52 protein-coding genes and 1 riboswitch (1 of these 53 running past the window's edge) are annotated in these 56,708 nt (G+C 56.1%); of the genes, 25 read left to right on the top strand and 27 right to left on the bottom strand.

Features of this window, described 5'->3' with window-relative positions; all coding sequences use genetic code 11:
• Positions 1 to 1,320 carry the 5' portion of a murein hydrolase activator EnvC gene (gene envC / locus BEI65_RS14225; RefSeq protein WP_099063891.1) on the bottom strand. 15 nt of this gene lie to the left of the window's left edge, so 1,320 of the gene's 1,335 nt are visible here — the first part of the coding sequence; its start codon is at positions 1,318 to 1,320; the stop codon falls past the left edge of the window.
• A gap of 9 nt (positions 1,321 to 1,329) precedes the next feature.
• Entirely contained in the window at positions 1,330 to 2,874 is a 1,545-nt protein-coding gene (gene gpmM, locus BEI65_RS14220) for a 2,3-bisphosphoglycerate-independent phosphoglycerate mutase (protein ID WP_099063890.1), read from the bottom strand.
• A gap of 300 nt (positions 2,875 to 3,174) precedes the next feature.
• Between gpmM and BEI65_RS14215 the strand changes: the two genes are divergently transcribed.
• The 5 genes from BEI65_RS14215 (at position 3,175) to cysE (ending at position 6,325) form a co-directional block, all read left to right on the top strand.
• Positions 3,175 to 3,609: a rhodanese-like domain-containing protein gene (locus tag BEI65_RS14215; protein WP_085120037.1), complete on the top strand. Its 435-nt coding sequence runs from the start codon at positions 3,175 to 3,177 to the stop codon at positions 3,607 to 3,609.
• A 28-nt stretch (positions 3,610 to 3,637) separates the two neighbouring features.
• The gene (gene grxC, locus BEI65_RS14210) at positions 3,638 to 3,886 is read left to right on the top strand and encodes a glutaredoxin 3 (protein ID WP_012147490.1); all 249 of its coding nucleotides are present in this window, start codon (positions 3,638 to 3,640) and stop codon (positions 3,884 to 3,886) included.
• 59 nt (positions 3,887 to 3,945) lie between these two features.
• Positions 3,946 to 4,416, top strand: coding sequence for a protein-export chaperone SecB (gene secB / locus BEI65_RS14205; RefSeq protein ID WP_012147489.1), 471 nt, complete (start codon positions 3,946 to 3,948; stop codon positions 4,414 to 4,416).
• On the top strand, positions 4,416 to 5,435 hold the full coding sequence (gene gpsA, locus BEI65_RS14200) for an NAD(P)H-dependent glycerol-3-phosphate dehydrogenase (RefSeq protein WP_099063889.1): 1,020 nt from the start codon (positions 4,416 to 4,418) through the stop codon (positions 5,433 to 5,435). The genes secB and gpsA overlap by 1 nt, the downstream gene beginning before the upstream one ends.
• Positions 5,436 to 5,503: 68 nt before the next feature.
• Positions 5,504 to 6,325 (top strand): serine O-acetyltransferase, encoded by an 822-nt coding sequence (gene cysE, locus BEI65_RS14195; protein ID WP_099063888.1) that lies wholly within the window; start codon positions 5,504 to 5,506, stop codon positions 6,323 to 6,325.
• A 66-nt stretch (positions 6,326 to 6,391) separates the two neighbouring features.
• Here the strand turns inward: cysE and BEI65_RS14190 are convergent, their stop codons facing one another.
• From BEI65_RS14190 to cpxR, 4 genes are all read right to left on the bottom strand, one after another.
• Entirely contained in the window at positions 6,392 to 7,063 is a 672-nt protein-coding gene (locus BEI65_RS14190; RefSeq protein WP_099063887.1) for a DUF3313 domain-containing protein, read from the bottom strand.
• Between the two features lie 152 nt (positions 7,064 to 7,215).
• Positions 7,216 to 7,689: a tRNA (uridine(34)/cytosine(34)/5-carboxymethylaminomethyluridine(34)-2'-O)-methyltransferase TrmL gene (gene trmL / locus BEI65_RS14185; protein ID WP_085120033.1), complete on the bottom strand. Its 474-nt coding sequence runs from the start codon at positions 7,687 to 7,689 to the stop codon at positions 7,216 to 7,218.
• A gap of 63 nt (positions 7,690 to 7,752) precedes the next feature.
• Positions 7,753 to 9,126, bottom strand: coding sequence for an envelope stress sensor histidine kinase CpxA (gene cpxA / locus BEI65_RS14180; protein WP_099063886.1), 1,374 nt, complete (start codon positions 9,124 to 9,126; stop codon positions 7,753 to 7,755).
• Positions 9,123 to 9,821, bottom strand: a complete 699-nt coding sequence (cpxR, locus tag BEI65_RS14175) for an envelope stress response regulator transcription factor CpxR (protein ID WP_004953234.1) — start codon at positions 9,819 to 9,821, stop codon at positions 9,123 to 9,125. Before cpxR ends, cpxA begins: the two co-directional genes overlap by 4 nt.
• Before the next feature lie 149 nt (positions 9,822 to 9,970).
• Between cpxR and cpxP the strand changes: the two genes are divergently transcribed.
• From cpxP to BEI65_RS14155, 4 genes are all read left to right on the top strand, one after another.
• On the top strand, positions 9,971 to 10,465 hold the full coding sequence (gene cpxP, locus BEI65_RS14170) for a cell-envelope stress modulator CpxP (RefSeq protein WP_099063885.1): 495 nt from the start codon (positions 9,971 to 9,973) through the stop codon (positions 10,463 to 10,465).
• A 116-nt stretch (positions 10,466 to 10,581) separates the two neighbouring features.
• Complete coding sequence (fieF, locus tag BEI65_RS14165; protein WP_099063884.1) at positions 10,582 to 11,484, top strand: CDF family cation-efflux transporter FieF; 903 nt, start codon at positions 10,582 to 10,584, stop codon at positions 11,482 to 11,484.
• A gap of 218 nt (positions 11,485 to 11,702) precedes the next feature.
• A complete protein-coding gene (gene pfkA / locus BEI65_RS14160) occupies positions 11,703 to 12,665 on the top strand; it encodes a 6-phosphofructokinase (protein ID WP_085120029.1) in 963 nt (320 codons plus the stop codon).
• Positions 12,666 to 12,859: 194 nt separating this feature from the next.
• Positions 12,860 to 13,849: a sulfate ABC transporter substrate-binding protein gene (locus tag BEI65_RS14155; protein WP_099063943.1), complete on the top strand. Its 990-nt coding sequence runs from the start codon at positions 12,860 to 12,862 to the stop codon at positions 13,847 to 13,849.
• A 65-nt stretch (positions 13,850 to 13,914) separates the two neighbouring features.
• On the opposite strand, the gene tpiA is transcribed toward BEI65_RS14155, so the two are convergent.
• Entirely contained in the window at positions 13,915 to 14,682 is a 768-nt protein-coding gene (gene tpiA / locus BEI65_RS14150; protein ID WP_085120028.1) for a triose-phosphate isomerase, read from the bottom strand.
• 127 nt (positions 14,683 to 14,809) lie between these two features.
• Positions 14,810 to 15,400 (bottom strand): DUF1454 family protein, encoded by a 591-nt coding sequence (locus tag BEI65_RS14145; protein ID WP_099063883.1) that lies wholly within the window; start codon positions 15,398 to 15,400, stop codon positions 14,810 to 14,812.
• A gap of 198 nt (positions 15,401 to 15,598) precedes the next feature.
• Between BEI65_RS14145 and BEI65_RS14140 the strand changes: the two genes are divergently transcribed.
• Positions 15,599 to 16,024: a DUF805 domain-containing protein gene (locus BEI65_RS14140; RefSeq protein ID WP_099063882.1), complete on the top strand. Its 426-nt coding sequence runs from the start codon at positions 15,599 to 15,601 to the stop codon at positions 16,022 to 16,024.
• Between the two features lie 9 nt (positions 16,025 to 16,033).
• Here BEI65_RS14140 and fpr read toward each other — a convergent pair whose 3' ends face one another.
• The gene (gene fpr, locus BEI65_RS14135) at positions 16,034 to 16,780 is read right to left on the bottom strand and encodes a ferredoxin--NADP(+) reductase (RefSeq protein WP_099063881.1); all 747 of its coding nucleotides are present in this window, start codon (positions 16,778 to 16,780) and stop codon (positions 16,034 to 16,036) included.
• Between the two features lie 3 nt (positions 16,781 to 16,783).
• Entirely contained in the window at positions 16,784 to 17,407 is a 624-nt protein-coding gene (locus BEI65_RS14130) for a metalloregulator ArsR/SmtB family transcription factor (protein ID WP_099063880.1), read from the bottom strand.
• A gap of 296 nt (positions 17,408 to 17,703) precedes the next feature.
• Here BEI65_RS14130 and emrD point away from each other — a divergent pair, with 296 nt between their 5' ends.
• Positions 17,704 to 18,888: a multidrug efflux MFS transporter EmrD gene (gene emrD / locus BEI65_RS14125; RefSeq protein WP_099063879.1), complete on the top strand. Its 1,185-nt coding sequence runs from the start codon at positions 17,704 to 17,706 to the stop codon at positions 18,886 to 18,888.
• Positions 18,889 to 18,920: 32 nt separating this feature from the next.
• On the opposite strand, the gene glpX is transcribed toward emrD, so the two are convergent.
• The 3 genes from glpX to BEI65_RS14110 form a co-directional block, all read right to left on the bottom strand.
• Positions 18,921 to 19,931 carry a class II fructose-bisphosphatase gene (glpX, locus tag BEI65_RS14120; protein WP_099063878.1) on the bottom strand — a complete coding sequence of 337 codons (1,011 nt, stop codon included), beginning with the start codon at positions 19,929 to 19,931 and terminating at the stop codon, positions 18,921 to 18,923.
• Between the two features lie 131 nt (positions 19,932 to 20,062).
• Complete coding sequence (gene glpK / locus BEI65_RS14115; protein WP_099063877.1) at positions 20,063 to 21,571, bottom strand: glycerol kinase GlpK; 1,509 nt, start codon at positions 21,569 to 21,571, stop codon at positions 20,063 to 20,065.
• A 43-nt stretch (positions 21,572 to 21,614) separates the two neighbouring features.
• Positions 21,615 to 22,460 carry an MIP/aquaporin family protein gene (locus BEI65_RS14110; protein ID WP_099063876.1) on the bottom strand — a complete coding sequence of 282 codons (846 nt, stop codon included), beginning with the start codon at positions 22,458 to 22,460 and terminating at the stop codon, positions 21,615 to 21,617.
• 539 nt (positions 22,461 to 22,999) lie between these two features.
• Between BEI65_RS14110 and zapB the strand changes: the two genes are divergently transcribed.
• A complete protein-coding gene (gene zapB, locus BEI65_RS14105; RefSeq protein WP_012147470.1) occupies positions 23,000 to 23,239 on the top strand; it encodes a septal ring assembly protein ZapB in 240 nt (79 codons plus the stop codon).
• A 56-nt stretch (positions 23,240 to 23,295) separates the two neighbouring features.
• Here the strand turns inward: zapB and rraA are convergent, their stop codons facing one another.
• The 7 genes from rraA to priA all read right to left on the bottom strand — a co-directional run bounded on the left by rraA (position 23,296) and on the right by priA (position 31,361).
• Positions 23,296 to 23,781, bottom strand: a complete 486-nt coding sequence (rraA, locus tag BEI65_RS14100) for a ribonuclease E activity regulator RraA (RefSeq protein ID WP_020837546.1) — start codon at positions 23,779 to 23,781, stop codon at positions 23,296 to 23,298.
• Between the two features lie 80 nt (positions 23,782 to 23,861).
• The gene (locus BEI65_RS14095; protein WP_099063875.1) at positions 23,862 to 24,779 is read right to left on the bottom strand and encodes a 1,4-dihydroxy-2-naphthoate polyprenyltransferase; all 918 of its coding nucleotides are present in this window, start codon (positions 24,777 to 24,779) and stop codon (positions 23,862 to 23,864) included.
• Between the two features lie 93 nt (positions 24,780 to 24,872).
• Positions 24,873 to 26,207 (bottom strand): HslU--HslV peptidase ATPase subunit, encoded by a 1,335-nt coding sequence (gene hslU / locus BEI65_RS14090; protein ID WP_085120017.1) that lies wholly within the window; start codon positions 26,205 to 26,207, stop codon positions 24,873 to 24,875.
• Between the two features lie 12 nt (positions 26,208 to 26,219).
• On the bottom strand, positions 26,220 to 26,750 hold the full coding sequence (gene hslV, locus BEI65_RS14085) for an ATP-dependent protease subunit HslV (RefSeq protein ID WP_012147466.1): 531 nt from the start codon (positions 26,748 to 26,750) through the stop codon (positions 26,220 to 26,222).
• Positions 26,751 to 26,852: 102 nt separating this feature from the next.
• Positions 26,853 to 27,782, bottom strand: a complete 930-nt coding sequence (gene ftsN / locus BEI65_RS14080) for a cell division protein FtsN (RefSeq protein WP_099063874.1) — start codon at positions 27,780 to 27,782, stop codon at positions 26,853 to 26,855.
• A gap of 65 nt (positions 27,783 to 27,847) precedes the next feature.
• Positions 27,848 to 28,876, bottom strand: a complete 1,029-nt coding sequence (gene cytR / locus BEI65_RS14075) for a DNA-binding transcriptional regulator CytR (protein WP_099063873.1) — start codon at positions 28,874 to 28,876, stop codon at positions 27,848 to 27,850.
• A 289-nt stretch (positions 28,877 to 29,165) separates the two neighbouring features.
• Entirely contained in the window at positions 29,166 to 31,361 is a 2,196-nt protein-coding gene (priA, locus tag BEI65_RS14070; RefSeq protein ID WP_099063872.1) for a primosomal protein N', read from the bottom strand.
• A gap of 198 nt (positions 31,362 to 31,559) precedes the next feature.
• On the opposite strand from priA, the gene rpmE reads away from it, so the two are divergent.
• Positions 31,560 to 31,775, top strand: coding sequence for a 50S ribosomal protein L31 (gene rpmE / locus BEI65_RS14065; RefSeq protein WP_012147462.1), 216 nt, complete (start codon positions 31,560 to 31,562; stop codon positions 31,773 to 31,775).
• A gap of 77 nt (positions 31,776 to 31,852) precedes the next feature.
• Here the strand turns inward: rpmE and metJ are convergent, their stop codons facing one another.
• On the bottom strand, positions 31,853 to 32,170 hold the full coding sequence (gene metJ / locus BEI65_RS14060; protein WP_012147461.1) for a met regulon transcriptional regulator MetJ: 318 nt from the start codon (positions 32,168 to 32,170) through the stop codon (positions 31,853 to 31,855).
• 317 nt (positions 32,171 to 32,487) lie between these two features.
• Here metJ and metB point away from each other — a divergent pair, with 317 nt between their 5' ends.
• The 3 genes from metB to metF all read left to right on the top strand — a co-directional run bounded on the left by metB (position 32,488) and on the right by metF (position 37,210).
• Positions 32,488 to 33,648: a cystathionine gamma-synthase gene (metB, locus tag BEI65_RS14055; RefSeq protein WP_012147460.1), complete on the top strand. Its 1,161-nt coding sequence runs from the start codon at positions 32,488 to 32,490 to the stop codon at positions 33,646 to 33,648.
• 2 nt (positions 33,649 to 33,650) lie between these two features.
• The gene (locus BEI65_RS14050; protein WP_099063871.1) at positions 33,651 to 36,086 is read left to right on the top strand and encodes a bifunctional aspartate kinase/homoserine dehydrogenase II; all 2,436 of its coding nucleotides are present in this window, start codon (positions 33,651 to 33,653) and stop codon (positions 36,084 to 36,086) included.
• Positions 36,087 to 36,313: 227 nt separating this feature from the next.
• Positions 36,314 to 37,210: a methylenetetrahydrofolate reductase gene (gene metF / locus BEI65_RS14045; protein WP_099063870.1), complete on the top strand. Its 897-nt coding sequence runs from the start codon at positions 36,314 to 36,316 to the stop codon at positions 37,208 to 37,210.
• A gap of 342 nt (positions 37,211 to 37,552) precedes the next feature.
• Here the strand turns inward: metF and ppc are convergent, their stop codons facing one another.
• Together ppc and argE are read right to left on the bottom strand one after the other, a co-directional pair.
• Positions 37,553 to 40,189, bottom strand: coding sequence for a phosphoenolpyruvate carboxylase (gene ppc / locus BEI65_RS14035; RefSeq protein WP_099063869.1), 2,637 nt, complete (start codon positions 40,187 to 40,189; stop codon positions 37,553 to 37,555).
• Between the two features lie 258 nt (positions 40,190 to 40,447).
• On the bottom strand, positions 40,448 to 41,593 hold the full coding sequence (gene argE / locus BEI65_RS14030; RefSeq protein ID WP_198404447.1) for an acetylornithine deacetylase: 1,146 nt from the start codon (positions 41,591 to 41,593) through the stop codon (positions 40,448 to 40,450).
• A 216-nt stretch (positions 41,594 to 41,809) separates the two neighbouring features.
• Between argE and argC the strand changes: the two genes are divergently transcribed.
• From argC to argH, 4 genes are all read left to right on the top strand, one after another.
• A complete protein-coding gene (gene argC / locus BEI65_RS14025) occupies positions 41,810 to 42,814 on the top strand; it encodes an N-acetyl-gamma-glutamyl-phosphate reductase (protein ID WP_099063867.1) in 1,005 nt (334 codons plus the stop codon).
• Between the two features lie 29 nt (positions 42,815 to 42,843).
• Positions 42,844 to 43,617, top strand: coding sequence for an acetylglutamate kinase (gene argB / locus BEI65_RS14020; RefSeq protein WP_099063866.1), 774 nt, complete (start codon positions 42,844 to 42,846; stop codon positions 43,615 to 43,617).
• 25 nt (positions 43,618 to 43,642) lie between these two features.
• Positions 43,643 to 44,863 (top strand): argininosuccinate synthase, encoded by a 1,221-nt coding sequence (locus tag BEI65_RS14015; protein ID WP_085120003.1) that lies wholly within the window; start codon positions 43,643 to 43,645, stop codon positions 44,861 to 44,863.
• A gap of 79 nt (positions 44,864 to 44,942) precedes the next feature.
• Entirely contained in the window at positions 44,943 to 46,316 is a 1,374-nt protein-coding gene (argH, locus tag BEI65_RS14010) for an argininosuccinate lyase (RefSeq protein ID WP_085120002.1), read from the top strand.
• Between the two features lie 64 nt (positions 46,317 to 46,380).
• On the opposite strand, the gene BEI65_RS14005 is transcribed toward argH, so the two are convergent.
• Both BEI65_RS14005 and BEI65_RS14000 read right to left on the bottom strand, forming a co-directional pair.
• Positions 46,381 to 47,829: a dihydrolipoyl dehydrogenase gene (locus tag BEI65_RS14005; protein ID WP_099063865.1), complete on the bottom strand. Its 1,449-nt coding sequence runs from the start codon at positions 47,827 to 47,829 to the stop codon at positions 46,381 to 46,383.
• Between the two features lie 77 nt (positions 47,830 to 47,906).
• On the bottom strand, positions 47,907 to 48,638 hold the full coding sequence (locus tag BEI65_RS14000; RefSeq protein ID WP_085120000.1) for a glutathione peroxidase: 732 nt from the start codon (positions 48,636 to 48,638) through the stop codon (positions 47,907 to 47,909).
• 151 nt (positions 48,639 to 48,789) lie between these two features.
• Here BEI65_RS14000 and oxyR point away from each other — a divergent pair, with 151 nt between their 5' ends.
• Positions 48,790 to 49,707: a DNA-binding transcriptional regulator OxyR gene (oxyR, locus tag BEI65_RS13995; protein ID WP_099063864.1), complete on the top strand. Its 918-nt coding sequence runs from the start codon at positions 48,790 to 48,792 to the stop codon at positions 49,705 to 49,707.
• Here oxyR and sthA read toward each other — a convergent pair.
• The gene (gene sthA, locus BEI65_RS13990; RefSeq protein WP_012147448.1) at positions 49,690 to 51,087 is read right to left on the bottom strand and encodes a Si-specific NAD(P)(+) transhydrogenase; all 1,398 of its coding nucleotides are present in this window, start codon (positions 51,085 to 51,087) and stop codon (positions 49,690 to 49,692) included. The two genes, oxyR and sthA, sit on opposite strands and share 18 nt — an antisense overlap.
• A gap of 215 nt (positions 51,088 to 51,302) precedes the next feature.
• Here sthA and fabR point away from each other — a divergent pair, with 215 nt between their 5' ends.
• Together fabR and BEI65_RS13980 are read left to right on the top strand one after the other, a co-directional pair.
• Complete coding sequence (fabR, locus tag BEI65_RS13985) at positions 51,303 to 51,935, top strand: HTH-type transcriptional repressor FabR (protein WP_085120094.1); 633 nt, start codon at positions 51,303 to 51,305, stop codon at positions 51,933 to 51,935.
• A gap of 13 nt (positions 51,936 to 51,948) precedes the next feature.
• Positions 51,949 to 52,317 (top strand): YijD family membrane protein, encoded by a 369-nt coding sequence (locus BEI65_RS13980; protein WP_099063863.1) that lies wholly within the window; start codon positions 51,949 to 51,951, stop codon positions 52,315 to 52,317.
• Between the two features lie 44 nt (positions 52,318 to 52,361).
• Here BEI65_RS13980 and trmA read toward each other — a convergent pair whose 3' ends face one another.
• Positions 52,362 to 53,465, bottom strand: coding sequence for a tRNA (uridine(54)-C5)-methyltransferase TrmA (gene trmA / locus BEI65_RS13975; protein ID WP_099063862.1), 1,104 nt, complete (start codon positions 53,463 to 53,465; stop codon positions 52,362 to 52,364).
• A 120-nt stretch (positions 53,466 to 53,585) separates the two neighbouring features.
• Positions 53,586 to 53,799, top strand: a riboswitch (cobalamin riboswitch).
• Between the two features lie 67 nt (positions 53,800 to 53,866).
• Between trmA and btuB the strand changes: the two genes are divergently transcribed.
• Together btuB and murI are read left to right on the top strand one after the other, a co-directional pair.
• Positions 53,867 to 55,738: a TonB-dependent vitamin B12 receptor BtuB gene (gene btuB / locus BEI65_RS13970; RefSeq protein ID WP_099063861.1), complete on the top strand. Its 1,872-nt coding sequence runs from the start codon at positions 53,867 to 53,869 to the stop codon at positions 55,736 to 55,738.
• Positions 55,683 to 56,546, top strand: coding sequence for a glutamate racemase (murI, locus tag BEI65_RS13965; RefSeq protein ID WP_099063860.1), 864 nt, complete (start codon positions 55,683 to 55,685; stop codon positions 56,544 to 56,546). The genes btuB and murI overlap by 56 nt, the downstream gene beginning before the upstream one ends.
• The last annotated feature ends 162 nt before the right edge of the window (positions 56,547 to 56,708 follow it).

The raw sequence follows: 56,708 nt of genomic DNA, 5'->3' as shown, positions 1-56,708 counted from the left end.
CGGTAGTGGGTTAACGGCCTGACCCTGGCGACGAATTTCGAAATAGAGCGACGGCGTTCCCTGGCCCCCGCTGGTACCCACCAAGGCGATTGGCTGACCGGCGCGTACCTGCGCCCCGACGTTGACCAACGCACTTTGGTTATAGCCATACAGGCTCATGTCACCCTTACCGTGTTCGATGACGACAACCAGACCATAGCCCTGCAGCCAGTCGGCCAGCAATACACGGCCATCGGCGATGGCTTTCACTTCGCTGCCTTCGGAGGCCGAGATCACCATGCCTTTCCAGCGTAACTCGCCTTGCAGCTGTTCGCCAAAACCATGCAGAGTGCGGCCGCGCACCGGCCATATTGCCTGCCCATTCGGTCGGCCGAGGCCACCGGTACGGGCCATCAGCGAGCGGTCGGCTTCGCTTGGCTTATAACTGGTGCCGGTTTTCTTCGCCTGCTGTTCTTTGACGCGAACCTGCTCGCGCACCTTGGCGGCTTCACGGGCTTCGCGTTCCGCGCGGGCGCGGGCTTCACGCTCGGCCCGGGCGATCTTGTCGCGCATGCGGGTTTCGTTCTGGCGCAGTTCTACCAGACGCTGCTGGTCTTTTTCCAGCGAGGCTTCCAGTGCGGTCAGCGTTTTCTTACGTGCACCGCGTGCCTGCTCCAGCTTCTGTTGCTGTGTCTGCTGTTCGCCGAGCAGCGATTTCTGTTGGCCTTGCTTGGCGACCAGCGTGGTTTTTTGCTTCGCCAGTTCGGCGCGGGTTTGTTTCAGCTCTTCAATCGTTTGCTGGCGCGCTTCGTTCAGATAGCCGAAGTAAGCCAAAATGCGCTCGCTGCGCTGGCTTTCTTCACCACTGAGCACCAACTGTACGGCACTGTGCTGGCCCTGCCGGAAGGCGGCATCCAATTGTTTGGCTAGGATTTCTTGCTGGGTAGATTGCTGCTTTTGCAGCTTGGCGATTGAGGCATTCAGGCCGGAGATGTCTTTCCCCAACTGGCTCAATGTGCCCTGGGTGTCACGCAGCAGGCGACTGGCTTGCGCGATGGTTTTTTCTTGCTGCCTGAGCTGGTCCTGCAGTGAGCTGCGCTGTTGCTGCTGCTGTTTAACCGCCTTTTCTTTCTCGGCGATGCTCTGCTGGATGTCTTTGAGCTGGGATTTGTTGTCTTCCGCCGCCTGGCTGGCTAACGGCAACAACAAGACGCCAGCGTAAAATACGCTGGCGCACATGGTGGTCAACTTCCTTGGCGCGGTGCGTTCAGGCAGCGGCTGGCTGCCTGTGTTTGCGCTTCGGGTTACCCTTGATAGTGCAAAAAACGCCTTTTCCCTCATGGAGAAGGATTATTCCACGATGAACAGCGGCTTACCAGTCATCTCTTGCGGGATTTCCATTCCCATCAGCGTCAGCATGGTCGGCGCGATGTCCGAAAGCTTGCCGCCATTGACTGCGCTGGCAGGCTTGCCGATATAAATCAGCGGGACTGGCAGGCTGGTGTGAGCGGTATGCGCCTGGCCGGTGGCCGGATCGCGCATTTGTTCAGCGTTGCCGTGGTCGGCAGTGATCAGCAACTGTCCGTCGGCGGCCTTGACCGCCTCGACCACCTGGGCGATACAGTTATCCAGTGTTTCTACCGCTTTTACCGCCGCGTCGTAAACGCCGGTGTGACCTACCATGTCGCCATTCGGGTAGTTGCAGATAATGGCGTCGTACTTGCCGCTGCCAATGGCGGTCAGCAGCTTATCGGTCAGTTCGGCGGCGCTCATTTCCGGCTGCAGATCGTAGGTAGCGACCTTCGGTGAGTTGACCAGCACGCGATCTTCGCCGGTGAACGGTTCTTCAACACCGCCGTTATAGAAGAAGGTGACGTGGGCGTATTTTTCGGTTTCCGAGATGCGCAGCTGGGTCTTGTCGTGTTTCATCAACCATTCGCCGAAGGTATTGCTCAACGACGCCGGCGGATAGGCGCAAGGAGCTTTGATGTCGGCGGCATACTCGGTCAGCATCACGAAATCACCAAAATGGATGACTTTGGCGCGTGGGAAACCGTCGAAATCAGCATTGACGAAGGAGCGGACGATCTGGCGTGCACGGTCAGCACGGAAATTCATGAAAATCAACGCGTCGCCGTCATGCAGCTCGGCAGAGGCTTCACCGGCGGCTTGCAGCACGGTCGGCTTGACGAACTCGTCGTTTTCACCGCGCTCGTAGGCGGCCTGCAAGGCGGTAACGGCGTTATCGGCCACGAAGTCACCCTTGGCCTGGGTCAGCAGATCGTAGGCCAGTTGCACGCGGTCCCAACGGTTGTCGCGGTCCATGGCGTAATAACGGCCAATCAGCGATGCGATGCGCCCGGTGCCCAGTTTGGCAAAGGCGTCGATGAAATGTTGCAGCGATTTTTCTGCGCTGCGGGGTGGAGTATCGCGACCATCCAGGAACGCGTGCAGGTAAACGGCTTTGGCACCGCGCTGTGAAGCCAGCTCAATCATCGCCAGAATGTGATCTTCGTGGCTGTGCACGCCGCCCGGCGACAGCAGGCCCATGATATGCACTGCTTTACCCGCCTGAACAGCCTTGTCGACCGCCGCCGTCAGCGTTGGGTTGGCGAAGAAATCGCCTTCTTTGATTTCTTTATCCAGTCGCGTCAGGTCTTGATAAACGATGCGCCCGGCACCCAGGTTGACGTGGCCGACTTCCGAGTTGCCCATCTGGCCGTCAGGCAGGCCGACATCCAGCCCGGACGCGGCGATCAGCGTATGTGGCTGCTGTTGCCACAGGCGGTCCATCACCGGCGTTTTGGCGTTCAGAATGGCGTTGTCCTGTTGTTCCTCGCGGTGGCCGTAACCGTCCAGGATCACCAGTACCATCGGCTTTTTGTTACTCGACATTGCGTTAACCTCGTTATGAACTTTATAAGTTGTGAATAGCCATTGGTCCATGGTCAGGCTAATGGCTATTCACTCTCAAAACCGTCTGATTTTACAACGTGGCCGGTTAAAAAGAGCCCAGAGAGATCAAAGTTGCGGTGAACAAGGCCGGCTTTTATGCTGTGGCACCGCGAATTTCTCAGCGTAGCCCGCAGTTTCTGCAATAGCGCTTGCTTATTGGCTGTATTTGCTGCACTCGGCAGGTATACTCTGGAACCTTGAGTTATTTTTTCCCTTAACTGACGGGAGTTGTTACACCCCATGCTGCAAGAAATTATGCAATTCGTTAGCAAGCATCCCATACTGAGCCTGGCCTGGATCGCCCTGCTGGTTGCGGTGATCGTCATGACGTTCAAGAGCAGTTTCTCCAAGGTGAAAGAGATCACCCGTGGTGAAGCCACCCGCCTGATTAATAAAGAAGATGCCGTTGTGGTTGATACCCGCAGCCGTGATGATTTCCGCCGAGGCCACCTGGCCAACGCCATCAACCTGACCGCCAGCGAAATCAAAAGCGGCAGTCTGGGCGAGTTGGAAAAACACAAGGCTCAGCCGATCATCGTGGTTTGTGCCAACGGCACCACTTCTCGCGAGCCGGCAGATAATCTGAGCAAAGCCGGTTTTGAAAACGTAGTTACGCTGAAAGACGGTATTGCCGGCTGGAGCGGGGAAAACCTGCCGCTAGTACGCGGTAAGTAATTCTTTAACGTATTTGAGGTGGTAATCCATGGCTAACATTGATATCTACACCAAAGCGACCTGCCCGTTCTGCCATCGCGCCAAGGCGCTGCTGAACAGCAAGGGCGCTGCGTTTAACGAAATCGCCATTGATGGTGATAATGAAAAACGCGAAGCGATGATTGCGCGCAGTGGGCGCACCACCGTGCCTCAGATTTTCATCGACGGCCAACACATTGGCGGCTGTGATGATTTATATGAACTCGATGCTCGTGGTGGTCTGGATCCGCTGCTTTAAGCGGGCGACTGCCGGTTACTGAGTGTCAATAAGGACGTTTAACCAAGGGTATTACACACATGTCAGAACAAAACAGCACCGAGATGGCTTTCCAGATCCAGCGTATTTATACCAAGGATATCTCCTTCGAAGCACCAAAGGCTCCGCAGGTTTTCCAGCAGGAATGGCAGCCAGAAGTTAAACTGGATCTAGATACCGCTTCCAGCCAGCTGGCTGACGAAGTGTATGAAGTTGTACTGCGCGTAACCGTGACTGCGTCCCTGGGCGAAGAAACTGCGTTCCTGTGTGAAGTGCAGCAGGCGGGTATCTTCTCCGTAGCGGGCATCGACGGCACGCAGCTGGCGCATTGCCTGGGTGCATACTGCCCGAACATTCTGTTCCCGTATGCGCGTGAGTGCATCACCAGCCTGGTTTCTCGCGGTACATTCCCGCAGTTGAACCTGGCACCGGTTAACTTTGACGCGCTGTTCATGAACTATCTGCAGCAGCAGTCCGAAGGCGAAGGTGCCGCACCACATCAGGATGCCTGATGAACACCGTCAATGCTTCAATGACCGTAATCGGTGCCGGCTCGTACGGCACCGCATTAGCCATTACGCTGGCGCGTAATGGCCACTCCGTGGTGCTGTGGGGCCATAACCCCGAGCAGATCCAAAAGATGCAGCACGACCGCTGCAACCAGGCATTTCTTCCTGACGTAGCTTTCCCCGATACGCTGTTGCTTGAAGCCGATCTGGCGCGCGCGCTGGCTGCCAGCCGCGATGTGCTGGTGGTGGTACCAAGCCATGTGTTCGGCGATGTGCTGCGTCAGTTGAAACCGCATCTGCGCCCGGATGCCCGCATTGTGTGGGCGACCAAAGGGCTGGAAGCGGAAACTGGCAGGCTGTTGCAGGACGTGGCGCGTGAAGCGCTGGGCGAGGCTATTCCGCTGGCGGTGGTCTCTGGACCGACGTTTGCCAAAGAGCTGGCCGCCGGGCTGCCAACCGCGATTGCGCTGGCTTCTACCGATGCGCAGTTCGCCGAAGACCTGCAGCAGTTGCTGCACTGCGGCAAAAGTTTCCGGGTTTACAGTAACCCCGATTTTATCGGCGTGCAGCTGGGCGGGGCGGTGAAGAACGTGATTGCCATCGGTGCCGGGATGTCAGACGGTATCGGTTTTGGTGCCAATGCGCGTACTGCACTGATTACCCGTGGCCTGACGGAAATGACCCGCCTCGGCTCTGCGCTGGGTGCGGACCCATCGACCTTCATGGGCATGGCCGGGTTGGGCGATCTGGTATTAACCTGCACCGATAATCAATCGCGCAACCGCCGTTTCGGTATTATGCTGGGGCAAGGTAAAGGCGTGCAAGAAGCGCAGGACAGCATCGGTCAGGTGGTCGAGGGCTATCGCAATACCAAAGAAGTTTTGGCATTAGCGCAACGCTACGGTGTGGAAATGCCGATTACCGAACAGATTTACCAGGTGCTGTATTGCCATAAAAATGCCCGGGAAGCTGCGCTGAGCCTGCTAGGGCGCACCAGAAAAGACGAAAAACACAGCGCATAACCTATGAATTGGGCTGCCTGATCGCAATGCGGTGAGGCGGCCTGTTTTGCAAGGCGGAGAGGAACCTGATGTCGTCAGAAGAGTTAGAGCAGGTCTGGAATAGCATCAAATCAGAGGCGAGAGAGCTGGCTGAGTGTGAACCGATGCTGGCTAGCTTTTATCATGCGACGTTGCTCAAGCACGACAACCTGGGTGGTGCGCTCAGCTATATTCTGGCAAACAAGTTGGCTAACCCGATTATGCCCGCCATTGCGGTGCGTGAAGTGGTGGAGGATGCCTACCTGGCCGATCAGCAAATGATCGCTTCAGCGGCACAGGACATCCTGGCGGTGCGCCTGCGCGACCCGGCAGTAGACAAGTACTCAACGCCGCTGCTGTACCTGAAAGGCTTCCACGCCCTGCAGGCTTACCGTATTGGCCACTGGTTGTGGCTGCAGGGGCGGCAGGCGTTGGCAATTTATCTGCAGAACCAGATTTCGGTCGCCTTCGGCGTAGATATCCATCCGGCGGCGACCATCGGTTGCGGCATCATGCTTGACCATGCGACCGGCATTGTGATCGGTGAAACCGCGGTGGTCGAAAACAACGTATCTATTCTGCAGTCGGTCACTCTTGGTGGTACCGGCAAGACCAGCGGCGATCGTCATCCGAAGATCCGCGAGGGTGTAATGATTGGCGCCGGGGCTAAGATTCTCGGCAATATCGAAGTGGGTAAAGGCGCGAAAATTGGTGCCGGCTCGGTGGTGCTGCAATCGGTGCCGCCACATACCACGGCTGCCGGGGTGCCTGCGCGTATTGTCGGTCGACCGGAAAGCGATACGCCATCGATGGATATGGATCAGTACTTTAACGGCACCAACCACGGCTTTGAGTACGGCGACGGTATTTAAGCTGGCGGGTTGTTAAAGAATACAATCAGGGGAGCTTCGGCTCCCCTGATGCTTTCTGGCGCGGAGTTAACCTTGTTTCGGGAACGCTACGGTATCAGCGACCATTTGATCGATTGCCGCTTTGACTTGTGCTTCCGTTACCGGTGCGCTGTCGTTGCTGACGGTTTCACCGTAGCTCTTGCGAACAACCTCAAGCACTGTCTTGCCGGTGTCTTGATCAATCAATTGCGCTTCCAGGAACAGGGTGGTGTTTTGCGTCCGGTGGCCCGTCGCGGCCATCGTACTGGCCACCACAGCGGCAACCGGCACCACCTCATAGAATTTCATGTCTTCATCTTCGGCGGATACGGCGGTGATCGCCACCTTGGCCAGCAATACGCGAGAACCCGTTGGGCTCTTAAGTACGGTTGTGCGCTCGGCTATCGCTTTTCTCATACTTTGGTCGGTGTAGTTTCTAATTTTGTCCAGTGTCTGCTGGCTGACGCGCGCGGTAGGTTTCGCCACCGGGTAATAGACTACCGGGGCAACATATACACCCCGGTAGTTGGATTCTTTAAAGTTAGGATCGATCCAACGCAGCGTTGTATGTCCGCTTGGTGAGCTGGTTTCCTGCAGTTTGCTGTAGTCCGGCAGGAAGCCTGAGTACTGCTCTGTTTTTGTTACTTTGGATGCACAACCCGCCAGCAACAGGCCAGCTGCCAGTACCGCTATGGCAACGCTCAAGCGTTGTTTTTTCATACGATTTCCTATGATGAGTGCCGATAACCCTTACAAAACATAGCTCATTATCTTCTGCTACAGCGAATGTTTTCAGCGCCGGGCGTGCCATGTTTCAGAGCGACTTATCAGGATCGTGATGTGCGGCTTGTTTTTACCTGTGCTGTTCTTGGTCAGGGCTTGATCAGGGCACCCGCGTAGTCCAGCTGCCGCCAGGCTTCATACACCACCACGGCTACGGCATTAGACAGGTTCATGCTGCGGCTTTGTGCCTGCATCGGGATGCGAATTTTCTGCTGCGCAGGCAGGGCTTCGAGGATCTCGGCTGGCAGCCCGCGGGTTTCGGGACCGAACAACAGGTAGTCGCCGGCCTGATAGCTGACTGCACTGTGTGCCGGGGTGCCTTTGGTGGTCAGGGCAAACAGCCGCTGCGGATTTTCGCTGGCGATAAAGGCGGCGTAATCGGCGTGTCGTTGGATACTGGCGAATTCATGATAATCCAGCCCGGCGCGGCGCAGGCGTTTGTCATCCCACGGGAAACCCATAGGTTCTATCAGGTGCAGTTGAAAACCGGTATTGGCGCACAGGCGGATGATATTGCCGGTATTGGGTGGAATTTCGGGTTCGAATAAAACAATGTTCAGCATGTAAAAAGCCCCTCATGACGAGGGGCGCAGAATAGCAAAATCTTACCGGCCTGTCTTAGGCGATCAGCGCTGATGCAAGGGTAACCACAACACCAGACGCAAACCACCGAGCGGGCTGTCTTCCGCTTTCACCCAGCCGCGGTGCTGGTTGACCGCCGCCTCTACGATTGCCAGGCCCAAACCGGTGCCACCGGAGGCGCGATCGCGCGCTTCGTCGGTGCGATAAAACGGTCGGAAAATTTGTTCGCGATCTTCCGCACTGACGCCGGGGCCATCATCGTCGACCACAATGGTGATGCCCTGATTGTCGGCGCTGAATGCCACGGCGATACGTGTGTTCGAATAGCGCAGGGCGTTACGTACGATATTTTCCAGCGCGCTGTCCAATGCGCCGGCGTTGCCGAACAGCGTCCATGGACCCGGAGGGGAGGTAACCTCCAGTTGTTTGCCCATTTGTTCGGCTTCGAAGCCCGCGTCATCCAGCACATTGGCCCACAGTTCATTAGCCAGTAGCCGTTCACGTACTAACTCGCTTTTCTGCTGTCCGCGTGACAATACCAGCAGATCGTTGATCATCGAGTCCAGGCGCTGCGCTTCGGTCTCGATACGCGCCAGTTCACGCCCTTCACCGTGGCGACGGCGCATTAACGCGGTCGCCAACTGCAGACGGGTCAGCGGGGTGCGCAGTTCATGCGAGATGTCGGAGATCAGCCGTTGCTGAGCGGTCATCATGCGTTCCAGCGAGCTGACCATTTGGTTGAAACTGGCACCGGTAGCCAGAAACTCTTGCGGCCCGGCTTCGAGCTCCGGATGTTGTTTCAGGTTGCCGCGAGCTACGTCATCGGCCGCGTTTTTCAGTTTACGTGCCGGTTTTGCCAGGCTCCAGGCCAGCCACAGCAGTAATGGGGCGCTGATCAACATGGTGACGATCAGCAGCAGCAGCGGCCGGTCGAACATCAGGTTGATGAAGTCGGATTGTGGGCTATTGGCGGGACGGATCAGGTACAACTGGTAGTTGTCTTCACCATCACGTACCGAGAATGGGCCGACCAGTTCGACACGGCCGTATTTTTTCTTCTTCGGGTGGTCGGAATTATCAGATTGGCCGATAAAATTACGCACCAACTGCATTTCGTTGCGCTGCATGTTGCCAATCACCCGGCCTTCGCTGGTGACCAGGAGCAGCCGCTGCCCCGGTGGGGCCCATTTTTCGATGGCGCGGAATAAGCGCCGCCACCACATCAGGTCGTTGGCCGGATCGTTTTGCAACTCGGCCTCGACATGTTGCTCCAGCATCAGCCCCTGCCGCTGCTCGCTGTCCAGCAGCGAGGTCATTTGGCGGGAGTCGAGCTTGGGCACCATCAACACCAGCATCAGCACCAGGGCTAATGTGAACCAGAAAATGGCGAAGATGCGTGCCGTCAAACTGTTGATCATGTCGCAGATACCATTAAGTAACCCCGCCCACGCAACGTTTTGAACCACGGATGGCCGTCTTTGCGGTTCGGCAGTTTACGTCGCAGGTTGGAGATATGCATGTCGATGGCGCGATCGAACGGTGTCAGGCGTTTGCCCAGCACTTCCTGGCTCAGCAGTTCACGTGAAACCACCTGGCCGAGATGCTGCGCCAGCAGGTACAGCAGGGTAAATTCGGTGCCGGTGAGATCCAGCGTTTGGCCGTCGAAACTGGCTTCCTGGCGGCCCGGGTTGAGCTGCAAACCGTCAACGTCCAGCGTGGGTGCGCCGGTATCCACGTTTTGCTGCTGTTCGCTCCAGTTGGAACGGCGCAGAATCGCACGAATACGCGCCACCAGTTCACGATCGTTAAATGGTTTTGGCAAGTAGTCATCGGCACCCAGTTCCAGGCCCAACACGCGGTCGAGTTCACTGCCGCGTGCGGTCAGCATAATGACCGGCGTCTGGTGGTGCTGACGCAGTTCTTTTAAGGTATCGATACCGTTTTTCTTCGGCATCATGATATCGAGCAACAGCAGATCGATGGAGCTGTCCAGAAGCGACAACGCCTGTTCACCATCGTAGGCCACGACGATGGTAAAGCCTTCCATTTCAAGCAGTTCTTTTAACAGCGAGGTTAGCTCGCGGTCGTCGTCAACTAACAGAATTTTATTCATTGTGTATTTTCCTCCTGACGCAAAATACGTCATCAACTGTTGGCATTCCATGACTTTACGTAGTTTTACATGCACTGACGCATGTTTGCAGGTGCAGCAGTACACTGCTCCTCGTTGATTCGCAAAGTGAGAAAGCACGAGGAGTTAAAATGCGTAAGGTGACCGCATTAGTTATGGCATCAATGCTGGCAATAGGTTCTACCGCTGCGTTCGCTGCCGACACTACATCGGAAACTGTACCGACTCCCGGAAGCGACGCGATGACCAGAGCACCCGGTCAGCACCATATGTTTGATGGTGTCAGCCTGACCGAAGAGCAGCGTCAGCAAATGCGCGATTTAATGCGCCAGGCGCGCCACGATCTGCCTGGTGTCAATGTAGCTGAAATGGAAGCCATGCATAAGCTGGTGACCGCAGACAAATTTGATGAAGCCGCCGTGTATGCCCAGGCGGAACAGATGGCTCAGCAACAGGTTAAGCGCCAGGTCGAAATGGCCAGAGTGCGCAACCAAATGTATAACCTGCTGACGCCACAGCAAAAAAGTGTTTTAGACCAGAAGCATCAGCAGCGCATGCAGCAGATGGAGCAACAAATTTCTGGTTTGCAGCAAACTTCTGCCCAGAAGTTAAGTATGACTGAGTAGTCCCTGTTTTTCCTTGCCATAGACACCATCCCTGTCTTCCCCCGCCATGATGGCGGGGTTTTTTTTGTCCATCATTCCGCTATATTGACCCTCTTAATGTTTAACCGGGATGGGTTATGGAACCGCAATATGCGCGTCTGGTGAAATCCGCTGCGTTAGCTGCCACCGCATTGGCCTCCATACTGTTAATGATCAAAATTGTCGCCTGGTACCACACCGGTTCAGTGAGCTTGCTGGCGGCGTTGGTGGATTCTTTGGTGGATATCGCCGCATCGCTGACTAATCTGCTGGTGGTGCGTTATTCGCTGCAGCCGGCTGACGAGGAACACACTTTCGGGCACGGTAAGGCCGAGTCATTGGCTGCGCTGGCACAAAGCATGTTTATTTCCGGCTCGGCCCTGTTTTTGTTCCTGACGGGTTTCCAACATCTGTACTCCCCGGAAACGCTACGTGATCCCGGTATTGGTATTGCCGTGACGGTGGTGGCCTTGTTCAGCACCTTGCTCTTGGTCACATATCAGCGTTGGGTGGTAAGAAAAACCCGCAGTCAGGCGGTGCGAGCAGATATGCTGCATTATCAGTCAGATGTCATGATGAATGGTGCTATTCTTATAGCGCTTGCGCTAAGCTGGTACGGTTTTCAACGGGCGGATGCGCTGTTTGCATTGGGCATTGGCGTCTACATTCTTTATAGCGCGCTGCGGATGGGTCATGAGGCGGTGCAATCGCTGCTGGACAGGGCATTACCGGACGATGAACGTCAGGCGATCATTGATGTGGTTTCTTCCTGGCCAGGGGTGAAAGGTGCACACGATTTGCGTACCCGCCAGTCTGGCCCGACGCGTTTTATCCAGTTGCATCTGGAGATGGACGATGCGTTGCCACTGATGCAGGCACATCTTTTAGCCGAGCAGGTGGAACAGGCATTGTTGCATCGTTTCCCCGGTGCGGATGTCCTCATCCATCAGGATCCCTGTTCCGTGGTACCAGAGGGGCGACAGGGGCGTTGGGAGCTATAATCAATGCAGGGCCGGTGAGAGCCGTTTTGCGGTTAGCTCAGCGTGCCATGGTGGCTTTTTACCGCAATATTGCGTGACTTGAATCAATTCAGCTGGGTGTTTTTGTTATAATATCCAGCAATAAGCCGTAAAGCTGGTTTTCTGCAGCCGGAGAGGTTTCAAGACAATCGGCGAATACAGAATTCTTAAGAAATTGCATCTACAGTTCAGAGGTAGTCATGATCAAGAAAATCGGTGTACTGACAAGTGGCGGTGATTCGCCGGGTATGAACGCTGCGATCCGTGGCGTTGTGCGTGCTGCCCTTTCAGAGGGTCTGGAAGTTTTTGGTATTTACGATGGCTACCTTGGTTTGTACGAAGATCGCATGGAAAAATTGGACCGCTACAGCGTGTCCGATATGATCAATCGCGGCGGCACCTTCCTCGGTTCAGCCCGTTTCCCGGAATTCAGAGACGACAGCGTACGTGCCAAGGCGATTGAAAACCTGAAAAACCGCGATATCGATGCGCTGGTGGTCATTGGCGGTGATGGTTCCTATATGGGTGCCAAACGCCTGACGGAAGAGGGTTTCCCTTGTATCGGTCTGCCTGGCACCATCGATAACGACGTGGCCGGTACCGACTACACCATTGGTTATTTCACTGCGCTTGAAACCGTGGTGGAAGCGATTGACCGGTTGCGCGATACCTCATCCTCACATCAGCGTATTTCCATCGTTGAAGTGATGGGACGTTATTGCGGCGATCTGACGCTGGCGGCGGCTATCGCCGGTGGTTGCGAGTTTATCGTGTTGCCTGAGATTGAGTTCAACCGCGAAGATCTGGTGTGTGAAATCAAGGCTGGCATCGACAAAGGTAAAAAACACGCGATCGTGGCGATCACCGAACACATCTGCGATATCGATGAGTTGGCGCGCCATATCGAGCAAGAAACCAAGCGTGAAACCCGCGCCACCGTGTTGGGTCATATTCAGCGCGGTGGTTCGCCGGTAGCTTACGACCGCATTCTGGCTTCCCGCATGGGCGCTTACGCCATCGAGCTGTTGTTGCAGGGCTACGGTGGTCGCTGTGTCGGTATCCAAAACGAGAAGATGGTGCATCACGACATCATTGATGCGATCGAAAATATGAAGCGTCCCTTCAAGGGCGACTGGCTGGAAACGGCGAAAAAACTCTACTGATCCCGTTTTAATTCAGGCAATAGAAGCCTCCGCATGCGGAGGCTTTTTTTATCCCTCGCAGCAGATATATTCCATAATCGTCTAGCCCAACATTTTTTATTCTTTAATTGATAGGAGAGTTTCTGGCAGGCTCTGATGCTAAATCAACCGATTGAGGTTGCGATTATTTTTCCTGGGAGAGCGAGTCGATGCGTATGCGTAAATGGGGTGTAGGTCTGACAATCATGCTGCTGGCGTCTGGTGCCATGGCGAAAGATATCCAATTGCTGAACGTTTCATACGACCCGACGCGTGAATTCTATCAGGAATATAACACCGCATTCGGTAAATACTGGCAGCAACAGACCGGCGATAAAGTCACTGTACGCCAGTCGCATGGTGGTTCAGGCAAGCAGGCGACCTCGGTCATTAACGGCATTGAGGCCGACGTGGTGACACTGGCGCTGGCTTATGACGTGGATGCTATCGCCGAGCGCGGACGCATTGATAAAGAGTGGATCAAACGCCTGCCGGATAACTCGGCACCTTACACCTCGACCATTGTGTTCCTGGTGCGAAAAGGCAACCCAAAACAAATTCACGATTGGGCAGATTTGATTAAACCGGGTGTCTCGGTGATTACTCCGAACCCGAAAACCTCCGGCGGTGCACGCTGGAACTATCTGGCTGCCTGGGGTTACGCGCTGCATCAGAACAATAACGACCAGGCCAAGGCGCAGGAATTCGTTAAAAACCTGTATAAGAACGTCGAAGTGTTGGACTCCGGTGCGCGCGGCTCAACCAATACTTTCGTTGAACGTGGTATCGGCGATGTGTTGATCGCCTGGGAAAACGAAGCGCTGCTGGCGGAAAAAGAGCTGGGCAAGGACAAGTTTGAAATTATCACCCCGAGTGAATCGATTCTGGCTGAGCCGACCGTGTCGGTGGTGGATAAGGTGGTTGATAAGCGCGGTACCCGTGATATCGCTACGGCTTACCTGAAGTATTTGTATACGCCAGAAGGGCAAACCATCGCGGCGAAAAACTATTACCGTCCACGTGATGCGGCAGTGGCGGCCAAATTTGCCGACCAGTTCCCGAAACTGAAGCTGTTCACCGTAGATGATACTTTCGGTGGCTGGACTCAGGCGCAGAAGGTGCACTTTGCCACTGGCGGTGTGTTCGACGAAATCAGCAAGCGTTGATGACGAATGGCAACAATAAAAAACCCCGGCAAGCCGGGGTTTTGTTATTTATAAGCAGAGTGAAATCAGGCTTTTTTAGCAGCAGCAGCGGCTTTGACGATCACGGCGAAAGCATCGGCTTTCAGTGATGCGCCGCCAACCAGCGCGCCGTCGATATCCGGCTGGGTGAACAGTTCTGCGGCATTCTTGTCGTTCACGGAACCGCCGTACTGGATGATCACTTCTGCAGCCACGGCTGCGTCCTGCTTGGCGATGTGATCGCGGATAAATTTGTGTACTGCCTGTGCTTGCGCAGGGGTAGCAGACTTACCGGTACCGATAGCCCAAATTGGTTCATAAGCGATAACCGCGCCTTTAAAGGCTTCAGCACCCTGGGTTTTCAGCACGGCGTCGATCTGGCGTGCACAAACTTCTTCGGTTTTACCCGCTTCGTTTTCTGCGTCAGTTTCACCGATGCACAGCACTGGGATCAGACCGGCAGTTTTCAGCACGGCAAATTTTTCGGCGATCGCAGCGTCAGTTTCTTTGTGGTAAGTGCGACGCTCGGAGTGGCCGATGATGATGTATTGAGCACCAACATCTTTCAGCATGTCGGCGGAAACTTCACCGGTGAATGCGCCGGACAGGTTCACGTCTACGTTTTGGGCGCCCAGGGCAATGCGGCTGCCGGCCAGTGCGTGCTTGGCCTGGTCCAGATACATGACCGGTGGTGCGATAGCAACGCCACAACCGTCAACGCTGCTCAGTTCATTGCGCAGCGCGGCGATCAGTTCGTTAACCATGTGAGTGCTGCCGTTGAGCTTCCAGTTACCCATAACTAATGGATGACGCATGTTTTTTCCTCCAACAAGGGAACGCGAGAGTCGAAATAACCACTGCCGGACCGGCAGTTTACCTGCCCAACAGTATAGAGATGATTAAGCGCGAAGGCTTTGCTTTTCGTCATTAAATAGCCAGCTGTTACGGCTCGGATAACGCCAGCTTAACCGGTTCAACAGCGAAAGTTATCCCTTTATCGCCGTTGTCTGCCACCACATAACGGATTGCGCCGATCTGCTGTTGGTAGAAGCGTGAACCTTTGCCTTTTTCCAACAGGTTAGCCACTTTGCTCAGGCTTTTTTCCACCGTCAGCGCCGGTTCAAACTGGCGCATCAGTGCGGCCATATAACTGATGGCGATGGTGCGGGTGGCCTTTTCTTCACTGCTCTGCTGCAGCGGCAGGTGGGTGATCTGCAGCGTTTTGATTTTGCCGGTGCCTTTTTCCAGCGCGATGGAGGCGTAGAGATTTTCGTTCAACTTGCTGGCTGCACGCGTCAGCAACGGCGTGTCGTCTTCTGCCGTTGCGATGGCACGAAATTCACCAATCGGCAGCGTTGGGTTGTCGCGGTTATATTTTTCGCGGAATTTTACCACCGTCAGATCAAACGTCGGCGCCCCGGCCAGCAGGTACGGCGCGGTGGGCGACGCACTGACGGCGGCATCCGGCGGATCGGCCCAGGCACTGCTGATACCCAACAACAGGCAGGCGATGGCGATGGTTTTTCTCAGCATGGCATACGACATCAAGAACAAAGATGGCTCCGATTAAAGCGATAACCGAGGGGGGTTGTCAAAGATCCCGCGCCATTATCGCTTGCTGACAGGAAAGCTGTGCGTTACTCCGCGTAATGCAGGGCGGAAATCTTCGCCCTGCAGCGCCTATGTTACACTGCACGGCAGAATATGGGCAGGCTAACAATGCAGGATTCAATGACAATACAACAGTGGTGCTTTTCGTTTAAGGGCCGAATTGGGCGGCGTGATTTCTGGATTTGGATGGTGTTATGGTTGCTGCTGATGGCGGTGGCTTTTTCTCTGGCCAGTCGTGAACTGGTGGATATCCAGACCATTGCATTCTTTATCGTGGGGTTGCTGTGGCCGACGGCGGCAGTGCTGGTGAAACGGCTGCACGACCGCAACAAAGCAGGCTGGTGGGCGTTGTTGCTGATCCTGGCGTGGTTGCTGGCGGCGGGCAACTGGCAAATGCTGGCCCCGCTCTGGCAATGGGGCGTCGGGCGGTTTGTCCCGACGCTGATCATTGTGATGATGATGATCGATTTGGGCGCGTTTGTTGGCACGCCCGACACCAACCGTTTTGGCCCACCGGCCGAACCGGTGAAGTTCGGCGCGGACTGAGGTAACAGCTTACCAGTATTGCTCGCTGGTGATATGGCCCGGCTTGCGGCGCAGGTGCTTGCGCATCTGCCGCTGATCTTTCAGCGTTTGTTGGGTATCCCGCACCATTTGCGGGTTACCGCACAGCATGACGTGGTCAGTTTCAGCGTCGAGGGGTAATCCCACCGCTGCTTCCAGCCGGCCATCCTCGATCAGCGCCGGCACGCGGCCCGTCAGTGAACCGCTGACTTCTTCGCGACTAACGATAGTCTGAATGCGCAGTTTACCGTTGTAGCGCTGCTGTAATTGTTGCATCAGCGGCAGGTAGCTGAGATCGCGCGCAAAGCGGGTGGCATGTACCAGCACCAGGTTTTTGAAACGCTCCAGGTCTTTGCCTTCCTGCAGCATCGACAGGTAAGGGCCAATCGCGGTACCGGTTGCTAACATCCACAGGGTGTCGCATTCAGGCACTTCCTCCAGCACGAAAAATCCGGCGGCCTCTTTGGTCACCATCACTTCCGACCCCGGCTGCAGCTGATTGAGGCGTGGGCTCAGTTTACCTTCCGGCACGGTAACCAGATAAAACTCCAGATTTGGGTCACTGGGAGCGTTGACGTAGGAATAGGCGCGTTGCACGCGCTCGCCGTCAATTTCCAGCGCCAGTTTGGCAAATTGCCCGGCGGTAAAAGGAGCAATGGGGGCATGGACGGTAATGCTGAACAGCCCGTCTGTCCATTGCGTGACTTGCGTAACCTTGCCATTAACCCAGTCAGCCATACTCTAAAGCTCCAATCGTCGAATCAAATAAGCGCAATGTCGTGAACCGGAAATAGCGTGCGCAGTACGCTCTATGCGATAGCCGTGGCCAAACAAACGGTTAAACAGTTGCAGCTCCGAGTTGCACAGGCTACTGCAGGCGGTGGCCGCCACGCCGATCGGGCAGTGGTTTTCCACCAGTAACATGCCCTGCGGATGCTCAACCAGTTCGGCCATGTAGCCATCATGCTGCCGCAGACGCACCAGTCGGGTGAGTTTGGCCTGATGGCAGGTTTCCTCTGACAGCTGTTCGGCATAGCGCTGATAAAGCTTGTCTTCGCGCGCATTCAGTAGCTGCTCCACCTCTTCAGCGCCAAACAACTGATGGGCAGATCCCAACATCTCCGCCGCCAGCCGATCGTGGCCATTGGCAAACTGGGCGTGGCCCTGATGGGTCAGCGACCAGTAACGGGTGGGGCGACCTACTTTGGTACGCGCTTCCTCGTAATCAACCAGCTCACGTTTCTCCAGGGATTGCAGATGCTGACGGATACCCATGGGGGTGATGTCCAGACGCTCAGCCAGCATTTTGGCTGAATGTGGCCCCAGGGTTTTTAACTGCAATAAAATCAGCTCTGTTGTTTTCATAAACCCAATCCCTATGGTGTTATTTTATTTCAAGATGATGAAAATAATTATCGATTAAATGCTAAAGCCAAACTATTGAAAGTTTGCCATTTTTAACCCATAAGCGGTAGACGTACAGTTTAATTTACGAGGCTGGTTGGCTTTGCTGCCACTGTGACGGAGATCAATATCTGTCTGAAACTCGCTAAAAAAATCAGATTTGTTAGCTTATGCCGCCATAGAGGGCTGCTCGCCGTTCTGGCTGATTTTCGGGCCATACCGGGACGCTGTGACGAGTTAATACGTTAACGAAGATAATGAGAAAAATAGAAAACTTTCACCTGTTGGTGATGCTTACCCTGTTAGTGGCCGTCGGTCAGATGGCACAAACCATTTATGTCCCCGTTGTCGCTGATATCGCTAAAGATTTCTCGGTACGTTCCGGTGCGGTGCAGCGCGTGATGGCGGCCTATCTGATGACCTATGGTTTCTCGCAGCTGATTTACGGCCCGCTGTCGGACCGTATTGGCCGCCGCCCGGTGATCCTGGCCGGGATGATGATTTTCATGATTGGCGCTCTGGGTGCGCTGTTGTCCAATAACCTGACGATGCTGGTTGCCGCCAGTGCCATTCAGGGGATGGGGACCGGTGTGGCTGGGGTGATGGCGCGAACCATGCCGCGTGATCTGTATGCCGGTACCTCGCTGCGCTATGCCAACAGCCTGCTTAACATGGGGATTCTGGTTAGCCCGCTGCTGGCGCCGATCATCGGCGGAGCATTGGCGATGGTATTTGGCTGGCGTGCCTGCTATGCCTTCCTGTTGGTACTCTGTGCCGGTGTGGCTTTCGCCATGTTCCGCTGGCTACCAGAAACCCGCCCGCAGCAGACCGAGAAACGACGAATGCTGGCAAGCTTCCGCAAGCTGCTGGCCGACGGGACCTTCAGTTGCTATCTGGTGATGCTGATTGGCGCTTTGGCGGGGATTGCGGTCTTTGAAGCCAGCTGTGGCGTGCTGATGGGCGGCGTGCTGGGTCTGAGCGGTCTGACCGTCAGTATCCTGTTTATTCTGCCAATTCCGGCGGCGTTCTTTGGGGCCTGGTATGCCGGTCGTGACGGTAAAACCTTCCACAGCCTGGTGTGGCATTCGGTGATCAGTTGCCTGCTGGCGGGCCTGATGATGTGGATCCCAGGGTGGTTTGGCGTGATGAACATCTGGACGCTGATTGTACCTGCGGCGTTGTTCTTCTTCGGGGCCGGTATGATGTTTCCGCTGGCGACCACCGGGGCGATGGAGCCATTCCCCTATCTGGCCGGTGCGGCTGGCGCGTTGGTCGGGGGCATGCAGAATATGGGCTCCGGCCTGGCGACCTGGCTTTCCGCCATGTTGCCGCAGACCGGGCAGTTTAGCCTTGGCCTGCTGATGTTTGCCATGGCGTTACTGATTCTGCTGTGCTGGTGGCCGTTGTCCCACCGGATGCAGCATCAGGGACATACCGTATAAAACGAACAGGGCGCCTTCGGCGCCCTGTTTAATTACAGCAGAAACTCGTGCAGCGCCGGGTCTTTACGATCCAGATAATGGGTCGAGCGGATGCGGCGGATAGTGCGTGACTTGCCGCGGATCAACAGCGTTTCCGTGGTGGCCATATTGCCCTGACGGCTAATCCCCTCCAACAAATCGCCCTTGGTGATGCCGGTGGCGGAGAAAATCACGTTGTCGTTGCGCGCCATATCATCCAGCAGCAGTACCTTGCCGGCTTCAATCCCCATCTCTTTACAGCGTGCCAGCTCCTCTTCGCCGATGCGACGATTCTCGGCGCTGTCGCCTTTGACCTGATGACGCGGCAGCAGGCGTGCCTGCATATCACCGTCCAGAGCACGGATCACCGCGGCAGAAATTACCCCTTCCGGCGCGCCGCCGATACCGTACATCACGTCGACTTCACTGTCTGGCATGCAGCTCAGAATTGAGGCCGCCACGTCGCCGTCGGGGATAGCGAACACTCGCACCCCGAGCTGCTGCATCTGGGCAATAACGCCATCGTGACGCGGCTTGGCCAGGATCACCACCGTCAGTTGGCTCAGTGGCTTGCCCAGGCAGACCGCGACGTTGTTCAGGTTCTCAGCCAGCGGCAGGTTAAGATCGATAGCGCCGCGCGCTGCCGGGCCCACCACCAGTTTTTCCATATACATGTCAGGGGCGTGCAGGAAGGTACCGCGATCGCCCACCGCCAGCACTGCCAACGCATTGGGCTGGCCCATGGCGGTCATGCGTGTGCCTTCGATGGGATCGACGGCGATATCCACCGCGTCGCCCTGGCCGCTGCCGACCTGCTCGCCGATATACAGCATCGGCGCTTCATCAATTTCGCCTTCGCCGATCACGATGCGGCCATCGATATCCACTTTATTGAGCATAATGCGCATTGCGTTGACCGCAGCGCCGTCGGCGGCGTTCTTGTCGCCGCGTCCCAGCCATTTATAGCCCGCCAGCGCGGCGGCTTCGGTAACGCGGGAAAATTCGATGGCTAATTCACGTTTCATGGCAAAACCTGTCTGTGAGAAAGGAAGAAAATATCGGCAAAGTTTATCACAGCACGCGGCGGCGGGGGCGGGGCAAAAAAATGCGCCGCCCGGAGGCAGCGCATGATGGGGGTTAACCGGGCAAACAAGCGTTAGTCGTGCTCTTCCCAGGCTTGTGCGCGGGCAACCGCTTTTTTCCAACCGCTGTAACGGAAGTTACGCTCGGTGGTTTCAATGCTTGGGCGGAACTCACGCTCGATGACCGCTTTGCTCTTCACTTCATCCAGGTCATTCCAGTAGCCGATAGCCAGGCCTGCCAGGAATGCGGCACCCAGTGCCGTCGACTCACGCACCTCAGGACGCTCTACACGAGTACCGAGGATGTCAGACTGGAACTGCATCAGGAAGTTGTTAGCGACCGCGCCACCGTCCACACGCAGCGATTGCAGGCGAGTGTTGGAGTCGGCTTGCATGGCATCCAGCACGTCGCGCGTCTGGTAGGCAATGGATTCCAGCGTGGCACGAATGATGTGGTTGCTGTTCGCGCCGCGGGTCAGGCCGAAGATGGCGCCACGGGCATACGGGTCCCAGTAAGGTGCGCCCAGGCCGGTGAAGGCCGGTACCACGTACACGCCGTTGCTGTCTTTCACCTTGGTGGCGAAGTATTCGGAGTCGGCCGCATCGCTGATCAGTTTCAGCTCATCGCGCAGCCACTGAATGGAGGCGCCGCCAATGAAGACGGCCCCTTCCAGCGCATAGTTCACTTCGCCGCGTGGGCCGCAGGCGATAGTGGTCAGCAGGCCGTGGTTAGAACGTACCGCTTCTTTGCCGGTGTTCATCAGCAGGAAGCAGCCGGTGCCGTAGGTGTTTTTCGCCATGCCCGGTTGAACGCACAGTTGGCCGTACAGCGCCGCCTGCTGGTCACCGGCGATACCGGCGATAGGGATACGCGTACCGCCTTTACCCCCGATGTTGGTCTGGCCGTACACTTCAGAAGACGAACGGACTTTTGGCAGCATGGCGCGCGGGATATCCAGCGCTTCCAGCATGCGTTCATCCCAGTCCAGCTCATGGATGTTGAACATCATGGTACGTGAGGCGTTGGTGTAATCGGTCACATGCACCCGCCCTTGGGTCATTTTCCACACCAGCCAGGTGTCGACAGTACCGAACAGCAGCTCACCGCGTTTGGCGCGTTCACGGGCGCCTTCAACGTGATCGAGGATCCATTTTACCTTGGTGCCGGAGAAGTACGGGTCAACCACCAGACCGGTGTTGTGACGAATGTACTCTTCCATGCCATCGCGTTTGAGTTTTTCACAGATGTCGGCGGTGCGGCGGCATTGCCAGACGATGGCGTTATAAATCGGTTTGCCGGTCTCTTTTTCCCAGACGATGGTGGTTTCGCGCTGGTTGGTGATGCCGATACCGGCGATCTGATCGGAATTGATGTCGGCTTTTGCCAGCACTTCCACCAGCGTGGAGCTTTGTGACGACCAGATCTCCATCGGATCATGCTCAACCCAGCCGGCTTTCGGGTAAATCTGCGTGAATTCACGCTGCGACACCGCAACAATATTGGCATCGTGGTCTAGCACTACGGCACGTGAACTGGTAGTTCCCTGGTCGAGAGCGACAATGTATTTTTTTTCTACAGTCATGATTTTAGTCCTGCTGTTGTTAACCGTTTTAAAACTGTGCCAATCACGCTTTACGCTGCTGAGCCTTGGCGGCGGGTTGTTCTTCGTCTACACAGACATCACACGGCAGATTGCGGCCAATGAGCATGCGGTAGCCAAAGGCACCCAGGCAGGCACCGATGATTGGGCCAAAGATAGGCACCAGGAAGTACGGAATATCACGCGCACCGGTGAAGGCCACTTTGCCCCAGCCAGCCAGATAAGCGAACATTTTCGGGCCGAAGTCACGGGCCGGGTTCAGCGCAAAGCCGGTCAATGGTCCCATAGAGGCGCCGATCACGGCAATCAGAATACCGATTAACAGCGGTGCCAGCGGGCCGCGTGGAATGCCGTTACCGTCATCGGTCAGCGCCAGGATCAGGCACATCAGGATCGCGGTAATCACCGTTTCAACCAGGAAAGCCTGGCCAACGGAGATGTGTGCATTAGGGTAGGTGGAGAAGATACCGGCCAGGGCCAGGCTTTCGTCGCTGCCGCGCACCATATGGTTGACCGCTTCAAAGTCGAAGAACAGGTTGTAATACAACCCGTAGACCAGCGCTGCTGCGCAGAAGGCTCCGGCGATCTGTGCGACGATGTAAGGCAGTACTTTGCGCCCGTCAAAGCAGGCAAACAACCACAGCGCGATGGTCACCGCCGGGTTGAGATGCGCACCGGAGATGGCAGCGGTCAGGTAGATGGCCATGGCAACGCCCAGGCCCCAAATGATACTGATTTCCCATTGACCGAAGCTGGCGCCAGCCAGTTTCAGCGCGGCAACGCAGCCTACGCCAAAAAATATCAACAGGCCGGTGCCGAGGAACTCAGCGATACATTGGCCTTTTAGGGTCGGACTGGTGGTTTGGCTCATAATGTTGTTGTCCTGCAAAACGGCGGTTGTGGGTTTATAGGCTCAGGGTGTGCATCAACCCGGCCTATGGGTACAGTTTTTTTCATCTCGTCCAATTATTAATTGAGGACGTGATGTAAATTTATCGTTAACGAACATAAACGAGAAATAGCGAAATCAAAATGTGTGTGCTGAGTCATAAAATTGAGCGAATTCGCGTCGTTTTGTGTTCTTTCTGCACCATAAAACTGTGATCTGACCAGTGTTCCAGCCACCGTTCGTTAACAAATCAATTTACGCACCCTGGGTATTTTCAGTTTTTGCTGATGGTGACGGCAGGAAAATTGCAACAGACTGCGCGTTGAGCCGGATGTTGCTAGACAGTCGGGGACAGGCTACTTACAATCGTTTTTATCGAAAGAAGCGTTTTATCGAGACAGGCGCGTTATTTTCAATAAAAGCGTGTGTCACTTGGCGCGATGCATATTCGCAGCAGTTGCAACCTGAGTTGCGGCCGTTACCTATAGATGTACGCCTTGCTATCATGAGGGGACTGAAGAATGTCATTTGAAGTATTTGAGAAATTGGAATCAAAAGTTCAGCAGGCGATCGATACCATCACCCTGCTGCAGATGGAAATTGAAGAGCTGAAAGACAAAAACAACACTCTTTCACAGGAAGTTCAGGCTGCCTCCGGCAACCACGAATCGCTGGTACGTGAGAACCAGCAACTGAAAGAAGAGCAGCACGTATGGCAAGACCGCTTGCGTGCGCTGTTGGGCAAAATGGAAGAAGTCTGATTCCGGATTGCACGATCGAAAAGGGCGCCCAAGGCGCCCTTTTTCATATCTGAAGATTACTCGATATCGAGTGGATCCTCGGACAGGATAATACCGGTATTGTCAGCATACAGATGATCGCCGGAGAAGAACGTCACACCGCCGAAGTTAACGCGGATGTCGCTTTCGCCAATGCTCTCACTGGCGGCACCCACCGGAATGGCCGCCATCGCCTGAATGCCGATGTCCAACTCTTCCAGATCGTCTACCTGACGAACCGCACCGTAAACCACGATGCCTTCCCATTCGTTCTGAGTTGCCAGACGCGCCAGTTCTGCGTTGATCAGGGCACGACGTACCGAGCCGCCACCGTCAATCACCAGGACGCGACCGCGGCCGTTTTCTTCAAGCAACTCGAATAACAGGCCGTTATCCTCAAAGCATTTCACCGTAGTGATTTGCCCGCCAAATGAAGTACGCCCGCCAAAATTGGAGAATAGAGGCTCAACTACGTTCACCTCTTCGTGATAGATGTCGCAAAGTTCGGAAGTATCGTATTTCATAGGATTTTACGTCTGTTTGCCGCTGGAATAACCAGTATATCCCTTTATTCGCCCTGTTGGCAAAATCATCAGTTCGATGGCTAACTGAGCACCACGCCAATAGCGAACAACACATTGGCCAGCAACGCGGCCTTAACCATATGTTCCAGCATAGGTCGCATGCCGGCAGGGGTCGGATCGCGCAACACGCGCAAGCCATGGCGGACCAGCAACGGGATGGCCAAGACAAACAGCCAGCCCCACAGGCTATGCAGGTTAAGCAGCGTGAACAGCGTAAAGCACGCCACCGCACCGATCAGCAGCAACACGTGGTAATAACGTGCCTTCTGCGGCCCAAGTCGGACTGCCAGGGTATTCTTGCCGTTGGCACGGTCGCTTTCGATATCGCGCAGATTATTGATATTGAGCACGGCAGCAGCCAGCAGGCCGCAGGCGGTGGCCGGCAGCATCACGATGCTGTCAAAGGTGTGGGTTTGCAGGTAGAAGGTGCCTGCAACGCTTAGCCAGCCGAAAAATACCAGCACCGAAATATCACCCAGGCCTAAATAACCATAGGGTTTGTTGCCCACGGTATAGGTAATGGCGGCGACGATAGAAAGCCCGCCCAGCACCAGGAAGCCCACCACGTCGCTGGGTTGTTCACAGGCTACGGCGATCAGTGAACAGCCAGCCAGAGTGATCAATACCACCGTCACTATCAGCGCACGTTTCATCTGCGCCTGGGTGATCATGCCTTTTTGCATGCCACGTAGCGGCCCGATACGGTCTTCTTTGTCGCTGCCTTTTACCGCATCGCCATAGTCGTTCGCCAGGTTGGAGAGAATTTGTAGCAGGCCGGCCGTCAGCAGTGCCAGCAGTGCCACGCCAGGCTTCAGGCTACCTTGCCAGGCGGCTATGGCAGAACCGACGACGATCGAGGCAAAGGCCAGCGGCAGGGTGCGCGGTCGTAAACTTTCAAGCCAGGCTCTGGCCGGGGAGGTGGTAGTTGATGAGCTCATTTTTCGCTTCAGAGTTAGTGGCTGCGTCCGTTAGAAATAATTGTGGGAGGCATAATGCCTCCCACAGATGACTGACTGGACATGATTGAGCGATTATAGGATAAAACGACTCAAATCTTCATCCGCTACCAGTTCATCCAGATGATTACGTACGTAATCCGCATCAATTGTAATGGATTGACCGTTAATTTCACTCGCATCATAGGAAATATCTTCCATCAGACGCTCAAGCACGGTGTGCAAACGACGCGCGCCGATGTTTTCGGTGCTTTCGTTAACCTGCCATGCGGCTTCAGCGATACGGCGGATACCTTCGGCGGTGAACTCAATATTGACGCCTTCGGTGCCCATCAGCGCTTTGTACTGCTCGGTCAGCGAAGCGCTTGGCTCGGTCAGAATACGCTCGAAATCTTCGGTGGTCAGCGCCTGCAACTCAACGCGGATCGGCAAGCGGCCCTGCAGCTCAGGGATCAAGTCTGATGGGCTGGCGGTCTGGAATGCGCCGGAAGCGATAAACAGAATGTGATCGGTTTTCACCATGCCGTGCTTGGTGGAAACGGTACAGCCTTCCACCAGCGGCAGCAGGTCGCGCTGCACGCCTTCGCGAGAGACGTCCGGGCCGGAGCTTTGGCCGCCGCGCTTACAGATTTTGTCGATCTCGTCGATAAACACGATGCCGTGCTGTTCAACCGCTTCGATCGCCTGTTCTTTCAGCTCTTCCGGGTTCACCAGCTTGGCCGCTTCTTCTTCCACCAGCAGTTTGAAGGCTTCTTTGATCTTCAGCTTGCGTGGTTTCTGCTTCTGGCCGCCGAGGTTCTGGAACATCGACTGCAGCTGGTTGGTCATCTCTTCCATGCCTGGAGGCGCCATGATTTCTACGCCCATCGGCGCAGCAGCCAGATCGATCTCGATTTCTTTGTCGTCCAACTGGCCTTCACGCAGTTTCTTGCGGAATGCCTGGCGTGCCGCGGACGGCTCCTGATGCTCTTCCGCCTGGCCCCAGTTGTTCTTGGCCGGAGGCAGCAGTGCGTCAAGGATGCGCTCTTCTGCCAGCTCTTCGGCGCGGGTACGGTTCTTGTCGATGGACTGCAGACGCACCATTTTGATCGCGGCATCGGTCAGATCGCGGATGATGGAATCCACTTCTTTCCCGACGTAGCCCACTTCGGTGAACTTGGTGGCTTCAACCTTGATGAACGGCGCATTGGCCAGTTTTGCCAGGCGACGGGCGATTTCGGTTTTACCGACACCGGTCGGGCCGATCATCAGAATGTTCTTTGGCGTGACTTCATGACGCAGCATCTCGTTGAGCTGCATCCGGCGCCAGCGGTTACGCAGGGCAATGGCAACGGCACGTTTGGCTTTGTTCTGGCCAATGATGTAGCTGTCCAGTTCGCTGACGATCTCGCGCGGGGTCATTTCAGACATAGTATTCGATCCTTACGCTTTGGAAGGCAATTCTTCAATGGTGTGGAAATGGTTGGTGTAAATACAGATGTCACCGGCGATGTTGAGGGACTTATCAACAATTTCGCGGGCGCTCAGCTCGGTATTTTCCAACATCGCGCGGGCGGCTGCCTGGGCGTACGGACCGCCGGAGCCAATCGCAATCAAATCATTTTCAGGCTGGATCACGTCACCGTTACCGGTGATGATCAGCGAGGAGTTTTCATCCGCTACCGCCAGCAGCGCTTCAAGCTTGCGCAGCATGCGGTCGGTACGCCAGTCTTTTGCTAATTCAACGGCCGCTTTCACCAGGTGACCCTGATGCATTTCCAGCTTGCGCTCGAACAGCTCAAACAGCGTGAAGGCATCCGCGGTACCACCGGCAAAACCGGCAATCACTTTATCGTTATACAGGCGACGCACTTTCTTCACGTTGCCCTTCATTACCGTATTGCCCAAGGTAGCCTGGCCATCGCCACCGATCACTACCTGGCCGTTGCGGCGTACGCTTACAATTGTTGTCACGAGCAGACCCTCGTTGAAGACGGAAAGAAGCCCTCGCAGTATCTGCTTGCACAGACACTACGAGGCATATTGAGAGTATAGATGGGGGGGGATTGACGCTTTTCAACCCCCAACGGAGAGGGGAATGCAACTTGACATGCCTACGCCCTTCAGGCGCGACAGGGTTTTGTCCGCAGCAGCCCGGCTGCTGTAAGGGCCGAGCACCACACGGTTCCAGCCACCGCCGGCGGTGATACGGCTTTCAATACCCTCAAACGCCAGACGCGCACGCACGGACTCCGCCTGATCGGTTGCGCGGAATGAGCCACACTGCACCATCCACTTCTGCTTCGACTCAGGTTTGGTTTCCTGCTTGGCCGTTTCCTGTTTCACTTCCGGCTTGGTTTCCGGTTTGACCTCAGGTTTCGGCTGCTTAACCTGCACCGGCGGCGGTGTCACCGTCTGCGGCTTGGGTTGTGGCTTGGGCTGAGCCGGCTGCTGCACCGGTGCTGTCGTCGCGCCGCTGTTAAACGGATTGCGCGGTTGAGCTACCTGCTGCTGCTGGATCTGCTGTTGTTGCACCTGCTGCTGTTGCTGCAGACGGCTACGGGCAGCGGCCTGTGAAGGGTCGTTATACGGCACTTCATTCAGCTGCGTTGGGCGTTGTTGCATATCTGCCTGCATCTGATCCAGCAGTTGGCGTTGTTCTGCAGTCAACTGAGTCTTGGTGTTGGTGGTGCCGCCGGCCGTAGGTTCGGTCGGGGTTTGCACGCCAATCTGACGATTCTCCAGCTCTTTGATGTAGCGCCAACGCTCTTCCGGCTTTGGCGGCAAGCCGTTGCCCGGACGACTGCTATGCACAGGCAGCAGCGGAGTGTCATCCGGCTTGTTGTGCGTTATGAAATAGAGGCCACCGATAAAGATCACCAGAAGTGCGACGGCCAGCGCCAACACGGTTTTGGAGACCTTCGGAGAACTGCGTTTTTTACGGCTGGGGGTTTTACGCTTAGCTCCTGCTGCGCGCCCTCGGCTTACATAGTCTTTTTGTGCCACTATTATTCCGCTGTGTCCTGATGAGGGGATAAGTCCGTCATGTTACTGAACCCTAAAATATTTGACTAGCGTTTAGGGGCAGCGGTGCTGCCTCTGATAATCAATTCACTGTCCAATAGCCGGGAGCCACTTGCCACTGTCTGTCCGTGTAGCTGCTCCAACAGCAACAACATTGCCTGCTGGCCAATCTGGTAACGGGGTTGAGCCACCGTGGTTAACGGCGGGTCGCAATACTGTGCCAGTTTGATGTCGTCAAAGCCGACGATAGACAGGTCCTGCGGGACTCGCAACCCCATCTTTTTCGCCTGCGACAGCACGCCGATCGCCATGACGTCACTGTGGCAGAAGACGGCCGTCGGCGGTTTTGGCTGTGCCATCAACGCCGCGAGCGCCTGAGCACCCGCTTCGTAGGTGAAATCACCCCGGGTAATATAGCTGCTTTCGACGCTAATGCCATTACGACGTAGCGCCTGAATGTAACCTTGCAGCCGATAATGGCTGAGCGGCATCTGCTCCGGCCCGGCGACACAGGCGATTTGCTTGTGACCGAGCTGATGCAAATAATGTACGGCTTCGAAGGCGGCGGTCAGGTTATCGATGTGAACCGTCGGCAGTTCCAGCTCCGGGGCAAACTCGTTGGCCATCACCATCGGCGGCAGATTACGCTGCTCTTCCTTGCTGGCATCGAACGGCAAATTGGAACCGAGCAGCAGCATGCCATCGATTTGTTTGGTGATGATCAGATTGACGAAGGTGCGTTCCTGCTGGTTTTGCTGCGCGCAATCGCCAATCAGCACCAGGTAGCCCTGTTGTGCTGCGGTTTGCTCGATCCCCTGGATCACATCGGCGAAAAACGGATCGCAAATGTCGGGGACGATCACCAGGATGGTTCGGGATTCGTTACGTTTGATATTGCGGGAGAGGGCATGAGGAGAATAGCCCACGGCCAGCACGGCCTGTTCCACTTTCTGACGCGTCGGCGTTGACACCTTTTCCGGGTTCATCAGCGCACGCGACACGGTTGCCGTTGAAACGCCCGCCATTTCGGCAACGTCTTTCATGGTTGCCATGGGTAACTCTTTCTTGTGTTCCAACGCCTTTCTCCTTGCGTTAGCCCCATGCCAACGCGACTACTTCAGTTGCTCACAAATTCTTACCGTGCGGTGGTGTTGTTATCATTTAGCGCCATCCGCGTTCAAACATTCCGTCACGCTGCTGCAAGAGGTGACAAAATTGCCTTCACAGACATTCTAAACAGAATATGTCCTGCCTTTGTTACCTAATTTGCATAAAAAGTGTGACCTGGGAAGGTTTTTTAGCGTTCGCTCGCAATTTCAAGGGTAAACGTTTGCCTGGTAGGAACTGAATCGGACTTTTCTGGGTTCAACTGTCTATAGGATCAATGTCCAGCGTCCACTTCACCTTACGCGCCTGCGGCAGGGTGCTGACCAGGGGCAGGGAGCTTTTCATTATCTGTTGCAGCACCCGCCGAGAAGGGTGTTGCAATAGCAATTGCCAGCGGAAGCGGCCACCGCGTTTCGACTGCAGTGCCGGGACCGGCCCCATCACCCACAGCGAATCGTCTTTCAGCGGGCTGGCCTCCAACAGGTTGCGCAGCTGCTGCAAGAATTGGGGGGCCTGCTGGTTATCGTGATCTTCCGAACGCACGATAATATGGCTGGTGTAAGGCGGCAGGAACACGCTATTGCGCTCTGCCAGCGTTTGTTTGGCAAAGGCGTCGTAGCCCTGTTGCAGCAGAATTTGCAGCAGTGGGTGTTCCGGGTGGTGGGTCTGTAACAGCACCTCTCCGGGCTTACCGGCGCGGCCTGCCCGACCGGAGACCTGGGTGTACAGCTGGGCAAAGCGTTCTGCGGAACGGAAGTCGGCTGAGAACAGCGCGCCATCGACGTCCAGCAGGGCTACCAGCGTGACATCCGGGAAGTGGTGACCCTTGGCCAGCATCTGGGTGCCGATCAAAATGCGCGAGCCGCCGCGGTGAATATCTGCCAGATGCTGCTCTAGCGAACCCTTGCGGCTGGTGGTATCGCGATCGATACGGGTGATCGGGATTTCCGGGAACAGCGGCGCCAGTTCGTTTTCCAACTGTTCGGTGCCGACGCCGACCGACACCAGATGGGTAGAGCCGCATTGAGGGCACTGGTGGGGGACCGGTCGCTGGCTGTCACAGTGGTGGCAGCGCAGTTGACGATGATTCTGGTGGAAGGTGTAGTAATGATCGCAACGCTGGCACTCGGCGATCCAGCCGCACTCGTGGCATAGCAGCGCCGGGGCATAACCGCGCCGGTTCAGGAACAGCATCACCTGATTACCGGCCTTCAAATGGTGTTGCATGCTTTTCAGCAGCGGCTGCGAAAGACCCACCTTCAGCGGCAGGCCTTTTAGATCGATCAGGTGCTGCGCCGCTGGTTTGGCGTTACCCGCACGTTGGGTGAGTTTGAGCTGGCGATATTTACCCAATTGCACATTGTGCAGGGTTTCCAGCGCCGGTGTGGCGGTGCCCATCACCATTGGGATGTTTTCCTCGCGGGCGCGGAATACCGCCAAATCGCGGGCGTGATAGCGCCAGCCTTCCTGCTGTTTATAAGAGCTGTCGTGCTCTTCGTCGATGATGATCACGCCCAGTCGAGAGAACGGGGTAAACAGCGCCGAACGGGTACCGATGACAATCGCCGCCTCGCCGCTGCGGGCGCGCAGCCAGACTGACAGACGTTCGCTGTCATTGAGGCCGGAGTGCAGCACCTCCACCGGCGCATTGAAGCGCTCGCGAAAGCGGGCAATGGTCTGCGGTGTCAGGCCGATTTCCGGTACCAGCACCAGCGCCTGCTTACCTGCTGCCAGAATATTTTCCAGCACGCTGAGATAGACTTCGGTCTTGCCGGAACCGGTGACCCCGGCCAGCAGCCAGGTGGCAAACTGGTCGTCTTCGCTGCGGATGGCACCTACTGCGGTGGCCTGTTCGGTATTCAGCCGCAGCCGCTCACCCAACACTTCAAAGCCGGGCCGCCAGTCCTGCGTAGCCACCGTCTGTGCCCGTAGATCGATCAGCCCCTTGGCGCGCAATGCCTGCAAGGCGCTCTCGGTTAATGCCAGTTCACTGACCTGGTGGCGATAGACCGGGCGCTGCAGCAGCGCGGCCAGCGCCTGCTGCTGTTTGGGCGCTCGCTTCAGGCTCTCTGGCAGCGTGGCGCGGCCCTGTTCGGTAGCGAACCATTGCCACAGCGGGGCCGTTTCAGCCGGTTTCCCCTGGCGCAGCAGGATGGGCAGCGCGTGGAACAGCACTTCACCGATCGGATAATGATAATAGTCGCTGGCCCAGCGCAGAATGCGCCACAGGCTGGGGGAGAACAGGGAGGCGTGGTCGATTACGCTGTCGATGGGTTTGAGCTTATCGAGCGGTAATTCGCTGGTCTCGCTGCAGCCGGTGACGATACCGATCGCCCGTTGCTTGCCCCAGGGCACGGCTACGCGAGCGCCGACAGCCGGCTGCAGGCCTTGCGGCAGCAGATAGTCGAAGGTGCGGGCGAGGGGTACCGGCAAAGCAACGTGAACAACAGGCATGGGGTCATCCAGAGTAAAAAAAACAGTCCATCAGTTTACACGGCGCACCGGCAAATGTACGGTTCCGATTGCGCGGTACTTTTAATTCTGTATAATTTGCCGCCTTTGGTATAATTCGATACCAAATTTTTTATCAACCACGTGTGGTGTCTGGCGAAACAGGGCTGGATAGCGACACGGCCTTAACTGAGGTTTCCCATGAAACAAGGTATCCACCCAAAATACGAAGAAGTTACTGCTAACTGCTCTTGCGGTAACGTGATCAAAATCCGCTCTACAGTGGGTCACGATCTGAACCTGGACGTTTGTGGCGAATGTCACCCGTTCTACACTGGCAAGCAGCGTGATGTTGCTACCGGTGGCCGCGTTGACCGCTTCAACAAGCGTTTCAGCGTGCCAGGCGCTAAGAAATAAGATTTCTTATCGTCAGATGAAAAAGGCGCCTTCGGCGCCTTTTTTCGTTTCTACCGTCTGCAGTTGCAGACCGGCGCTTAGTATTCCCAGGTATCGGGATCCACACCCAATTCACGCATCAGCAGTTTCGCGGCTTCCGGGATTTCATCGCTGCGTTCTTTGCGCAGGTCTTCGTCGTTCGGCAGCGGCTGGCCGGTAAAGGCGTGCAGAAATGCTTCGCACAGCAATTCGCTGTTGGTGGCATGGCGCAGGTTATTCACCTGGCGACGCGTCCGTTCATCTGTGAGGATTTTCAGGACCTTCAGCGGAATAGATACCGTGATTTTTTTTACTTGCTCGCTCTTTTTACCGTGTTCAGCGTAAGGGCTGACATACTCGCCGTTCCACTCAGCCATGGGACACCTTAAATTTGTCAGAAAAATTACAAAATTCTAAAAACCGGCCAATTATGCCCGATCTTCACTGTTCTCACTAAATAAATGTCAATTTTACGCGACCAGGGTCACTGAATGCGGACGATCAATAGGCGTCGCCTATGCATTCCGGGTTAACATCGTATCGTCATCTCAAACTGGCATAATTTTAGCGGGTATTAAGGCTTTGCTCAATCTATACGCAAAGAAGTTTAGATGTCCAGATGTATTGACGTCTATCCTCACTGCGATTAATCTTTAGGCCTCATTCATCCGAATCCCGAGAGCCGAGAGACCCTATGACGCGTAAACCAGCCACGATTGCCGTACGTAGCGGCCTGAACGATGACGAACAGTACGGCTGCGTTGTCCCGCCGATCCACCTTTCCAGTACCTATAATTTCACCGACTTCAATCAGCCTCGTGCTCATGACTACTCACGTCGCGGCAACCCGACGCGTGATGTGGTCCAACGGGCGCTGGCAGAACTGGAAGGCGGCGCCGGTGCGGTGATGACCAGCAGCGGGATGTCGGCGATCCACCTGGTGACCACGGTGTTCCTGCAACCCGGGGATCTGCTGGTGGCACCGCATGATTGCTACGGTGGCAGCTATCGTCTGTTCGACAGCCTGAGCAAGCGTGGTGCTTACCGCGTACTCTTTGTCGATCAGGGGAATGAAGAGGCGTTGCAGCAGGCGCTGGCGCAAAAACCCAAGCTGGTGCTGATTGAAAGCCCAAGCAACCCACTGCTGCGCGTGGTAGATATCGCGGCGATTTGCGATGCGGCCCATGCCGTGGGGGCGTTAACGGTGGTGGACAACACCTTCCTCAGCCCGGCGTTACAGCAGCCGATTGGGTTGGGTGCCGATCTGGTGGTGCATTCCTGTACCAAATACCTCAATGGCCATTCCGACGTGGTGGCCGGCGCGGTGATTGCCAAAGATAAAGATCTGGCGGTGGAATTGGCGTGGTGGGCCAATAATATCGGCGTAACCGGCGGCGCGTTCGACAGTTATTTGCTGCTGCGCGGCATGCGTACTCTGTCGCCACGTATCAAGGCGGCGCAACAAAACGCCGATGCGATTGTCAGTTATTTACAGCAGCAACCCTTGGTGAAAAAGCTGTATCATCCTTCTCTGCCACAGAACCCTGGGCACGAGATTGCACGTCGTCAGCAACGCGGCTTTGGCGCGATGCTCAGCTTTGAACTGGACGGTGATGAAGCGCTGCTGCGTCGTTTCCTGTCTGCCCTTGAGCTGTTTACTCTGGCAGAATCCCTGGGCGGCGTAGAAAGCCTGATCTCGCATGCAGCGACCATGACCCACGCAGGTATGGCGGCAGAAGCCCGTGCGGCAGCCGGTATTTCCGAAAGCCTGCTGCGTATCTCCGTGGGTATTGAAGACAGTGAAGATTTGATTGCCGATCTGGAACGAGCCTTCCAGGCGGCGGCAACGAGGTAAGCATGAATGCAATTGCGGTAGCAGGGCCGGTGAGCGGGCGTCAACTGCACAAGTTTGGCGGCAGCAGCCTGGCGGACGTGAAGTGTTATCTGCGGGTGGCCGGGATCATGGCCGAATACAGCCAACCGGGTGACATGATGGTGGTGTCGGCGGCCGGTAGCACCACCAACCAACTGATTAGCTGGCTGAAGCTAAGCCAGAGCGATCGTCTTTCTGCGCATCAGGTTCAGCAGACGCTGCGCCGCTATCACAGCGAATTGATCGGTGGTCTGTTACCGCCGGAAACCGCCGAGCCGCTGATCGCCGAATTTATTCAGGATCTGGAGCGTCTGGCGGTGTTGCTAGATGAAAAACTCGACGATGCCGTGTATGCCGAAGTGGTGGGGCACGGTGAGATCTGGTCGGCGCGGCTGATGGCGGCGGTGCTGAACAAACTGGATATGCAGGCGGCCTGGCTGGATGCGCGCGATTTCCTGCGTGCGGAACGCGCCGCTCAGCCACAAGTGGATGAAGGCCGCTCTTACCCGCTGCTGCAACAGTTGCTGGCTCAGCACCCGGGTAAACGCCTGGTGGTGACCGGCTTTATTTCACGCAACGACGCCGGTGAAACCGTGCTGTTGGGGCGTAACGGCAGTGACTATTCCGCTACCCAGGTCGGTGCGCTGGCCGGTGCGGAACGCGTGACCATTTGGAGCGACGTGGCCGGGGTTTACAGCGCCGATCCACGCAAGGTGAAAGATGCCTGCCTGTTGCCGCTGCTGCGGTTAGATGAGGCCAGTGAACTGGCACGCCTGGCGGCACCGGTGCTGCATACACGCACCCTGCAGCCGGTGTCCGGCAGTGATATCGATCTGCAACTGCGTTGCAGTTATCAGCCGGAACAAGGCTCAACGCGCATCGAGCGCGTGCTGGCCTCCGGCACCGGCGCGAAGATTGTCACCAGCCATGACGACGTGTGTTTGATTGAGCTGAACGTTGCCAGTCAGCATGATTTCAAACTGGCTCAGAAAGAGCTGGATTTGGTGCTTAAGCGCGCGCAGATCAAACCGCTGGCGATCGGCATTCATCCGGACCGTAATCTGGTCCAGCTGTGTTACACCTCGGAAGTGGTGAACAGCGTGCTGCGTACTTTGCAGGACGCGGGGCTGCCAGGTGAGCTGCGACTGCGTGAAGGACTGGCGCTGGTGGCGCTGGTGGGCGCGGGTGTGTGCAAGAACCCACTGCACAGTCACCGCTTCTATCAACAGTTGAAAGACCAGCCGGTCGAGTTTATCTGGCAGGCCGAAGACGGCATCAGCCTGGTGGCGGTGTTGCGTCAGGGGCCAACCGCGTTGCTGATCCAGGGCCTGCACCAGACTCTGTTCCGCGCGGAAAAACGTATTGGCCTGGTGCTGTTCGGCAAAGGCAACATCGGCGCACGCTGGCTGGAGCTGTTTGCCCGCGAGCAGAAAAATATTTCTGCCCGCAGCGGCTTTGAGTTCAGCCTGGCGGGCGTAGTAGACAGCCGCCGTAGCCTGCTGAATTACGACGGGCTGGATGCCAGCCGTGCCCTGGCATTCTTTGAGGACGAAGCGCAGGAGCTGGATGAAGAGTCCTTGTTCCTGTGGATGCGTGCTCATCCGTTCGACGATTTGGTGGTGCTTGACGTGACCGCCAGTGAAGAACTGGCCGAGCAGTATCTGGATTTCGCCAGCTACGGCTTCCATGTGATCAGCGCCAATAAATTGGCGGGGGCATCGTGCAGCGATAATTATCGTCAAATCCGCGATGCCTTCGCCAAAACCGGTCGCCACTGGTTGTATAACGCTACCGTCGGCGCCGGCCTGCCGGTCAACCATACGGTGCGCGATCTGCGCGACAGCGGTGACAGCATTCTGGCGATCAGCGGCATCTTCTCCGGCACGCTTTCCTGGTTGTTCCTGCAGTTCGACGGCACGGTGCCGTTTACCGAACTGGTGGATCAGGCCTGGCAGCAGGGGCTGACCGAACCCGATCCGCGGGTCGATCTCTCCGGCCAGGACGTGATGCGCAAGCTGGTGATCCTGGCGCGCGAGGCGGGCTACGATATTGAACCGAATCAGGTGCGAGTTGAATCGCTGGTGCCTGCGGGTGCCGAGCAGGGTTCTGTCGATCAGTTCTTCGAAAACGGCGATGCGCTGAACCAGCAGATGCTGCAGCGTTTCGAGGCTGCCAGTGAAATGGGGCTGGTGCTGCGCCACGTAGCGCGCTTCGATGCTAATGGTAAAGCGCGTGTCGGCGTGGAAGCGGTTCGGCCTGAACATCCGCTGGCGTCGTTGCTGCCGTGCGATAACGTGTTTGCCATCGAAAGCCGCTGGTACCGCGATAACCCACTGGTGATCCGCGGACCGGGTGCCGGTCGTGACGTCACCGCGGGGGCTATCCAGTCAGACCTTAACCGTTTGGCGCAGCTGCTTTAATTTTCTTGTGGGCGCGGATCTGCCGCGCCCCTCGTTTTTCCTGCCATAATTCTCTTTATCCTGAACATGAAATTCTTTCTCTTAACGGGTGAGGATTAATCATCCTATTACCCTCAGTTTCCTGTTGACTCTTTAGCCAACATACGGCATTTTCTATCTAGACGTCTAAACGTATAGACGCTTATCAAAACAAAGCAAAACAGTGATCGATAAGAGGCGGACAGGGTATGAGTTTTTTTCACGCAAACCAGCGGGAAGCGCTGAATCAGAGTCTGGCAGAGTTAAACGGCCAGATTAACGTATCATTCGAGTTCTTCCCGCCGCGCACCAGCGAGATGGAAGACACCCTGTGGCAGTCCATTGATCGTTTGAGCAGCCTGAAACCAAAATTTGTCTCTGTGACCTATGGCGCCAACTCTGGCGAGCGCGATCGCACCCACAGCATCATCAAAGGGATTAAGGAGCGTACCGGCCTGGAAGCGGCACCGCACCTGACCTGTATCGATGCCAGCCCGGCTCAGCTACGTGAGATTGCCACCGATTACTGGAACAGTGGTATCCGTCATATCGTGGCGCTGCGTGGCGACCTGCCGCCGGGCGGTGGCAAGCCTGAGATGTATGCCACCGATCTGGTGACGCTGCTGAAAGACGTCGGTGATTTCGACATCTCGGTGGCGGCCTACCCTGAAGTGCATCCGGAAGCCAAAAGCCCGCAGGCGGATCTGATCAACCTGAAGCGTAAAATCGATGCCGGTGCCAACCGCGCGATTACCCAGTTCTTCTTTGATGTAGAAAGTTACCTGCGTTTTCGTGACCGCTGCGTGGCGACGGGTATCGACGTGGAGATCGTACCGGGCATTCTGCCGGTGTCCAACTTCAAGCAGTTGCAGCGTTTCGCCACCATGACCAACGTGCGCGTGCCGAGCTGGATGACCAGCATGTTTGAAGGGCTGGATGACGATGCCGAAACCCGCAAAATGGTCGGCGCCAATATCGCGATGGACATGGTGAAAATCCTTAGCCGCGAAGGGGTGAAGGATTTCCACTTCTATACCCTGAACCGCGCCGAAATGAGTTACGCGATTTGCCACACGCTGGGTGTGCGTCCGGCGGCCGTGGCCTGAAGAAAATGCCGGTCAGTGCAAACTGACTGGCAGGGTTATTTGCCGATGATGGGTTAAACATCTGGCACCAGTGTTGATGAGCGAGCGCGAGCAACGCAGATCAGAATCGAGCGGTTGGCGGCACGTTCTTCATCACTTAAAACATCATCCCGATGGTCTGCTTCACCCGCCAATACAACGAACGTGGTTCGCCCATCGTCAGCTGTTCGCCTATCTGCATACGTTCGAGAATTACCCCGAAGTTGACGGCAACCGGCGGCTACGGCTGAGTGCCTTATAACCCATCAGCGACGGAAAAAAAACGGCCCCTGTGAACAGGAGCCGTTTTTTACAACGCTCAACCTAGCCGGTGTTACGCATCCCGGCGGCAACGCCGGCAATGGTCACCATCAGCGCCTGCTCAACGCGGGCATCCGGGTGTTCCTGCTGGCGTGAGCGGTGCAGCAGTTCGGCCTGCAGCACGTTCAGCGGATCGGTATACACGTTACGCAGCGCGATGGATTCGGCGATCCACGGCAGGTCTTCCATCAGGTGCGCGTCATTGGCAATGGTCAGTACCACCTTAATGTCGCTTGCCAACTGGTCGCGCAACTGCTGGCCCAGTGGCCACAGTGATTTGTCGACCAGGCGCTGATCGTAGTATTCCGCCAGCCACAGGTCGGCTTTGGCGAACACCATTTCCAGCATCGCAATACGGGTGGAGAAGAATGGCCAGTCGCGGCACATGGCTTCCAGTTGATCCTGTTTGCCTGCTTTCACCGCTTCCTGCAAACCGGCACCGGCGCCCAGCCAGGCCGGCAACATCAGGCGGTTCTGTGTCCAGGCGAAGATCCACGGAATGGCACGCAGGCTTTCTACACCGCCGTTTGGCTTACGTTTGGCGGGGCGTGAACCCAGCGGCAACTTGCCCAGCTCCAGTTCCGGCGTTGCGGCGCGGAAATACGGCACGAAGTCCGGATTTTCACGCACGTAGCCACGGTACATTTTGCATGAGGTGTCTGACAGGTCATCCATCAGCGCGCGCCACTCTTTTTTCGGTTCTGGCGGCGGCAACAGGTTGGCTTCCAGGATCGCACCGGTGTACAGCGCTAGGCTGCTGATGGTGACTTCCGGCAGGCCAAATTTGAAGCGGATCATCTCGCCCTGTTCGGTGACACGCAGGCCCCCTTTCAGGCTGCCCGGCGGTTGCGACAGCAGTGCCGCATGTGCCGGAGCACCGCCACGGCCAATCGAGCCGCCGCGGCCATGGAACAGGGTCAGCGCCACTCCGGCTTTTTCACAGGTTTTGATCAGTGCGTCTTGCGCGCGGTACTGCGCCCAGGAGGCCGCCATCACCCCGGCGTCTTTTGCCGAGTCAGAATAGCCAATCATCACCATCTGTTTGCCCTGGATAAAGCCGCGATACCAGTCAATATTCAGCAACTGGGTCATCACGTCATCGGCGTTATTCAGGTCGTCGAGGGTTTCGAACAGCGGGGCCACCGGCAGCGCGAACGGGCAACCGGCTTCTTTCAGCAGCAGATGGACCGCCAGGACGTCAGAAGGTGTGCGTGCCATGGATATCACATAGGCGGCAATTGAGCCTTCCGGCGCTTCGGCGATCACCCGGCAGGTTTCCAGCACTTCCTGGGTATCGGCACTCGGTTCCCATTTCAGCGGCACCAGCGGGCGTTTGGAGTTCAGTTCGCGGATCAGGAATGCCTGTTTGTCGGCTTCCGACCAGCTTTCGTAGTCACCCAGGCCCAGATAACGGGTCAGTTCGGCGATGGCTTCGGTGTGACGGGTGCTTTCCTGACGCACGTCGATACGTACCAGCGGCACGCCAAAGCAGCGCACGCGACGCAGGGTATCCAACAGCTGACCATTGGCGATGATGCTCATGCCACAGGCCTGCAGCGACTGATAACAGGCGAACAGCGGTTCCCACAGCTGATCGTTTTTCACCAGCAGGTCGTGTGGCTTCAGGACGCGCTCGCCTTTCAGGCGGCCTTCCAGATAAGCCTGAGAGCTCATCAACTGGCTGCGCAGTTGCTTCATGATCTCGCGGTACGGTTCTTGCACCTCGTCGCCACCGGCCCGTGCGCGCAGTTCCGGGGTACATTCGGTCATCGACAGCTCGGACACCAGCACCTGAATATCGCGGGTGAACAGATCGCAGGCCTTCCAGCGGCTCAGCAGCAGCACGTGGCGGGTAATTTCAGCCGTCACGTTTGGGTTGCCGTCACGGTCACCGCCCATCCAGGAGGTGAAACGTACCGGCACCGCTTCTGCGGGCAGGCTGTAATCGATGGAGTTTTCCAGTTGTTCGTTGAATTCGCGCAGGAAGGCCGGGACCCCTTCCCACAGGCTGTTTTCCACCACCGCAAAGCCCCACTTGGCTTCGTCGATCGGTGACGGGCGGTTTTTGCGGATCTCGTCGGTGTGCCACGACTGCGCCACTAATTGACGCAGGCGGCGCATGATCTTGTTGCGCTCGTAGTCGGCCAGATCGTTATGGTCGAGTTGGCTGAGGCAGGTGTTGACCTCAACCAGCTTGTGGATCAGGGTGCGGCGGGTGATTTCCGTCGGGTGCGCGGTCAGCACCAGCTCGATGGAAAGCTGCGACACGGCATTTTGCAGTTCTTTGGTGCTGAGCTTTTTGTCTTTTAGCCGGGTGAACAACTGCGCCAGCGCTTCCGGGTTGCTGGCGGCTTCACCATTAGGTGAAATGCTGTGGTACTGCTCAGCGGTATTGGTCAGATTGAGAAACTGGCTGAAGGCGCGTGCGACCGGCAACAACTCGTCGTTGGACAGGTTTTGCAAGGTGGAAAGCAGCTCCTGACGATGCGCTTCGTTACCTGCACGTGAAGATTTGGAAAGCTTACGGATAGTTTCAACGCGATCGAGAATATGCTCGCCCAGCGCTTCTTTGATGGTATCGCCGAGCAATTTGCCGAGCATACTGACATTACTTCGCATTGCCGAATATTGTTCGTTCATATAACCCCTGACCCAATTCTGTATGATTTTTATCTTGTAAGTAAATTTCACGTGTCAGGCCAACAGCGCCTGTTTCATCTCGCCACGTTCCTGTCCAATGGTCAATTGACACTATTTTTAGCAAAAAAACATCAAAATCGGCGCATTTTCTGAAATTTAATTACGGCACGCCGGTTATCAGTCTGGCTTATTTCATTGGTTTTCTACGCCTTAAGAGGTAGGAGGATGATAAATCATTAACCCTACCTTGTATCCGGTTTATTGGCGACAGAAGTGGCTGACCAATTGACTCAGCAGCTTGCGTGTCGGTTCGATAAAGCCGGTATCGATGTATTCATCCGGCTGATGTGCCTGGTCGATAGAGCCGGGGCCCAACACCAGCGTTGGACAGACCTGCTGGACGAACGGGGCTTCGGTGCAGTAATTGACCACCTGCGTGCGGGTGCCCAACAGTTTCTCAATCACGGCCACCATCTGGTGATCGGTCGGGCACTCGTAACCCGGCACCGAAGCATGCAGTTCCTCAATGCTCAAGCGGCCCGGCCAGCGCTGGCTGACCGGCTCCAGCGTTTGGTGCATCAGTTCATTGATGTTGTCGAGCGTCATGCCCGGCAACGGACGGATATCCAGATGCAACTCGCAGCAGGCGCAAATGCGGTTGGCTGCGTCGCCACCGCTGATATGACCGAAGTTCATGGTCGGGTAGGGCACGGCAAAGGCCGGGTTGTTAAAGCGCTCTTGCAGCGTTTTGCGCAGCTCCATCAGGCGGCTGATGGTTTCATGCATCAGGTCGATAGCGTTCACGCCACGCGCCGGGTCGCTCGAGTGACCTGATTGGCCGACGATGCGGATGGCGTTGGCCATGTGACCCTTGTGCGCGCGTACCGGCTGCAGCGAGGTTGGCTCACCGATAATGGCAAAGTCCGGACGGATACTGGTCGAGGCGGCGAAATAACGTGCACCGGCCATCGTCGTTTCTTCATCTGCGGTTGCCAGAATGTACAACGGCTTGGTCAGCTTGCTGGCGTCGATGTCGCGCACGGCATCCAGAATAAAGGCAAAGAAGCCTTTCATGTCGGCAGTACCCAGACCGTACAGCTTATTGTCGTGTTCGGTCAGGGTGAAGGGATCGCGCGTCCAGCGCCCTTCATCATAAGGTACGGTATCGGTGTGACCTGCCAACAGCAGGCCACCGCTGCCTTCGCCAATACTGGCCAGCAGGTTAAATTTGTTACGGCTGTCCGGCACCGGTTGCACGTCGACGCTAAAACCCAAATCGGCGAACCAGCCGGCCAGCAAGTTGATTAATGCTTCATTACTCTGATCGAGGGCGCCATCGGTGGCGCTGATCGACGGAGTGGCGATCAACGCCCGGTACAGCTCAATAAATGGAGGTAATTTCATCTTCACTGTTGACAGCCTTTGGTTAGGTTGGTATCAATATTCATGCAGTTATTGTGAATAAAAATACAGTAAGCTGGAGCGTAAGGGAACCCGATTCCCGGATGATTATAAAAACATCAACGCTCGACCTCGTGGGTGAACGGCAAAACAACGCTGGTGAGCCTGGAAACCTGAGTCGAATACGACCCAACGCAAGTCAAGAAGGTGAAAGGCCCCATGTTGAATACGCTGATTGTCGGTGCCAGCGGTTATGCCGGAGCAGAGCTCACGGCGTACCTTAATCGTCACCCACACATGAACATAACCGCTTTAGCGGTTTCAGCGCAAAGTGCAGATGCAGGAAAATTGCTTTCCGATTTGCACCCCCAGTTAAAAGGTATCGTCGATCTGCCGTTACAACCGCTGGTTGACGTTGCCAAAGCCGCGGTGGGCATCGACGTGGTGTTTCTGGCCACGGCGCATGAGGTCAGCCACGACATCGCGCCGGCGTTTCTGGCCGCAGGTTGCGTGGTGTTCGATCTCTCTGGCGCGTTCCGCGTAAAAGATACCGCCTTCTATAGCCAATACTACGGTTTTGAACATCAGCATGCTGACCTGCTGGAGCAGGCGGTGTATGGTCTGGCGGAGTGGCAGAGCGACAAAATCAAACAGGCACAATTGATCGCCGTACCGGGTTGTTATCCGACGGCGGCGCAGTTGGCGCTAAAACCGCTGATCGATCAAGACTTGCTGAACCTGGATCAGTGGCCGGTGATCAACGCGACCAGCGGCGTGAGCGGTGCGGGCCGTAAGGCCAGCGTTAACACCAGTTTTTGCGAGGTGAGCCTGCAGCCGTACGGTATTTTCAACCACCGTCACCATCCGGAAATCGTCGCGCATCTGGGCGTGCCGGTCATCTTTACGCCACATTTGGGTAACTTCCCGCGTGGTATTCTCGAAACCATTACCTGTCGCCTGAAAGCCGGTGTGACCGCACAGGATGTGGCCGCCGTTTACCACGCCGCCTATGACGACAAACCGCTGGTACGGCTGTATGACCAGGGCGTACCAGCATTGAAGTCAGTCGTCGGGCTGCCGTTCTGTGATATCGGCTTTGCCGTACAGGGCGAACACCTGATCGCGGTGGCGGCGGAAGACAACCTGTTGAAAGGCGCAGCCGCTCAGGCGGTGCAATGCCTGAATATCCGTTTTGGGTTCCCGGAAACCCAGTCATTACTTTAATAAATCACCAGCGTGGGATGTAAACAGCGATGAACCCGTTAATTATCAAATTAGGTGGCGTGTTATTAGACAGTGAAGAGGCGCTGGAGCGTCTGTTTACCGCACTGGACAGCTACCGTCAGCAGCATCAGCGCCCGTTGGTGATCGTTCACGGCGGCGGTTGCGTGGTGGATGAGCTGATGAAAAAGCTTTCCCTGCCAGTGGTGAAGAAGAATGGCCTGCGTGTGACGCCGGCCGATCAGATCGACATTATCACCGGCGCGCTGGCCGGCACTGCCAACAAAACCTTGCTGGCGTGGGCCATCAAGCATCAGATTAATGCGGTCGGCCTGAGCCTGGCAGACGGTGGCAGCGTCACCGTCACCCCGCTGGATCCGGCGCTGGGCCACGTGGGCAATGCGCAACCGGGCTCCCCGCTGCTGCTCAATACCCTGCTGGCTGCCGGTTACCTGCCGGTGATCAGCTCTATCGGCATTACCGCCGATGGGCAGTTAATGAATGTGAACGCCGATCAGGCGGCGACGGCCCTGGCCGCCACGCTGGGTGCGGATTTGATCCTGCTGTCGGATGTCAGTGGCATCCTCGACGGGAAAGGACAACGCATCGCAGAAATGACGGCGCAAAAAGCAGAACAACTGATTGCTCAGGGCATCATCACTGATGGTATGGTGGTGAAGGTGAATGCGGCGCTCGATGCAGCCCGTACCCTCGGTCGCCCGGTAGATATCGCCAGTTGGCGCCATGCCGATCAGCTTCCTGCTCTGTTTAACGGCGTGTCAATTGGCACCCGGATCCTCGCTTAAATTTAGAATTAAAAAGGAAAAGACCATGCAAAACCAAGGCATCAAAAAAATCGTTCTGGCGTACTCTGGCGGTCTGGATACTTCGGCCATCATTCCCTGGCTGAAAGAAAACTACGGCGGCTGCGAAGTGGTGGCGTTCGTCGCGGATATCGGCCAGGAGCGCAGCGATCTGGAAGGTGTGGAGCAAAAAGCCCTGCAATCCGGTGCCTCTGAGTGTCACGTGGTTGATCTGCGTGAAGAATTCATCCGTGACTATGTTTACCCAGTGCTGCAGACCGGCGCCTTGTATGAAGGCAGCTACCTGCTGGGCACCTCAATGGCGCGCCCGATTATCGCTAAAGCGCAGGTTGAACTGGCGCTGAAAGTCGGCGCTGACGCGGTGTGCCACGGCGCAACCGGTAAAGGTAACGACCAGGTGCGTTTCGAAACCACCTATACCGCGCTGGCCCCACACCTGAAAGTGGTTGCCCCTTGGCGTGAGTGGGACCTGCGTTCCCGTGAAGCGCTGTTGGACTACCTGAAAGAACGCAACATCCCGACCACCGCATCGCTGGAAAAAATCTACAGCCGTGACGAGAATGCCTGGCATATCTCTACCGAAGGTGGCGTGCTGGAAAGCCCGTGGAATGCACCGAACAAAGACTGCTGGGTTTGGACTGTTGACCCACAGGAAGCGCCGGATCAGCCTGAGCAAGTGACCATCACCGTAGCAAAAGGCTGCGTAGTGGCGGTTAACGGTGAAGCACTGAGCCCGTACAAATGTCTGGAAACCCTGAACGTGCTGGGTGCCAAGCATGGCGTGGGCCGTATCGACATCGTGGAAAACCGTCTGGTGGGCATCAAATCCCGTGGTTGCTACGAAACCCCGGGCGGGACCATCATGGTGGCGGCACTGCGTGGCGTTGAGCAACTGGTACTGGATCGCGACAGCTTCAAATGGCGCGAGCAGCTGGGTCTGGAAATGTCTTACGTGGTGTACGATGGCCGCTGGTTTGCTCCACTGCGTCGTTCACTGCAGGCCTCTGCCGAAGCGCTGGCCGAAGAAGTTAACGGTGAAGTGGTGCTGCAGCTGTATAAAGGCCAGGTGACGGCGATTCAGAAGAAATCCGCCAACAGCCTGTATTCCGAAGAGTTCGCGACCTTCGGCGAAGACGAAGTTTACGATCACAGCCACGCGGGCGGTTTTATCCGTCTGTTCTCACTCTCTTCACGCATTCGCGCGCTGAACGAGATAAAGAACAAGTAACTTATTAATCATTCGGCGTGACTTGATAGGGGCGCAGCGTGCTGCGCCCCTATTCGCATAAAATTTCAGGAGTAAAGGTATGGCACTTTGGGGCGGACGGTTCAGTCAGGCGGCAGATCAGCGGTTCAAACAATTAAACGATTCTCTGCGCTTTGATTATCGCCTGGCGGAACAGGACATCGTGGGTTCCGTGGCCTGGTCGAAAGCGCTGGTCACCGTCAACGTATTGACGGCAACCGAGCAGCAGCAGCTTGAGCAGGCGTTGAACGGGCTGTTGGCGGAAGTGCAGGCCGATCCGCAGGCGATTGTCAGCAGCGATGCAGAAGATATTCACAGCTGGGTGGAGCAGAAGCTGATCGACAAAGTCGGTGATCTGGGCAAAAAGCTGCACACCGGGCGTAGCCGTAACGATCAGGTCGCGACCGATCTGAAATTGTGGTGCAAACAGCAGATCGGCGAACTGCATCAGGCGATTGTGCAACTGCAACTGGCACTGGTGGAAACCGCCGAAGCCAACCAAGACGCGGTGATGCCGGGCTATACTCACCTGCAGCGCGCGCAGCCGGTAACCTTTGCCCACTGGTGTTTGGCCTATGTGGAAATGCTGGCGCGCGACGAAAGCCGCCTGCAGGACACGCTGAAGCGCCTGGACGTCAGCCCGTTGGGCAGCGGTGCGCTGGCCGGTACCGCCTATCCGATTGATCGTGAACAACTGGCCGGTTGGCTGGGTTTTGCCTCCGCCACTCGCAACAGTCTGGACAGCGTTTCCGACCGTGACCACGTGCTGGAGTTGCTATCCAATGCCTCCATCAGCATGGTGCACTTGTCGCGCTTTGCCGAAGACCTGATCTTCTTCAACAGCGGCGAAGCAGCCTTTGTCGATCTGTCTGACCGCGTGACCTCCGGCTCCTCGCTGATGCCGCAAAAGAAAAACCCGGATGCGCTGGAGCTGATCCGCGGTAAGTGTGGCCGCGTGCAGGGCGCATTGACCGGCATGATGATGACGTTGAAAGGCCTGCCGTTGGCTTACAACAAAGACATGCAGGAAGACAAGGAAGGGCTGTTTGACGCGCTCGATACCTGGATGGACTGCCTGCAGATGGCGGCCCTGGTGCTGGATGGTATTCAGGTGAAACGTCCGCGCTGTAAAGAAGCGGCGGAGCAGGGTTACGCCAACTCGACAGAACTGGCGGACTATCTGGTCGCCAAAGGCGTGCCGTTCCGTGAGGCGCACCATATTGTCGGTGAAGCGGTGGTGGAAGCCATCCGTCAGGGCAAGGCGCTGGAAGCCCTGCCGTTGACTGATTTGCAGAAGTTCAGTGCGATCATTGGCGACGATGTGTACCCGATTCTGGCGCTGCAATCTTGCCTGGATAAGCGCTCAGCCAAAGGCGGCGTTTCTCCTCAGCAGGTCGCCAGCGCGATCGCCGCAGCGAAACAGCGCTTGGCTTAACCAGGTTACTCAGTATAAAGGGCGCAGTTCATATGCAGAACTGTGCCCTTTGTTTTTGGAAGGATTACTCGCCCGGGCAGCGCTGGCAGCGTTCCGCCTCGGCCTCGCCCAGTTTGAGCCTGGCTTGCAGATCGCGCAGCGCGGTGCGCAGGCCTTCTTCGATGACCGGATGGTAGAACGGCATGTCCAGCATCTGGTTGATGGTCATTTGTTGTTGGTGTGCCCAGGCCAGCAGGTGGGCGATATGCTCAACGTCCGGCCCCATCATCTCTGCGCCGAGAAAACGCCCGGTGCCTTGTTCGCCGTAGACGTGCAGGATGCCCTTATTGCGCAACATTACGCGCGAGCGCCCCTGATTCTCGAACGACACCTCACCGATTTCAAAACAGCCGCAGGCGCTGAATTTCTCGCTCAATTCGCGGAAGGTGGAGCCGACCATGGCGATCTGCGGATCGGAAAATACTACCGAGATCGCGCTGCGGCGCAGGCCCGGCGTGACTTCCGGGAAGCTGCCGGCATTGGTCCCGGCAATACGTGCCTGATCGCTGGCTTCGTGCAACAACGGCAGTTGGTTGCTGGCATCGCCGGCGATAAAGATGTGTGGCAAGCTGGTTTGCATCGTCAGACGATCGGCCTGGGGTACGCCCCGGGTATCGAGTTGCAGGCCGGTATTCTCCAGGCCCAGATTATCGACGTTCGGGCGGCGACCGGTAGCGGCCAGTACGTAATCCACCATGATCTCCTGCGGCTTGCCGTGTAAATCCTGATAGCGGATAAATACTTTGTCGCCTTCGCGCTGCATCATCTCGACTTTCACATCGGCATCAAGATAGAACTCTTCGCCCAGGGCTTTGGCCGCGTAATTGCGCACCGTGCTGTCGGTCAAGGGGCCGACGGCGCCGCCAACGCCAAACACTTTGGTCTCGACCCCGAGACGATGCAGCGCCTGACCCAGTTCCAGACCAATCACACCTGGCCCGAACACCGCCACGGACTGTGGTAAATCATCCCAGTTGAAGACGTCGTCATTGACGATCAGTCGGTCACCCAGCGCATTCCACGCTGCCGGCCAGCTTGGACGGGAACCCGTGGCGATAACGATCCGCTGCGCCACGATGCGCGTATGCTCATCCACCTGCAGGGTGTTGTCGTCGAGAAAGCGGGCGTAGCCGCTAATTTTGTCGCCGGCAGGGATCTGGTCGACGCCTTCCAACACAAAGCCGACGAAGCGGTCGCGTTCATGTTTGACGCGCTCCATCACTTCACGACCGTTAATGGTGGTTTTGCCTGCGGGATACACGCCAAAGCCCGGCGCACGTTCGATTTGATGCACCGCTTCGGCGGCGGCGATCAGTAATTTGGATGGCATGCAGCCAACGCGTGCACAGGTGGTGCCGTAGGCTCCGCCCTCAATCATCACCACGCTGGGGGTCGAAAGCTTGGCGGCGCGATAGGCACCCAGACCGGCGGTGCCGCCGCCGATAACCGCGACGTCAACATTCAACTGTTTCATATCCGCTCCTGAAAGCTAAAAAAAGGGCGGGCCGGAGCCCGCCAAAAGTTCACGTTGGCTTTGTTATTACTTATTAATCAGGCTGACAGGAAAGTTTCCAGGTCATCGCTACCGCCAATATGACGGCCACCGATGAACACTTGCGGTACCGTGGCGCGACCGCTGACGGCGCGCAGGCTGACGGTTGTCGCGTCCTGACCCAGTACGATTTCCTCATACTGAATGCCGCGCTCCTGCAACATTTGTTTGGCTTTGGCGCAGAACGGGCAACCCGGCTTGGTAAACAGCGAAACCGACTCCTGCACTTTGAATTCCGGCGCCAGGTATTTCAGCATGGTGTCGGCATCCGACACTTCAAACGGGTCACCTGGCTTGTTCGGTTCGACGAACATTTTTTCCACTACGCCGTTACGCACCAGCATCGAATAACGCCATGACCGTGGGCCAAAGCCCAGATCGGCTTTCTCGACCAGCATGTTCATGCCTTTGGTGAACTCACCGTTGCCGTCCGGCACGAAGGTGATGTTCTCAGCGTGTTGATCGGCTTTCCAGGCGTTCATCACGAAGGTGTCGTTCACCGAGACGCACAGGATGCTGTCAACGCCGTGCTGTTTGAATACGCTGGACAGCTCGTTGTAGCGCGGTAAATGGCTGGAAGAGCAGGTTGGGGTGAACGCACCCGGCAGCGAAAATACGATGACGGTTTTATCTTTAAACAGATCCTGGGTAGTGACATCGATCCATTGGTCACCCTGACGAGTATGGAAGGTCACCTGAGGAATTTTTTTGCCTTCTTGGCTGGTAAACATGAATTAACCCCTTAATTAGGAAAAATAAATTTTTGCTATCAGCGTTGTGCCGCTTTGTTGGGACACATTATTGCCGCCGGGGCTTGATAGATCTAATCGCTCGTTGCTATCTTATCTATCGCCATGAGCTATCGTGGTCTGGAGGGAAACAATGAATATTCGTGATTTAGAGTACCTGGTCGCCTTGGCCGAGCACCGGCATTTCCGCCGTGCCGCCGATTCATGCCATGTTAGCCAACCCACGCTCAGTGGGCAGATCCGCAAGCTGGAAGACGAACTGGGTGTGATGTTGCTCGAACGTACCAGCCGCAAGGTGTTATTCACCCAGGCAGGTCTGCTGCTGGTGGAACAGGCGCGTACCGTGCTGCGCGAAGTCAAAGTTCTGAAAGAGATGGCCAGCCAGCAGGGTGAAGCCATGTCCGGGCCGCTGCATATCGGCCTGATCCCGACCGTCGGACCTTATTTGCTGCCGCAGATCATTCCTACGCTGCACAAAACCTTTCCCAAGCTGGAAATGTACCTGCATGAAGCGCAAACCCAACAGCTGCTGGCGCAACTCGACAGCGGCAAACTGGACTGCGCGATCCTGGCCCTGGTGAAGGAAACGGAAGCCTTTATTGAAGTCCCGCTGTTTGATGAACCCATGAAGCTGGCGGTGTACTCCGATCACCCATGGTCGCAGCGCGACCGCGTGGCAATGCCGGATTTGGCAGGGGAAAAGCTGTTGATGCTGGAAGACGGCCACTGCTTGCGCGATCAGGCGATGGGCTTTTGCTTCCAGGCCGGGGCTGACGAGGATACCCATTTCCGGGCAACCAGTCTGGAAACGCTGCGTAACATGGTAGCGGCAGGCAGCGGTATTACGCTGTTGCCTTCATTGGCGGTACCGCCACAGCGTGAGCGTGACGGCGTTTGCTATCTCGAGTGTTATAAACCCGAACCCAAGCGCACCATTGCGCTGGTGTACCGCCCCGGCTCTCCATTGCGCAGTCGTTATGAGCAATTGGCCGAGGCGATCCGCGAGCACATGCAAAACTACCTGGGTACCAAGTTAAAACAGGCGGTTTAAGCCGTTCAGCGCAGCCACCCGGTAGGCTTCGGCCATGGTCGGATAGTTGAAGGTCGTATTAACGAAATACTCGATAGTATTGCCTTCACCTTTCTGCTCCATGATCGCCTGACCGATGTGGATGATCTCCGCCGCACGCTCACCGAAGCAATGGATCCCGAGGATCTGCAGGGTGTCGCGATGGAACAGGATCTTCAGGCTGCCGACATTCATCCCGGCAATCTGCGCACGGGCCAGATGTTTGAACTGAGCGCGGCCCACTTCATACGGCACCTTCATCGCCGTCAGTTCCTGCTCGGTTTTACCGACGGAGCTGATTTCCGGAATGGTGTAGATACCGGTCGGGATGTCTTCAATCAGATGTCCGCTGGCTTCACCGGAGGCAATCGCCTGCGCGGCAATACGGCCCTGATCGTAAGCGGCAGATGCCAGGCTCGGATAACCAATCACGTCACCCACGGCATAAATGTGCGACAGCGCAGTCTGGTACATGCTGTTCACTTTCAGCAGGCCACGGCTGTCTGACTCCAGACCGACGTTCTCCAGCCCCAGTGAGTCGGTGTTACCGGTACGGCCGTTGGCATACAGCAGGCAGTCTGCTTTCACTTTCTTGCCGGACTTCAGGTGAACAATCACGCCGTCGTCGGTGCCTTCGATCTTCTCGAACTCTTCGTTGTGACGGATCACCACGCCGTTGTTCCAGAAGTGGTAAGACAGCGAGTCCGACATTTCCTGATCGAGGAACGCCAGCAGGCGGTCGCGGGTGTTGATCAGATCGACCTTCACGTTCAGACCACGGAAGATAGACGCATACTCACAGCCGATGACCCCGGCGCCGTAAATGATTACGTGGCGCGGCTCGTGGTTTAATTCGAGAATGGAATCGCTGTTATAAATGCGCGGATGGTTAAAGTCGACGCTCGACGGGTTGTAAGGGCGTGAGCCGCAGGCGATGACGATATGATCGGCGCGGATGGTGTCCTGGGTGCCGTCCATATAACTGACGCTGACGGTGTTGGCGTCAATAAAGCGCGCATCGCCGGCGAACAGCTTGCATTGGTTACGCTCATAGAATCCCTGGCGCATCCGGGTTTGCTGGTTAATCACGTTATCGGCGTGGCGTAAAATATCAGGGAATGTCGCGCTGAGCGTGCGTGAATTGTTATAAAGCGGGTTCTGGTTGAATTCGATAATGCGGCTAACGGCGTGGCGGAGGGCTTTGGACGGGATGGTACCCCAGTGGGTACATCCGCCGCCTACGTTATTGTACCGTTCGATAACGGCCACGCGGGCGCCCTGTTTCACCAACCCCATAGCGGCACCTTCACCACCAGGGCCCGAGCCAATAACTATGGCATCAAATTGATAGTGCTGTTGCATAGGGGAGAGACCTGTCTTATACAAAATTACAACGGTATCTTAACATCATAGCGCTGAGTGCCCAATCACCATTAGGCTTTTTGAGGCAAAGCACAAATGGTGCAGGCGGAAACTGTGACAGGACGCGTTTGTATAAATGCTGTTGCAATAAAATTTGCTATATTGCCGGGTCTACGGCGTTAGACTGACAAAATGGATCTTATCTGGATATGCATATGGGCGTCAGAGCACAACAAAAAGAACGGACTCGTCGTTCCCTCATTGAGGCGGCCTTCAGCCAGCTAAGCGCCGAACGCAGCTTTGCCAGCCTGAGCCTGCGTGAAGTCTCGCGTGAAGCGGGCATCGCACCGACGTCATTTTACCGTCACTTTCGTGACGTGGATGAGCTGGGATTAACCATGGTTGATGAAAGCGGCCTGATGCTGCGTCAACTGATGCGCCAGGCACGCCAGCGTATTGCCAAGGGCGGCAGCGTGATCCGCACCTCGGTCTCCACCTTTATGGAGTTTATCGGTAACAATCCCAACGCCTTCCGTCTGTTGCTGCGTGAACGCTCCGGCACCTCGTCGGCCTTCCGTGCGGCGGTGGCGCGTGAGATCCAACATTTTATCGCCGAACTGGCAGATTACCTCGAGCTGGAAAACCATATGCCGCGCAGTTTCACCGAGGCGCAGGCGGAAGCCATGGTGACCATCGTGTTTAGTGCCGGTGCTGAAGCGCTGGACATCGATATCGAACAGCGGCGTCGGCTTGAGGAACGTTTAGTGCTGCAACTGCGGATGATTTCCAAGGGTGCTTATTATTGGTATCGCCGCCAACAAGAAAAAGCTTCTGTATCCCACGTATAAAAGGTAGAAAGCGATGGAAAAACCAAGCCGTGAGAATGGCACCTTACTGCTGGCGTTGATTGCCGGCCTGTCGATCAACGGTTCGTTCGCCGCGCTGTTCAGCTCGGTGGTGCCGTTTTCGATTTTCCCTATCCTGACTTTGGTGTTGGCGGTTTACTGTCTGCACCAGCGTTATTTGCACCGTGCGATGCCGGACGGCATGCCCAAACTGGCCGCCGCGAGTTTCCTGCTGGGGGTGTTGTTGTACAGTGCGATCGTCCGGGCCGAATACCCGCAGATTGGCTCTAACTTCCTGCCGGCGATCATTTCCGTGGCGTTGGTGTTCTGGATTGGTATCAAGCTGAAGGCGCGCAAGGCGCTGGATGAGAATACGCCGGCCTGATGGGCGTAAAGCAGGGGCGCAGCAATAATGGCGCCCCTGTCAGATTAAACGCGTTTTTCCAACAGTACGCCGCATTCCATATGATGGGTGTACGGGAACTGGTCAAACAGCGCCAGGCGGCTGACCCGATGGGTTTCCTGCAAGGTTTCCAGATTGGCGCACAGCGTTTCCGGGTTGCATGAGATATACAAAATACGCGGGTAGGCCTGCACCATTTTCACCGTTTCATCATCCAGCCCACTGCGTGGCGGATCGACAAAGATGGTTTCGCAGTTATAACTGCTCAAGTCGATACCTTTCAACCGATTAAACTCGCGGACTCCGTTCATCGCCTGAGTAAAGTCTTCCGCTGCCATGCGGATAATCTGCACGTTATCGATATGGTTGGCGGCAATGTTGTATTGCGCCGCCGCGACCGAAGGTTTGGCGATTTCGGTCGCCAGTACCCGCTCGAAGTTACGTGCCAGTGCCAACGAGAAGTTACCGTTGCCGCAATACAGCTCCAGCAGATCGCCTTTGGAACCGGCTGTCGCGTCCAGCGCCCATTCCAGCATCTGTATGTTCAGCGCCGCATTCGGCTGGGTGAAGCTGTTTTCCACCTGACGGTAGATCATGTCGCGGCCGGCGACCGGCAGCACTTCGTCGACGTAATCCTGATCCAACATGATTTTCATTTTCGACGCACGGCCAATCAGCTGCAGGTCAAAGCCCTGTGCGCGCAGATCATCACGCAGCTTTTCTGCCTGCTGCTGCCAGGCGTCGTCCAGCTTGCGGTGATACAGCAGTGAGGCGATGATTTTGCCGCTGCGGGTCGACAGGTAGTCAATCTGGAACAGTTTGCGGCGTAGAACAGGCTCTGGCTTGATGGCGGCGATCAGTGCACTCATCAGACGGTTAATCAATTCGCTGGCGGCGGGGAACTGATCGACACGGATGCGCTGCTTGGTCTGTTGATCAAACATGATGTGGTACATCTCGTCTTCATCATGCCAGATGCGGAATTCGGCGCGCATGCGGTAGTGGCTGACAGGCGAGCGGAACACTTCCGGCTCGGGTGCCGTGAACGGTGACATCAGCGTCTTCAGCCGGGCAGTTTTCTCCGCCAGTTGGTCATCGTAACGTTCAATAGGCAAATTCTCGGGCGTCATGTTTCTTCTCGTCAGGCAAATTTGATCAGCGGGGATTGTAGGGAATCAGCCCGTGAAGTCCAGTTTTGTCGTGTTTATTATTTGTAACATTGGTAGCAGTCTAGACATCTATTTACATTGATCGTAGCATTGTCATCCGGCCTCAAGCAGCGAGTGAAAAGGGAATCCGGTTTGAATCCGGAGCTGACGCGCAGCGGTAAGGGGAAGTCACGGCGATAGCGTTTTACGCAGACACTGTCCATTGCAGGATGGGAAGTCATCGCCCGGTGCAGGTAGCTCACAGGCTGCCCGCAACTCCCAAGCCCGAAGACCTGCCGGTGTTACGTCGCAATGTCCGTGGCCGTCGCGAAATACCGGCCATGATCCTGCGGCATCCACCAATTAAGTTTGGATGCTTTTTCATGACAATTACAAAAAATACACTGCTGGCGGTGGTTTCTTCCATCACGGCTTTTTCTGGATGGGCGCAAGACAACACCACAGCCAATAACAGCGATGATCTGGTGGTTTCCGCCAACCGCTTTCCACAGCCGGTTTCTTCCGTACTGGCACCCACCTCTGTCGTCACCCGCAATGATATCGACCGCTGGCAGGCAAAAAGCCTGACCGACGTGATGCGCCGCCTGCCGGGGGTAGATGTCGGGCAGAATGGTGGCCTGGGACAAAAAAGCTCGCTGTTTATCCGCGGTACCAACTCCAGCCATGTCCTGGTGTTGATCGACGGTATTCGCCTTAACCAGGCCGGCATCAGTGGTTCTTCTGACCTTAGCCAGATCCCGATTTCGCTGGTGCAGAAAGTCGAATATATTCGCGGACCGCGTTCGGCTGTCTATGGTTCCGATGCCATCGGTGGCGTGGTGAACATTATTACCACCCGTGAAAAGAACGGCACTACGCTTTCTGCCGGTGTGGGTTCAAACGGCTATCAGGCCTATGACGCCTCCACTCAGCAACAGTTGGGCGACAGCACGGTGGCGACGCTCGCCGGTAACTATACCTATACCAAAGGCTATGATGTAGTGGCTTACGGCAGTACCGGTATGCAGAGCCAGCAGGATCGCGATGGCTACATGAGTAAAGCGCTGTACGGCGCCGTTGACCATCAGTTCAATGAGGCCATTAGCGGCTTTGTGCGTGGTTATGGTTATGACAACCGTACGGCTTACGATGCTTATTATTCCTCCCCGACCAGCCCACTGGTAGATACTCGCAAGCTGTACAGCCAGACCTGGGATACCGGCCTGCGTTATAAAGAAGGTATCTACGCGACACAACTGATTGGTAGCTATAGCCATAGCAAGGATTATGATTACGATCCTCGACTGGGTATGCATGACAGTTCGGCAAGTTTGGTGGATTCAGAGCAATACAACCTGCAGTGGGGGAATACCCTGCAGTTGGGCCAGGGGACGGTCAGCTCAGGGGTTGATTGGCAACACCAGGAGATCAAGCCGAACTCCACTACGGTCAACGGTGAGAAAAGTCAGCGTAACGCCGGTATCTATCTGACCGCACAGCAGTTGGTTGGCCCAGTAACCCTGGAAGGGGCGGTGCGTGGTGACGATCATTCTGAATTCGGCTGGCATGGCACCTGGCAAACCAGCGCGGGCTGGGAGTTTGTCGAAGGGTATCGCTTTATTGCTTCCTATGGCACGGCGTTTAAAGCCCCAAATATGGGCCAGCTGTATGGCAACTTTGGTAATAATACCGATTTGAAGCCGGAAGAAAGTAAACAGTGGGAAGGCGGTTTTGAAGGTTTGACAGGTCCAGTGACCTGGCGCGTTTCCGGCTACCGTAACGATATTGATAACCTGATTGATTCCACTGGGGAGACCAATTACGTTTATTACAATATCGGCAAGGCTACTATTAAAGGTATAGAAGCCACGGCCTCGTTTGATACCGGGCCATTAACCCACCACATCGGCTACGACTATGTCGACCCACGCAATGCCAAAACCAACGAAGTGCTGCTGCGTCGCGCCAAACAGCAAGTGAAGTATGAGCTGGACTGGCAGGTCTATGATTTTGACTGGGCGGTCACCTATCAATACCTGGGGGAGCGCTATGACAAAGACTACAGCACCTACCCCGAGCAAAGCGTCAAACTCGGCGGCGTCAGCCTGTGGGATCTCGCAGTTTCGTATCCGGTCACATCTCATCTGACAGTTCGTGGTAGAATCGCCAACCTGTTTGATAAAGATTATGAGACGGCTTATGGCTACGCTACTCCAGGAAGAGAATACTACCTCACTGGAAGCTATACCTTCTAACACCACCGCGAAGGCCCGTCCGACGGTACTGGTATTTGACTCCGGCGTCGGCGGGTTATCGGTGTATCAAGAGGTTCGGCAACTGCTGCCGGACCTCCACTATATATACGCCTTCGATAATGTGGCGTTTCCCTACGGCGAGAAATCCGAAGAGTTTATTGTTGAGCGCGTGCTGGAGATTGTCAGCGCGGTGCAACAGCGCCATCCTCTGGCGATAGTCATCATCGCTTGTAACACCGCCAGTACCGTATCCCTGCCGGCTTTGCGCGAACGCTTTACCTTCCCGGTCGTCGGCGTGGTGCCTGCCATCAAACCTGCTGCCCGTCTGACCGCCAATGGCGTCGTCGGCCTGTTGGCTACCCGTGGTACCGTACAGCGCACCTATACCCATGAGTTGATTGCCCGCTTCGCTACCGATTGCAAGATCGAACTATTGGGCTCTTCAGAGCTGGTGGAACTGGCAGAAGCCAAGTTGCACGGTGACGTCGTACCGCTGGCGACGCTGAAGAAAATCCTGCAGCCATGGCTGAGCATGCGCGAACCGCCGGATACTGTCGTACTCGGTTGTACCCACTTCCCTCTATTAGCAGAAGAGTTAATGCAGGTGTTGCCTGAGGGAACCCGGCTGATCGATTCCGGCGCGGCGATTGCCCGTCGTACCGCCTGGCTGATTTCAACGCAGGAAAATCTTGTGTCGACTCAGGAAGACAATTTGGCGTATTGCATGGCGTTAAATGAAGACACTGATGCTTTATTGCCCGTTCTGCAGGGATATGGCTTTAAATCGTTGAAAAAACTGCCTGTTTAAGGCTGTTTTGGTTAAACATTCAACGGTCGGAAAAAATATTGAAATTAGGGGTTGCGGCGTTCTGAGAACTCCCTATAATGCGCCTCCACTGACCGGGAACAACGACTCCTCTAACGAGAACCAGTCGCCCAGCCAGGAAGAAGCAAGCCGGTGAAAACACCG

The organism is Serratia sp. BW106, assembly GCF_002607755.1.
Lineage (GTDB): Bacteria > Pseudomonadota > Gammaproteobacteria > Enterobacterales > Enterobacteriaceae > Serratia > Serratia proteamaculans.
The sequence above is the reverse complement of the archived record's forward strand: the minus strand, read 5'-3'. Positions and strand labels throughout refer to the sequence as shown.

What these genes read in the sequence shown, in the direction of transcription:
- gpmM (WP_099063890.1), bottom strand. Translation starts at nt 2,874, where the DNA reads ATGTCGAGTAACAAAAAGCCGATGGTACTGGTGATCCTGGACGGTTAC.
- BEI65_RS14215 (WP_085120037.1), top strand. Translation starts at nt 3,175, where the DNA reads ATGCTGCAAGAAATTATGCAATTCGTTAGCAAGCATCCCATACTGAGC.
- grxC (WP_012147490.1), top strand. Translation starts at nt 3,638, where the DNA reads ATGGCTAACATTGATATCTACACCAAAGCGACCTGCCCGTTCTGCCAT.
- secB (WP_012147489.1), top strand. Translation starts at nt 3,946, where the DNA reads ATGTCAGAACAAAACAGCACCGAGATGGCTTTCCAGATCCAGCGTATT.
- gpsA (WP_099063889.1), top strand. Translation starts at nt 4,416, where the DNA reads ATGAACACCGTCAATGCTTCAATGACCGTAATCGGTGCCGGCTCGTAC.
- cysE (WP_099063888.1), top strand. Translation starts at nt 5,504, where the DNA reads ATGTCGTCAGAAGAGTTAGAGCAGGTCTGGAATAGCATCAAATCAGAG.
- BEI65_RS14190 (WP_099063887.1), bottom strand. Translation starts at nt 7,063, where the DNA reads ATGAAAAAACAACGCTTGAGCGTTGCCATAGCGGTACTGGCAGCTGGC.
- trmL (WP_085120033.1), bottom strand. Translation starts at nt 7,689, where the DNA reads ATGCTGAACATTGTTTTATTCGAACCCGAAATTCCACCCAATACCGGC.
- cpxA (WP_099063886.1), bottom strand. Translation starts at nt 9,126, where the DNA reads ATGATCAACAGTTTGACGGCACGCATCTTCGCCATTTTCTGGTTCACA.
- cpxR (WP_004953234.1), bottom strand. Translation starts at nt 9,821, where the DNA reads ATGAATAAAATTCTGTTAGTTGACGACGACCGCGAGCTAACCTCGCTG.
- cpxP (WP_099063885.1), top strand. Translation starts at nt 9,971, where the DNA reads ATGCGTAAGGTGACCGCATTAGTTATGGCATCAATGCTGGCAATAGGT.
- fieF (WP_099063884.1), top strand. Translation starts at nt 10,582, where the DNA reads ATGGAACCGCAATATGCGCGTCTGGTGAAATCCGCTGCGTTAGCTGCC.
- pfkA (WP_085120029.1), top strand. Translation starts at nt 11,703, where the DNA reads ATGATCAAGAAAATCGGTGTACTGACAAGTGGCGGTGATTCGCCGGGT.
- BEI65_RS14155 (WP_099063943.1), top strand. Translation starts at nt 12,860, where the DNA reads ATGCGTAAATGGGGTGTAGGTCTGACAATCATGCTGCTGGCGTCTGGT.
- tpiA (WP_085120028.1), bottom strand. Translation starts at nt 14,682, where the DNA reads ATGCGTCATCCATTAGTTATGGGTAACTGGAAGCTCAACGGCAGCACT.
- BEI65_RS14145 (WP_099063883.1), bottom strand. Translation starts at nt 15,400, where the DNA reads ATGCTGAGAAAAACCATCGCCATCGCCTGCCTGTTGTTGGGTATCAGC.
- BEI65_RS14140 (WP_099063882.1), top strand. Translation starts at nt 15,599, where the DNA reads ATGACAATACAACAGTGGTGCTTTTCGTTTAAGGGCCGAATTGGGCGG.
- fpr (WP_099063881.1), bottom strand. Translation starts at nt 16,780, where the DNA reads ATGGCTGACTGGGTTAATGGCAAGGTTACGCAAGTCACGCAATGGACA.
- BEI65_RS14130 (WP_099063880.1), bottom strand. Translation starts at nt 17,407, where the DNA reads ATGAAAACAACAGAGCTGATTTTATTGCAGTTAAAAACCCTGGGGCCA.
- emrD (WP_099063879.1), top strand. Translation starts at nt 17,704, where the DNA reads ATGAGAAAAATAGAAAACTTTCACCTGTTGGTGATGCTTACCCTGTTA.
- glpX (WP_099063878.1), bottom strand. Translation starts at nt 19,931, where the DNA reads ATGAAACGTGAATTAGCCATCGAATTTTCCCGCGTTACCGAAGCCGCC.
- glpK (WP_099063877.1), bottom strand. Translation starts at nt 21,571, where the DNA reads ATGACTGTAGAAAAAAAATACATTGTCGCTCTCGACCAGGGAACTACC.
- BEI65_RS14110 (WP_099063876.1), bottom strand. Translation starts at nt 22,460, where the DNA reads ATGAGCCAAACCACCAGTCCGACCCTAAAAGGCCAATGTATCGCTGAG.
- zapB (WP_012147470.1), top strand. Translation starts at nt 23,000, where the DNA reads ATGTCATTTGAAGTATTTGAGAAATTGGAATCAAAAGTTCAGCAGGCG.
- rraA (WP_020837546.1), bottom strand. Translation starts at nt 23,781, where the DNA reads ATGAAATACGATACTTCCGAACTTTGCGACATCTATCACGAAGAGGTG.
- BEI65_RS14095 (WP_099063875.1), bottom strand. Translation starts at nt 24,779, where the DNA reads ATGAGCTCATCAACTACCACCTCCCCGGCCAGAGCCTGGCTTGAAAGT.
- hslU (WP_085120017.1), bottom strand. Translation starts at nt 26,207, where the DNA reads ATGTCTGAAATGACCCCGCGCGAGATCGTCAGCGAACTGGACAGCTAC.
- priA (WP_099063872.1), bottom strand. Translation starts at nt 31,361, where the DNA reads ATGCCTGTTGTTCACGTTGCTTTGCCGGTACCCCTCGCCCGCACCTTC.
- rpmE (WP_012147462.1), top strand. Translation starts at nt 31,560, where the DNA reads ATGAAACAAGGTATCCACCCAAAATACGAAGAAGTTACTGCTAACTGC.
- metJ (WP_012147461.1), bottom strand. Translation starts at nt 32,170, where the DNA reads ATGGCTGAGTGGAACGGCGAGTATGTCAGCCCTTACGCTGAACACGGT.
- metB (WP_012147460.1), top strand. Translation starts at nt 32,488, where the DNA reads ATGACGCGTAAACCAGCCACGATTGCCGTACGTAGCGGCCTGAACGAT.
- BEI65_RS14050 (WP_099063871.1), top strand. Translation starts at nt 33,651, where the DNA reads ATGAATGCAATTGCGGTAGCAGGGCCGGTGAGCGGGCGTCAACTGCAC.
- metF (WP_099063870.1), top strand. Translation starts at nt 36,314, where the DNA reads ATGAGTTTTTTTCACGCAAACCAGCGGGAAGCGCTGAATCAGAGTCTG.
- ppc (WP_099063869.1), bottom strand. Translation starts at nt 40,189, where the DNA reads ATGAACGAACAATATTCGGCAATGCGAAGTAATGTCAGTATGCTCGGC.
- argE (WP_198404447.1), bottom strand. Translation starts at nt 41,593, where the DNA reads ATGAAATTACCTCCATTTATTGAGCTGTACCGGGCGTTGATCGCCACT.
- argC (WP_099063867.1), top strand. Translation starts at nt 41,810, where the DNA reads ATGTTGAATACGCTGATTGTCGGTGCCAGCGGTTATGCCGGAGCAGAG.
- argB (WP_099063866.1), top strand. Translation starts at nt 42,844, where the DNA reads ATGAACCCGTTAATTATCAAATTAGGTGGCGTGTTATTAGACAGTGAA.
- BEI65_RS14015 (WP_085120003.1), top strand. Translation starts at nt 43,643, where the DNA reads ATGCAAAACCAAGGCATCAAAAAAATCGTTCTGGCGTACTCTGGCGGT.
- argH (WP_085120002.1), top strand. Translation starts at nt 44,943, where the DNA reads ATGGCACTTTGGGGCGGACGGTTCAGTCAGGCGGCAGATCAGCGGTTC.
- BEI65_RS14005 (WP_099063865.1), bottom strand. Translation starts at nt 47,829, where the DNA reads ATGAAACAGTTGAATGTTGACGTCGCGGTTATCGGCGGCGGCACCGCC.
- BEI65_RS14000 (WP_085120000.1), bottom strand. Translation starts at nt 48,638, where the DNA reads ATGTTTACCAGCCAAGAAGGCAAAAAAATTCCTCAGGTGACCTTCCAT.
- oxyR (WP_099063864.1), top strand. Translation starts at nt 48,790, where the DNA reads ATGAATATTCGTGATTTAGAGTACCTGGTCGCCTTGGCCGAGCACCGG.
- sthA (WP_012147448.1), bottom strand. Translation starts at nt 51,087, where the DNA reads ATGCAACAGCACTATCAATTTGATGCCATAGTTATTGGCTCGGGCCCT.
- fabR (WP_085120094.1), top strand. Translation starts at nt 51,303, where the DNA reads ATGGGCGTCAGAGCACAACAAAAAGAACGGACTCGTCGTTCCCTCATT.
- BEI65_RS13980 (WP_099063863.1), top strand. Translation starts at nt 51,949, where the DNA reads ATGGAAAAACCAAGCCGTGAGAATGGCACCTTACTGCTGGCGTTGATT.
- trmA (WP_099063862.1), bottom strand. Translation starts at nt 53,465, where the DNA reads ATGACGCCCGAGAATTTGCCTATTGAACGTTACGATGACCAACTGGCG.
- btuB (WP_099063861.1), top strand. Translation starts at nt 53,867, where the DNA reads ATGACAATTACAAAAAATACACTGCTGGCGGTGGTTTCTTCCATCACG.
- murI (WP_099063860.1), top strand. Translation starts at nt 55,683, where the DNA reads ATGGCTACGCTACTCCAGGAAGAGAATACTACCTCACTGGAAGCTATA.